Source organism: Uliginosibacterium silvisoli (assembly GCF_036017035.1).
Taxonomy (GTDB): domain Bacteria; phylum Pseudomonadota; class Gammaproteobacteria; order Burkholderiales; family Rhodocyclaceae; genus Viridibacterium; species Viridibacterium silvisoli.
This window is the reverse complement of record NZ_JAYXHS010000001.1, coordinates 75540-131409: the sequence shown is the minus strand read 5'-3', so window position 1 is coordinate 131409 and position 55870 is coordinate 75540. Positions and strand designations below refer to the sequence as shown.

Below are 55870 nucleotides of genomic sequence, written 5' to 3'. Positions count from 1 at the left end.
ATGGGCATGAAGACCCATACCGGTATGACGCCCGACGTACTGGTCATCGGTGGCGGTCCTGCTGGCTCGACCGTGGCGGCCTTGCTGGCAGACAAAGGCCATGACGTGGTCTTGCTCGAGAAAGCGCATCACCCGCGTTTCCACATCGGCGAGTCGCTGTTGCCATTGAACATGCCGCTGTTTGACCGGCTGGGCGTGCGCAAGGACGTGGAACGGATCGGCATCACCAAGTACGGTGCTGAATTCATATCCCCCTGGCATGACCATACCAGCGACTTCTTCTTCGCCGAAGCGATGGACAAGAGCTTCCCGTATGCCGTGCATGTGCGCCGCTCCGAGTTCGATGAGTTGCTGTTCCGGCATGCCGCCCGACGGGGCGCGCGCACCTTCGAGGGCGCCCGTGCGCACTTCGTTGATCTGGATGCGGGCAAGGGCGGCGATGGTCGCGCCCTCGTGAAAGTGAAGAGCGACGATGGCAGCGAGACCGAATGGCGCCCCCGCTTCGTCATCGATGCCAGCGGGCGCGACACATTGCTGTCCAACCAGTTCGGGATCAAGAAGCGCAATCCGGAACACAGCAGCGCAGCCCTGTTTGGTCACTTCACGGGCGCCATGCGTGGCGAGGGGCGTCGCGAGGGCAATATCTCCCTGTTCTGGTTCGATCACGGCTGGTTCTGGTTCATCCCGCTGCTGGACGGCACGGTCAGCGTGGGCGCCGTGGCTTCGCCGGCCTATTTCAAGACCCGCAAGAGCGACCCTTCCACCTTCCTCATGGAAACCGTGGCGTTGGCGCCCAAGCTGGCCGAGCGGCTGAAGGATGCGACCATGGTCGAGCCGGCGACGGCGACCGGTAATTTCTCGTACAGCTCGTCGTACTGTCGCGGCCAGAATTTCGCCATGATCGGCGACGCCTATGCGTTCGTCGACCCGATGTTCTCGTCCGGCGTGTTCCTGGCCATGCACAGCGCCTTCGAAAGCGCTGCCGCCGTGGATCACTGGCTGAGGGGTGAGGTGAGGATGGCCGAGAAGGCCTTCCGTCGCTTTGAAAAGACCATGGTGCACGGGCCGAAGATGTTCTCGTGGTTCATCTATCGCATCACCTCGCCGGCGATCCGCAAGATCTTCATGCAGCCGCGCAATGTCTGGCGCATGCAGGAGGCGTTGCTGTCCATTCTCGCCGGCGACATCTTCCGCAATACGCCGGTCGGGCCGCGCCTCTTGGGCTTCAAGGTCATCTACTACTGCTCCTGCCTCTCGATCTGGCCGCAGGCCTTCAAGACCTGGCTCTGGCGCCGCAGCAACCACAAGAAATCGTTGGCAGCCGGTACTGATGTCTGAGCCAGCGCGGGCGCCGCTCGCCCGCTGCAGCTGCCCGGAACACCGAATCGGATAAAATCACAACCACCTACTTCGCGAGGCTTTGCCATGGATACGCTGGAACAAGTCAGGGAATACATTTCGAAGAAAGTAGGCACGCCCGCTGAGAACATCACGCCGGAAGCGACGCTGGAATCCATTGGCGTCGATTCGCTGATGCTTCTGGACCTGATGTTCGATTTTGAAGATCAACTCAAGATCAAATTGCCCAATGATTTGCCACGCCCCGAAACCGTGGCCCAATTGATTGAAGTTTTTGACTCCTACCTCCAGCCCAAAGCAGATGCATGATGCAGCACCCCGGGGCGCGTCCCTGAGCGCTTCGCAGCCTGGCGTTTTTCGCGTGGCGGTCACCGGCCTTGGCGTGACGGCTCCTGCGACCGCCGATGCGCATGACTTCTTCAACAGATTGCTGGGCGGCGAGTCCTTCATCCGTCTGTTCCGTCACCCGCAAGCGGTTGACGCATTGCAGATCCCTGCGATCCATTGCGCTGATTTCGATTCGCTCGCGGCCGTCGGGCGCGTGCAGACCGCCACCATGGACCGCTACAGTCAGCTCGGCGCTGCGGCTGCTTATCGTGCCTGGGCTGATGCCGGCCTCGATGCCGAAGGCATGAAGGGCGATGTGCGCTGCGGGGTCTCGTGGGGCACCGGTGTCGGTGGCACGATGACCTTCGAGCAGGGCTATCGCGACATCATGATCAACGGCCGTGACCGCGTGCCGCCGCTGTCCGTGGTGCTGGCGATGAACAATGCCTGTGCCTCGCAGATCGCCATCCGTCTCGGCCTGGGTAGTGCGTGCACGACATATTCCGTGGCTTGCGCCTCGTCTGCTGTGGCGGTCGGTGATGCCTTCGAGCGCATTCGTCAGGGGCGCGACAAGATTGTCGTGGCAGGTGGTTCGGAAGCCCCTCTGTCAGAAGCGGTGATTCGCGCCTGGGATGCCATGCGCGTGTTGGCGCCCGGCGATGAAGAAACGGCGCCTGCCGCCTGCCGCCCCTTCCACCCGAAGCGCGCAGGTCTGGTGCTGGGCGAGGGCGGTGCCGCACTGATCCTTGAAGAGTGGTCGCATGCCCTCGAGCGTGGTGCGAAGATCTACGCCGAAGTCGTGGGCTACGGCAGCAGTTGCGACAACACCCACCTCGTCAAGCCGGATGCGCAAGGGCAGATCCGCGCAATCGACGCGGCGATGCGTCAGGGCGGACTGTCGGCCGCCGATGTGGGTTACGTGAACGCGCACGGCACGGCCACGCGCGAAGGTGACCCCGCTGAAATCGCTGCGCTGCGCGAGGTCTTTGGCGCACATGCTGCGCAGTTGCCTGTGAGTGCGACCAAGGCTGCGCATGGCCATCTGCTTGGCGCTACGGGAGCGATTGAAGCGTTGATCACCGTGCTGGCGTTGCATCGGCAGAGCATTCCCCATACGCAGCAACTCGAAACGCCCGCAGACGATTGTCTCGGCGTACGTCACGTCATGGGCGAGGCGCTGCGCACGACCAGCCTGCGCGCAGCCCTGTCCAATTCCTTCGCGTTTGGCGGCAGCAACGCGGTGCTGGCTTTCCGGCAGGCCGAGTGATGGGAGCAATGTCCGACTCTCAGCCTCGTTCTCAGCCCCGCTCGCAACCTCACGGCGGCTCGACGGGCGTGTTGTCGCTGGAAGTCGCCTGCGCTGCCGCGCCGGATGCCGGCGATGCAAGGCTGCTTGGCGCGGTGTGGCATAGCGATGTCGTGCTCGCTGGTGGCGCAAGCGCAGGCGTCGACATCCAGATCGCCATGTCGCCTTTGCCTGCCGAAGCCGCTACTGGCGATCAGGCGGGGGGCGTCATGGAACAGTGGCGTGTCAGCGGTGCCGTGCGAGAAGGCGTGCGCGGCCCCGCCCGATATCGTTGCACGGATGATTTGCTGTTCGTGGCCATCACGCTGGCCGAGCAGAGTGGCGAGCGCCCTCGTGAGGTAGCGCGTGATATCGCCGCTGCCGCGCAGCAGGCTTATACGACCCTGTTTGATGTGATGGCAGCGGAAGGTTTCGGGCATCTTGTGCGGTGCTGGAATTACTTTGCCGACATCAATCGCCACCAGGCCAATCAGCTCGGCACGCTGGAGCGCTACCGCTTGTTCAACATCGGGCGCCAGGCGGCCTTCGAGGCTTCCGAGCATTCGGCCGACGTAGGCGCTCCGGCTGCCTGCGCATTGGGCACGCAGGGCGGGCCGTTGACGGTGTATGCGCTGGCAGCGCGCCAGGCACCACGTTGTGTCGAAAATCCGCGCCAGGTCAGCGCTTACCGCTACCCGGAACGCTATGGGCCGAAGAGCCCGAGTTTCTCGCGCGGCAGCGTATTGAGTGACGCGAAGGGTGGTCAGGTGCTCTTCGTCTCCGGCACGGCGAGTATCGTTGGCCACGAAAGCGTGCATCTCGGCGACGTCGTGGCGCAGACCGAAGAATCATTGCGCAATATCGTGACGGTTGTAGCAGAAGCCAATCGAGGATTGGGCCGTGACGCATTTTCGTCACACAAGCTGTGCTACAAGGTGTTTGTGCGTCGACCGGAAGACGCACTCATGGTGGCCGACACAGTCCATCGCGTGCTGGGTAGCGAGGGGGAGACGATCAATATGGTCGTTTTGCGCGCTGATGTGTGTCGTGCTGAATTGCTGGTTGAGATCGAAGCGGTCGGTTTTGCCTGAGCCTGCACTGACAGGTTGGCATTGGAGTATTGATGGACCGATTGGCAACGCTGCTGCGCCATGCGCGCGAGCACGTACTTCTGTGGCTGGGCCTGGGTTCTCTGGCGCTCGGCTGTATCGTATGGACCGTCATCGCCATTCCGGCGGAGCTGCTACTGCCGAAGGCCGTGGCACGCCGCTTCGGCCGTCAGGGCGTGATGCGTGGCTTCCGCCTGTACCTGTGGTGGCTGGAGCTGATCGGCGTGGCGCGTTTCGATCTGAGCGCGCTGGACGCACTGCGCGATGCGCCGCCGATGATCATTGCACCCAATCACCCGACACGTATCGATGCGCCGATGGTGCTGTCGCGCCTGTCGGGCATCGTCTGTGTCACCAAGGCCAGCCTGCTCGACAGCTTCCTCATGGGCGTGGGCGCGCGTCTCGCAGGCTACATTCGTAACGACTGGTTTCTGGGGACCACGGCACTCTCGATCGAAGCTCTGGCCGAGGGCCAGCATGTGCTGATGTTTCCCGAGGGTACGCGTACCGAGCGGGGGCCGATCAATCCCCTGCGCGGTAGCGTCGGCGTGGTTGCGGCGCGTGCCGGCGTGCCGGTGCAGACCCTGATCATCGAGACCGACTCGGCGTTTCTCGGCAAGGGCTGGGCTTGGTTGCGGCGCCCGGACATGCCGGTACATTTCTCCTTCCGTCTCGGCGAGCGCCTCGAAGCGCCGCATGATTCACGTCAGCTGCCGGTATTGCTCGAAGCCTCGTTCAGGCGCCAGCTGGCCGGCGTGCATTTCCCCAGCGCGTGCGAATTGCCCGCGGCAACGGAGCAACCCTGCAGTCAGGCCGTGGGTTCATGAACGCTCTGTCCTCTGCCGCGACGCAGGCCTCGCAAACGCATCTGGTCCTGATCCCGAGCTACAACCCGGGCGAGAGCGTGTTCGGCACCGTCAGTGCTGCGCGCGCGCAGTGGTCGCCGGTGTGGGTCGTTGTCGATGGCAGTACTGATGGCACGGCCGAGCGCCTGCAGGCGCTGGCGCGCGACGATGCCGGTTTGCGTGTGATCGTATTGCCCGAGAATCAGGGCAAGGGCGCCGCCGTCCTGCATGGCCTGGAGCTGGCCGCCGCCGCGGGCTTCACCCACGCCTTGACGATGGATTCGGATGGCCAGCATCCGGCCGAACTGATTCCGGCCTTCATGGCGAAGTCACAGGCTGCGCCCGCGGCCATGGTGCTGGGTCGCCCGGTTTTTGACGATAGTGCGCCGGCTGTGCGGGTCAGGGGGCGCAAGATTTCCAACGCCCTCGTCAATCTGCTCACGTTGTGGGCCGGTGTCGGCGATGCGCTCTATGGCTTTCGCGTCTATCCCGTTGCGCAACTTGCAGATGTCATGCACGGCAAGCGCTGGATGCGGCGCTTCGATTTCGATCCGGAAGCTGCTGTACGCCTGTGCTGGCGCGGCGTGAAGCCGTTCAATATTGCTGCGCCGGTGAAGTACCTGCGGGCCGATGAGGGCGGCGTCTCGCACTTCAATTACCTGCGTGACAATGTCTTGCTGACCTGGATGTACAGTCGCCTGGCTGTGGGAGCAATCCTGCGTTTGCCGCTCTTGTTTTGGCGCAGGGTCGCTACCTGAGGCTTGTCAGGCTCAGGCCATGCCGCCGTTGATCGAGATGGTCTGCCCTGTGATGTAGGCCGATGCATCCGAGGCGAGGAAGGCAACCAGCGCGGCCACTTCGTCGGCGGTGCCCGCGCGTTTCACGGGCACCATGCGATCGATCGTCTCCTTGTCGAAAACGCCTTCCGTCATCTCCGAGGCGATGATGCCTGGCGCCACTGCGTTCACCGTAACGCCGCGGCTAGCCACTTCGAGGGACAGCGCACGCGTCGCCGATTGCAGCGCGCCCTTGGCGGCTGAGTAGTTCACCTGACCGCGATTGCCGGTAATCGCAGCGACCGATGACATATTCACGATGCGTCCCCAACGCGTGCGGATCATCGGCAGCATCAGTGGCTGCGTGACATTGAAAAAGCCGTTCAGCGAGACGTCGACGACGCGTGACCACTGTGCGTGATTCATGCCGGCGAAAACGCCATCGTCATGTATGCCGGCGTTATTGACGAGGATCTGGATCGGCCCGACCTCGACGAGTGCGGCCAGCGCACTTTCGCATGCCGCCGTATCCGTCACGTCGAAGCTCACGGCCTCGGCGGAATGGCCTTGCGCCCGCAATTCTGCGGCGAGGGTTTCGGCGCGTGCTGCATTGCTGTTGGCGTGCACGATGACGTGGTGGCCTTGTACGGCCAATGCACGACACACGGCGCTGCCAATGGCGCCACTGCCGCCGGTCACGAGAGCGCGTTTCATTTCTGTTCCATTGCTTGTTGAGCCTGCTTTGCTTCGATCTTGCTCGCATCGAGCACGACGGCGGCGCGGCCCGTTACCAGCGCTGTGTCGCCGGCACTGACCTTGAAGCTGTAGAGAATGCTCTGGCCGTCACCGGTCAGGCGGCTTGCTTCGACGCGCAGTGTGCCGACGATGTCGTCCAGTGTCATGACATGCAACTGTACGTCGCGCATGCTGGCGAGGAAGCCGGCGCGCGGCCGCGTGTCATCAGACAAGCCTGCGAGCAGGGCGCCATGGATGGCCATGGCCTGCGCCGCGTATTCGACGCCGCAGGCAGCACCGAGCTGCCCGGCTTCGCGCAGCGGGTTATCGCTGTTGCTATGGCTCTGACTGTGGCAGCGGATGCCGTCGGCATCCCAGTGCTCGACGCTGTCGAGCAGGCACATGTCTGCCGTGTGAGGAATGCGCGCCGCGATCTGCTGGCGATCGAGCATGGTCGACGCGCTCAACGACATGGCGTGATGCTGACGCTCAGGCCGAGTGGCGCGAGGTACTCGAGAGTCACGCGGGTTTCCTGCTTGCGTGCCACGGCGCTCAGCAAGGGCAGGGCGCGGCCGCTTGGCGTGCCGGTCTGCAGCGCGGCCAGTTCCGGCGGTACTGCGGACAGTGTTGCGTCAGCGCTGAGGCTGAGGTCAAGCCTGGCGAGTGACCGGTTGCCCGCCTGTGCGGACAGGACGAGTCCGATCGCCATATTGTCGAGCAGTGGGCGTGCCGTACCGAGCGGATGCGGGTAGACGCTGTCGTGCACGACCAGCAGGCAGTCATCGCCCGTGCTGGCAACCTGTGTGGCCGCTTCGAGCAGTCCGGCTGCGAAGCTAGCATCGTAGGCGCACAGGCTGGTGGACTGCGCCATGCAACCGGTGGCGATGCTCCAGTAACCGGAGGACGCGTTATGCACGGAGTTGTGGAAGCGCGTGGGCGAGATGAAGCGATCGCTGCCGGCAAGCGCCTCGCACAGCGCATGGCAGTTCTCACCTTCGGCATTCGATGCGGAAAAGACGGAGGCCAGTTTCGCCGGATCGCGCTCTGCGTGCTGTGCAGCTTCGAGACCTGTGGCCAATGCCAGCTTGATGACGACGCCGATGCGGCGGCGCTCGGCCGGCGGCAATACCTGCAGGGCCGGTATCTGGGTTGGGGTGTGCGACCAGGTCTGTTCATCGCGCAGCAAGGCGGCGAGCGTCGGCCAGTCAGCGAAGCCGGGGCCGATGGCACCGAGGCCGAGAAGGTGGACGGTGGTGTGGGCAGTTGTCATGTCAGCGTGCTCCCCGTTGTCCGAGCAACAAGCTGCAGTTGGTGCCGCCAAAACCGAAGGAATTGCTGAGCACGCGCCGGATGGGCTGGTCGCGATTGGCGAGCTGATAGTTCACCTGTAAGGCTGGATCGAGTTGCGTGATGTTCAGCCCGCCGGGAATCAGGCCATGCTTGATGCATAGCGCGGAGATGATAGCCTCGGTGCCACCAGCGGCGCCCAGGGTGTGGCCGGTTGCCCCCTTGGTCGAGCTGCAGGGCGTGACCATGCCGAACTCGGCTGCGATGGCTTGCGCTTCGGCTGCATCGTTGCTGGGGGTGGCCGTGCCGTGGAGGTTGATGTAATCGATGTCGCTGGCCTGCAAGCCAGCCTGCTGCATGGCTGCGCGCATGGCAATGCGTGCGCCGAGGCCTTCCGGATGCGGCGCCGACATATGGTGCGCATCGGCCGACTCACCCACGCCCAGCAGCAGCACGTCGTTATCGCGCGCAGCATGCACGTCGGCGCGCTCAAGCAGGATGAAGGCGGCGGCTTCGCCGATGGACAGGCCGTTGCGCGTGGCGTCGTAGGGTTTGCACGGGTCGGCAGACAGCAGTTGCAGGGAATGGAAGCCGTGCAGGGTCGTCAGGCATAGCGAGTCGACGCCGCCCACTACGGCTGCATCGATGAAGCCCGCAGCAATCATGCGCTGGGCATTGCCGAAAACCTTGGCGCTGGACGAGCAGGCCGTGGATACGACAACCGCCGGGCCTTCGAGCTGCAACGCATGGCGCACGAAGTCGGCGATCGAGTAGGTGTTGTGAGTCTCGCGATAGTGGAAGTCGGCGGGTAGCTTGCCTGCATCGTCGCGTCGCCGGAAGGCTTGCTCGGTTTCCAGAATGCCCGAGGTGCTGGTGCCGAGGAACACGCCGATGCGGCTGGCGCCGTGGCGCGCGCGCGCGGCAGCGAGAGCTTCGAGAATGCCGTCTTGCTGCAGTGCCAACCAGGCCAGACGGTTGTTGCGACATTCGAAAGCGCGCAGCGACTCCGGCAGCACGACCTCGTCGACACCTGCCGCATGGCCGATCCACGTCGCCAGCTCCACGGTTTCGAAGCGTTGATCAGACAGGCCGCTGCGTGATGCGCGCAACGCTGCGAGTGTGGCCTGCAGACCATGGCCGAGACTGGAGCTCAGGCTCATGGCGGACAGGTGCAGGGGTGCAGAAAGAGAGTTTCGGTTCGACGCCATCGGACAGAAATGAATGAGGCAGGGAGCGGTGCGCTTCAGGCGCAGGACAACATACGGTGTTACAGGCGGATTCTATCAAGATGTGCCCGTTTGGCAGCCTCCAGGGCCCACGGGCCTTCGTCGAGAAATTCTTGCCATAGGTGACGCCATGTTTGCCAGTCATGCCCACCTTCTACGAGTTGCACATGCGCTGGTGGCAGTGCTTCGCTGAGCAGGCGCTGGCCTTCGAACAGACGGTCTGCCTTGCCTGTAGCCAGAAAGATGCCCGGCACGCTGGCGGGCTTCTGTTGTTGCAGCGACGCTGCTGAAGCAAACCAGCGCAGGGCGGGGCGCTCATCGCCCATCTGCGCCTGTGGTGTCGCTGACCAGCTCCGCAGGCCGCCTGCTTGGCGGATCTCGCCGAGCACCTTGTCGGTTCCGGGGAAGGGCGCAATCAGGAGGATGCCGGTAATGGATTCTGCATGCTGCGAGGAATACAGCAGTGCGCCCAGACCGCCGAGGGATACGCCGACGATCCAGATCTCGCGATAGCCCTGTGCGCGGGCTGGCGCGAAGATGTCCTGCTCCAGGCGCAGGTCGACGTCGCGGGCCTCGTAGTAGCCGAAGTGTGCCTCAGGCATCAGCACGTCGGCGTCGATGCCGCGCGAGCGCAGATCCTTGACGAAGCCTTCGCTGACGAAATCAGCGGCTTTGTCGTAGATGCCTGGCAGCATGACGACGAGACGTTTGGCCGGTGCTGCGGGCGACAGCCTGTCGTGCAGCGCGGGCAGGGGGACCGTATGTGGCTGCGGCAAGAAACCGCAGGCCGACAGCAGCGTGCCTGCCGCTGCGAAGCACAGGTAAAGCAGGCGCTTGCCGCCGCGAGCATGGCGGCCACCAAGGCGTTGCCGGGCGAGCTTCAACCAGAGTGCGCTGCGCCGGGAAAATTGCTGGGGCATGTTGCGGTTCTCCCTTTCCCGGGCGCTGTCTCTATCGTGCGACAGGCGCGCTAGGCGCTGGTTCGTTTGGCCGGTACCAGCACGGCGGCCAGTAGCAGGGACAGCAGCGCGCCGGGCCCGACCGTAGCGCCCAGCGCACTGAGTACGGATACCGATGAGGTCGCCAGCAAACCGAAGCCGACGACGGTTGCGAGGTTGGCCAGCACCAGTGACACGATGGTGCGATGCTGCTGCGCCGGCGTAGTGTCCTCATCGCCTTGATCGAAGAACAGCGCGTAGTTCGAGCCCACGGCAACGGTCAGCAACAGGCCGATCAGGTGCAGGATGCTGAGCATGGTGCCGCTCAACACGAGGCCTGCCATCACCAGCGCCACGCTGCCGGCCAGTGGCAGCAAGACACGCACGATGCGTCTGGCATCGCGCAGGGCCAGCGCGATGACGCCGATCACCGCGGCCAGCCCCCAGGCGGAGAGGCGGATGGCTTCGTCGAGATAGCCGGCATAGAGTGACTCGGCCTGGTCGCGCAGGTCGATGACGTGCAGATTCTCATTGCCGCCCTCGAGCTGGCTGCTGGCGAGGGCAGTGCGCAGCTGCTGCAGATCGAGCCCCTTCTCGTTGCTTGCAGGGGCATTGAGCGGGATCAGCAGCGTGTAGCCCTCAGACTTGCGCGCCAGCATGGCATCGAGCCCCAATGCGCTGGCCGTGCCATCCAGATCGGCACGTGTCAGTGGTTTGCGTGTTCTGGCGGCTTGCACATCGTCGACGAAGCCTTCCAGCTTGTCGGCGCGCAATGGCATGTCGACCAATGCAGTTTGCAGATTGCTGCGCAGTGTCGCCGCATCGGGCATGGCACTCTGGCGCGCCTGTTGCGTGGCAAGGCTAGGCAGCATGCGGGCTGGTGAGTTGAAACCTGCCAGCACGCCGTCGTCGACCAGTTTGCGCAGTGGCGCGTCGAGCTTCTCGGCCGCTCGCAACGCAGCCTGTTCGTCTGCGGCATTGAAAGCCAGCAGGTAGCGTGAATCCGGCGCACCGAGCTCACCACGCAACTGGGCGTCGAGCTCCTGGTCTGCACGCGGCACCGGATTCAATGCCGAAATGTCGTGGTTCCAGATGTGTGCATGCTGCACGCACAGGAAGACGGTGGCAGCAGCGATCAGGCCCAGGGCAATGACGCGGCCGCGCGCCAGCCAGTGCGCCGCACTTGTGAGGCGCGCCCCGATAGGCTCGATGTCGCGCATGTTGACCGACTTCGGCATCAGCGAGGGCAGCACGTAGCGCGTCACCAGCACGGCCGCCAGCAGGCCGCTCATCGAGTACAGGCCGAGTTGGGCGAGGCCCGGAAAGCCGGACACCAGCATGGCACCGAAACCGCAGACCGAGGTGGCGACGCCGATCAGCACGGTACGCCAGAACTTGCCTTCCCAGCTGCGCGGCGCGGCGCCCTGCGAATTCTGGCCGGACTGCACGAACAGGTAGATCGAGTAATCGACCGCCTCACCGATCAGCGTGGCGCCAAAACCCAGCGTGAGGCCATGCACCTGGCCGAAGCCGAGGCTTACCGCAGCGATGCCGGCGAGCGCTCCGCTGAGTACCGGCATCAAGCCGAGGATCAGCAAGCGCGTCGATCGGTACACCGCCAGCAGCAGGATCACGACGAACACCGTCGACAAGCCCGCGAGCAGGCGTGCATCGAACTTGATGGCGTCGCGCGAATGCACGGAGAACACGCCAGCGCCGGTCAGCACCACGCGCATCGCATTGGCCTGATCGCCGCTTTGACCGCGTACCGCTTCAAAGCTGCTGCGCACTTCTGCGATGGTGGCCGCTTGTGCATCCGTGTCGGACCCTGCGGCACTGGTCTGCAACAACAGCAGGGCGCGGGAATCATCACGCGATACCCATACGTCATCAGCGACGCGCGGGCCGCCGCCCTGTTGCAGATTGTCGATGAGCTCAAGCGTCTCGCCCGTCGGGTCCTTGGCGAGCAGGCTCTTGAGCATCATGCCGGCACTGCCGGACAGACTGTCGAGCGAATTGCCGATGGCTTCACGCAAGCCGTCCGCCGTGAAGTGCTCGGTGGTGACGGCAGGGCTCAGCAGGTAGCGATTGTTGAAGTAGAAGGAGCGGTCACGCGCCAGCGTGGCGCTCTCGCCGTTCTGTACGCCGATGAAGCGTGGCGACTGGCGCAGCTTTGCCGCCAGTTCGCGCGAGGCACGATGTCGCGAAGCTGCGTCGCCGCCTTCGATGCCGACGATCATCAAGCGTGCAATGGTGCCGTCGCGCAATTGCTCGACGAGCACACGCTGTTGCGCATCCGGATTGCTCGGCAGGAAGGCCGACATGTCGGCAACGAAATGCGTGCGCAGGATCACGCCGACGCAGAGCACCAGCGCGACCAGCCAGATCAATAGCGGCAGTTTGCCTGCCAGCGTGCGACGCACTGCGCTCATGGCGTGAGGACTTTCGAGATAGTCATGATGGAGCGGTCGCCATCGCTCTGTTCGATGTCGATCTGGCGCACCTCGCCGCGTACGCCGTCGATGCGTATCTGCGCCACAAAGCCTGGTGAGAGGGGGGTAAGCACCAATGCCCAGCGATTCGGTGCGCCGTCCAGGGCAACTTTCCAGACGCGCTCCAGGGCTCGCTGATCACCCGCGAGGGTGGCGCGGATGCTTTCGACAAAAGCCGACACCTCCGGGTGCTCCTGCAGGGACATCTTCATCGAGCGTTTGCCACGCTCCAGCGTCAGCTCGTCCCCCTTGAGAATCAGCGCTTCGGGGCGCGGCTTGAGCGTGCGCTTCTCGAGCTGGTCGGGTGCGGTGAAGCTCAGCTCGCCGGATGAGACGACGGGCTTGTCGAGCATGCCGATGAATTTCTGCTCGACGAAGGTGGCGCGACCCGCAGGTGTCTCGGCCAGCAGCTTCATCAGATCGGGGAGTTGCCAGGAGGCCGCGGATACGGACTGCAGTGGCAAGAGACCGAGGGTGCACAAGAGTGCAAGGACAAGCCTGAGCTGGCGCAGCGTATTTTTCATGATGGCTGTTCGGAAGTCTGACGGGACCTGGTCCGCGTGGTGGTGGCTTCACCGGCATTCCAGAACTCGAAGAAGTTGAACCAGTTGTAAGGCGCTTCGCGGCAGAAGCGCGTCAGGAGATCCGCGTAATGATGACGTGCCGTCTCCATGAGCGCCTCCTTCTCCGCGTGGGAGTAGTCCGTGAAATTGGCCAATGGTTCGAAATGCACGTCGTAGCGGTTGCCTCCGCGATACAGGCTGACCATGAAGAATACCGGCACGCGCAATAGCGCTGCCATGCGGAACGCACCTGTCGGTAGCGGCGCGTCGGCACCGAGTACCTCTGTCGGGCGCATTTCACTCTTGCCGAAACTGCGGTCGGCGAGAATGCCGACGATCTGCCCGGCGGCGAGCCGCTCCTGTACCTGCAGCATGGAGTCGAGGCGGCCCAGCGGCAGGATCTCGTTCGCTGCGTCGGGATCGACGCTGGCCAGCATCTGCGAAATGTGGCGCGCATTCTCTTCGTACATGGCCATGGTGATGCGCCGCCCGGAAAGATTGCGTGCAGCAGCGCGCAACGCATCGAAGCTGCCCATGTGCGCGCCGAACAACAGCAGGCCACCGTGCTCGTCGTTCATGCGATGCATCGTCTCTTCGCCAAACAGGCGGATGTCGAACAGGTCGCCCTTGTCGTTGAGAATGAAGACGCGGTCATGCACCGTGGTCGAGAAACACAGGAAGTGGCGGAAAACATGCCACAGGCTTGCCCTGTGGCCGAGGACGCGGCTCAGGTAGTCACGCGAGGCGTGCCGGGCCTGGCGCGCGGCGCAAACGAAATAGGCGGCGATCAGCCACAGGATGGGGCGGGTAGGCCAGCGCCCCAGCGCCAGTGACAGTCGCAGCATCAGGCGCATGGCCCAGGGAGAGCCACGTTCGTTGCGAGCCGCCCAGTGTGCCGGAGGCTGCTCGCCCGGCTGTGCGCTGACAGGGGGCGGGGAGGCGAGGGGTTTGCCGGGCGCGCTCATGGCGACTATTCAGCGTGCAGGTTGAAACGGCCAGAGACCAGCTTGCGTACGCCACCTTCGTGGGCCGTTTCGATATCGAAGCGGACGCTGTCCGCGCCGGCATCGAAGCTCAGGCTCAAGGGTTCTCCCGGCAGTGCCGGGCTGAGAAACTTGGCCTGTGCAACGCTGCTGATCCGACGCCCCGTGGCTTGCGCGACGGCACGGATGGCGAGGTCGATGAGCAAGGCGCCGGGCACGATGGGGCGCCCCGGGAAGTGTCCCGCAAAAGCCGGGTGGTCCTCGGCGATGAACAGCTCGAGCCGCTCGCTCATGCATGCTTTCCGGTCAGGTCTTTCGACAAGGACTGCATCGCGGCATGCGTCAGCTTGCCGGTGTTGTTGCGCGGCAATTCGGTGACGAAGACCAGCGGGCGGGGCATGAACACGGGGTCGATGCGCTGGCGCAAGGCATCGAGGATATCGGCTGGCTTGAGCGAGGGGGCAACGACGAAGGCGCCGAGCCGCGCGACGATGCCGGGAGTCTCATCCGTCGGCTGATGGAAGACGCCGTCGACGACACCTTCGATGCTGTTGAGCACGGTGTTGAGATAGGCCAGCGAGGTGCGCTTGCCGGCGATGTTGATCATGTCGCTCAGACGCCCCTGCAGGACGAAGCGTGAGCAGCCACTGTCGGCCGGTGGGCGATGCTCGATCAAGTCTCCCAGGGCCACCGCCTGCTCGATATGCCCGCCCTGCGCCCAGGTGCGCCCATCGTCATCGTGCAGCGTGATGCCCTTGAAGCCTTGCCACTCGTTCGTCATGACCGTGCGGCGTGTGGCGATCTGGCCGGTTTCCGTCGAACCGTAGATTTCACAGAGGACCGCATCCATCGCCTTCTCGGCCTGGGCAGCGAGCTCTTGCGACAGCGGGGCCGTGGCGCAGATGATGAGGTCGACCTGCGGCACGGCGACGCCGGCTTCCAGCAGGGTGCGCAGGTGGAAGGGGGTCGTGACGAGGCAGCGCGGGCGTGGCATGGCAGCCAGGGCCGCAGCCACGTCGGCAGGGAAGAACGGGCGTTCCGGTTGCAGCACGCCCCCGGCGAGCAGCGGCAGCAACAGGCTGGATTCGAATCCGAACATATGCTGGGCGGGTACGGTGCCAAGCACGCTGCAAGGGCCCGGCGTCCACGCCCACTGCGCTTCGGCGGCGGCCAGGATGTTTGCGACCAGCTTGCCCCAGGTCTTGTCGTGCGGTTGCGGTACGCCGGTCGAGCCTGAGGTGTACAGCCGCGCCACGACACGGTCGACGGGAATCTGGGGCATGTCCTGAAGCAGCGGTGCGTCGTCAGGCGTGCGGCCGACGCGCAACTCCGGCAGGCCGCCTGCATCGCAAGCGATCTCGGTGAGCGCTTGCAACTGCGGGAATTCGCTGTGCAGCCTTGCGTACATCTCGGCGGAGACGGCGTTCGGCAACAGGGTGATCGTGCCGCGCAAGGTGGCGGCAAAAAAACCGAGCGCGAACAGGTAGCGATCACTGCACAGATTGATGACCTGGCCCTGCTCCGGTAGCTGTGCCGCGAGTGCGCGGATGTCGCGCACGAAGGCTGCCAGCGACACCGCTTGACCTGCGTGCCAGGCCACGGTGGCGTTCCAGTCGGAGCGCGGCAACAGAGCAAGCGAAGTCATGGGGCAGGTCAACTCGGATGGCAGGTGGGTGAGAGGGGCAAGGTGTGCAGTTGCGAAAAGGGCGCCGCCGCGTTCATGTGCTGCGATCGCCATAGGCTGCAACCGAGCGGATCGTCTCGGAGATGCCCGAGCGTTCGGCCTTGGGGATCACCAGCATGCGCGTGAAGAATTCGACCACGAACATGGCGCCGATCAGCGGAAGATTGAGCACGTTGGCAAACCACGACCAGGCTTCGATGTGGCCACTGAGAAACAGCGCAGCGCTGAGCACGACGCAAAAACCGAAGAAGATCGTCCACGCCCAGGTGATCTGGCGTGTGTAGCGCTCGACGCGCGGCGTCATGAAGCTGCGCGCCATGCGCGCGAGGCGGGTGCACAAGGCTTCCTTGCCCGGCAACAGGGTGGAGCCGAAGATGCACGCCGCAAACAGGTTGCAGGAGAGGTCCTGCAGGAAATACACCCACACGATCTTGTGGATCAGTTGCGGCGTGAAGACGTAGAGCAGCGCAAAGACGCTGGCCAGGGCCAGCAGGACGAGCCAGCGCGCGCGCGTTTGCCAGCCCCAGACCGCGAGCATCATCGACAGTGGCAGGAAACCGGTGATGACGACCAGCGAGGTGGGCTGGGCTGCCGTGGCGGCTTCATGCGCCATCCACAGATAGACGATGCCGAACGCGCCGAAGAGCGCGATGCGCAATGCCGTGCGCGCCATGATGCCGTGGCTTACTTGCTGCGGTGCTGGGCGATGTGCGCCGCCAGCGTACGCAGGGAGGTGAAGATGTGCGTGTTGTCCTGATTGTCGGCCCGTAGTTGCACACCGTACTTCTTGGATACGACCAGCGAGATTTCGAGCACATCGATCGAGTCCAGCCCGAGGCCGTCGCCGAACAAAGGGGCCTCTGGTTCGACGCTCTCGGCAGCGATCTCGAGATTGAGGGCTTCGACGATGAGTTGCGCGACTTCGCGCTCGAATGCGATGGAGTCTTGGGTTGTGGACATGTCTTTAATGGGCCTGTCGTGGCAGTGCTGGAAGTTCAAGTCCATTCCAGCCGGGGCTTGCATGGACCACATCACTTGCAGTGGCGCAAATGGTGACGAAGGTGAAAATAGCGCGGCGAATTATATATCAGACCCGCTATCAGGCCCGGGCACGCGCTGGGGCCGCCCGAGGTGACGTTTCAAGGGGAATGCGGCAGCCGTCACGAGCAAGGCAAGGACAATGCCGCCCAGGGCATCGAGCGCGACATGCTGCTTGGTGGCCAGCGTCGAATAGATGATGCCCAGGCACCACAATGCACTCGCCACGCGCAGGCCCATGCCGGTGCGCATGACGCGTAGCTGACGATCCAGCCAGATGGCGGAAAACAGTGCCGAGGCCACGTGCATCGACGGGCAGGCATTGCCTGCTGCGTCTATGTTCTGCAGGAAGGTAAAGCCGGGGTAGCGGCTCCAGTCGATGTCCGGCCGTGCAATGGCGGTGGGCCAGAGGTAGAAACAGCCAAGCCCGATCAGACACAGCGCGCAGGCCGCAAAGCCATAGCCGATGAGGCCCTTGCGCGAGCCGAAGAACGCTGCCGGAAAGCCGATATAGACCCACAGCGAGACGTACAGCAGCAGGGATTCGGGTTGGAACGGGATGGCCCGGTCGAGTGCGGTGACCGGCATGACCGTGACTGCGAAGGCGGGGTTCTTCAGCAGCCACAGGTAGATGATGAAGAAGATCGTCAGGAACGCAGTGAGCCCCAGTCCCTTGAGCAGGGGAGCGACTTTCATGCGCGGCCACAGCTCCCTGTGCCAGAGGCTGTCGGACTGGCCGAGACTTGTGGGGTGTGTGAGCGCGTCTTCGGGGGGCACGGGGCTTGGGAGCTTGAGGGTTGATTCGCAGCCGGGGTGGCAGGTGAGCTGCGATTATGCCTTGCCGGGCAATTTCTTTGCGAAGACTCAAGCGCCGAATGCGCCGGTGGACGAGGCCTTGGATAGAATTCGCCTGATTCACCCACACGTAGCAGACAGGACGATATGCCCGAAAACAAACAAGCCTTGCTGGCAGAAGTGAAGCAGGTGCGTGCCGAGGCAGATTGCCTGGCCGACGAAGCGCGCATCGAACAGGCGCTGGACGACATGGCTGCGGCCATTACGGCGCGACTCGGCGACGCAGACCCCTTGGTCTACACCATCATGAACGGCGGTCTGGTACTGGCCGGCAAGATCCTGCCGAGGCTCAACTTCCCACTGGAAGTCGCCTACCTGCATGCCACGCGTTATGGCCATGCCCTGAACGGCACCATGCTCGACTGGCGCGTGCGCCCGACGCAGGATCTGCGCGGCCGCAGCGTGCTGGTGCTCGATGACATCCTCGATGAGGGCTATACCTTGCTGGCCGTCATGGAGCACCTGCGCAACGAAGGCGCGAGCGAAGTGTTGTCCGCTGTGTTGATCGACAAGCAGCACGACCGCAAGGCCCGGCCCGGCATGCGCCCGGATTTCTGCGGGCTGGATCTGCCGGATCGTTTCCTGTTCGGCTGTGGCATGGACTACAAGGGCTACTGGCGCAATACGCCAGCGATCTACGCGCTCAAGGGCAGCTGAGGGGCCGCTGGGCCGGCTTCACAGAGCCTCATTCGGCGAGCAGTTGCGCGATCTGCCAGGCCTCGAGGTCAGCCTCGTATTGTTTCTTGAGCCGGTAGTAGATCGTCCACACACAGGCCTCACCGCATTCGTTGTTGCAGCAGTCGAACACATCGGGTTCGCGCGGCGGAACAGGCGGGTTGGGCGTAGCAGTAGGGGCTACGGGAACTGGAGTGGGGAGTGGCGTGGGGCTGGGGTCTGACATGAAAGCATTCTACAAGCAGTGCCCTGCACTGCATCCAGGTGAAAAAGCATGCTGAAAATCGTGAAGCTGGCATTCGTCGCAGTACTGACTGTCATGGCGGCAGGCAATCCCTCCGTGGCGGCCAAACAGGACCCGCTCCTGCCCTTGCTGTCGACCGACATTCCTGCTGTATGTGGTTGCAGTTTCGTGCGCTACAAGAGCAAGGGTGAGATGCCGCTGATGCACTGGGCGAGCGATGGCAAGCAGCAGGCCGTGGTGCGCACCGAGGGCCAGCGCCACGTGCTGGAACTGCGCCAGCAGAAACGCATGCCCGAGCGCAGCGGGCGTCCGCAACCGAATGACCGGCTGGTGCTGTTCGTGGCCAATGGCGACTGGCAGATCCAGATGCTGGGCATGGCGGTATCCGGCTGTCCGGCAAAGACGCAGTGCACGGCGAGCTACCAGGGCAAGCTGCTGGTGCAGCAGAACGGTGGTGCGCGGACCGAGATCCCGGTTGAAGGCAGTTGCGCCTGCCCGAAGTAATGAGCGAGTAGCGTTGGGCCGGCAAGCTGCGGGCACAGCGCGTGCTGCGCTGCGCGTTGAGAGCGGGCTGCGTCGAGGTAGAATCCCGCGGCGCCGTGCTGGCGCGACGGCGTATTCAACTCTCAACTGATTCAAGGGCTTCTCAAGTGCAAATCGTTTGTCTCGACATGGAAGGCGTTCTCGTTCCGGAAATCTGGATCGAGTTTGCGCAGCGTACCGGTATTCCTGAGTTGCGCCGTACGACGCGCGACGAGCCGAACTACGACACCTTGATGAAGTACCGGCTGGACATCCTGAAGCAGCACAAGCTCGGCTTGCCGGATATCCAGGCCGTCATTGCACAGATGGGGCCGATGGAAGGCTGCAAGGACTTCCTCGACAGCCTGCGCGAGACCTATCAGGTCGTGATCCTGTCCGACACCTTTTACGAGTTCGCCAAGCCGCTGATGGTGCAGATGGGGCAGCCGACGCTGTTCTGTCACCGTCTCGAGGCAGATGCGGATGGCATGCTGGTGAATTACCACCTGCGCATGCCGGACCAGAAGCGCGCCGCCGTGAAGGCGTTCAAGGAACTCAACTTCAAGGTCATCGCCGCCGGCGATTCCTACAACGACACCAGCATGCTGGGCGAGGCCCATGCCGGCATCCTGATGCACCCGCCTGAAAACGTCGTGCGCGAGTTCCCGCAGTATCCGGTGACGCGCTCCTACACCGAGTTGCGCGCCGAGATCGACAAGGCAGCGGCGCGGATCTGAATATCTCCCGCGCATCGCGGGGTCACCGGAGAAGCGCCATGCCGCACATCAATATCGAGTACACCGCCAATCTCACCGAAGCCTTCGACGCGACGGCGGCGCTGCGGGCCGCCAATGCAGCCATCGTCGGCAGTGGTCTGTTCGACGAGGAGCTGAGCGTCAAGAGCCGCGCCATCCTGCTGCAGGACTTCCGTGTCGGCAATTTCGAAGACGGTGAGGCCTTCGTGCATGCGCGTATCCACTTGATGGCAGGTCGCAGCATCGAACAACGCAAGCAACTCGGCGCGGCCGTCGTCGCAGCAATCGGAGAGGCGGTCAAGCCGACCGCGGGCTTGCGCGTGCAGATCACTGCCGAGCTCAATGAAATGCTGGCCGAGACCTATCAGAAGCTCGTCATCGGCTGAGTGCGTCGGAATCCAACCAGAACAAGAAAGCACCTCAATGCACAACCAGCGCTTCTACACCCTGACCATTTCCTGCCCGGACCGCGTGGGCATCGTCGCGCGCGTGTCGACCTTCCTTGCCGAGCATGGCGGCTGGATTCTCGAGACCAATCTGCATGCCGATCGCGATGCCGATCGCTACTTCATGCGCATGGAGATCAAGGCCGATTCGCTGCCGTTCCACCTCGCCGAATTCCGCGAGCGCTTTGCTCCCCTGGGTCGTGAGCTGCAGATGGACTGGAAGATTTCCGACAGCGCCATCAAGAAGCGCGTGGTGCTGCTGGTCAGCAAGCAGGAGCACTGCCTCTACGACCTCCTGTCGCGTTGGCAGAGCAAGGAGCTTGATGTCGAGATTCCCTGCGTCATTTCCAATCATGAAACCCTGCGTGGCTTCGTCGAATGGCATGGCATCCCGTTCCATTACGTGCCGGTGACGCCTGACAACAAACTGCAGGCCTACGCCGAGATCGGCCGCATCTATGATGAGGTGCGCGGCGACTGCATGGTGCTGGCGCGCTACATGCAGATCCTGTCGCCAGAACTGTGTGCGAAGTACCCCGGCCGCATCCTCAATATCCACCACAGTTTCCTGCCCAGCTTCGTCGGCGCCAAGCCTTACCACCAGGCCTACGAGCGCGGGGTGAAGCTTATCGGCGCGACCTGCCACTACGTGACGGCCGATCTGGATCAGGGCCCCATCATCGATCAGGACGTGATCCGCGTGGATCACTCCGACTCGGTCGACGACATGGTCCGCTATGGGCGTGATATCGAGAAGGCGGTGCTGGCGCGTGGCTTGCGCTATCACCTGGAAGATCGCGTGTTGCTCAATGGCAACCGGACCGTTGTGTTCCGCTAGGGCCTGCAATTGCTGGACATGAAAAAGGCGCCCTCGGGCGCCTTTTTCATGTGGTTGTGACGCGCTTACTTTTTCGGCGCTGCCAGGCGCATGCCGATCAGCACGACGATGAACGTCACCACGTAGAACAGCATGTGCATGCCGGTCGGTTGCGGGTCGTAGCCGGCGAGGGCGTGCAGCACGGTGCCGAGTGCCGAGTCGCCAGGCAGGATGCCCGAGACGTCCCACAGTGGATCCGCCAGCGAGGGCAGCTTGTCTGCCTGGATCAGCAAGCGCGCAGCCTGACCGGCCATGCCTGCAGCCAGCAGCAGGATCAGCAGGCTGGTGGCCTGGAAGAACCAGCGCAGCGGGATGCGCAGCAGGCCGAAGTACAGCGCGGTGCCGACGGCGACGCCCGCCAGCATGCCCAGCACGCCGCCCAGGACCATCGAACCCACGGTTGTGCCGCCTTGGGCGATCAGGCCGTAGAGGAATAGCACGACTTCGGAGCCTTCCCGCAGGACGGCCAGGCCGATCACGGTCAGCAATACGGTCACCGACTCAGCGCCCGAGCCGACGGATTTGCCGACGGCGCTGGCTTGCGCCGCCAGCTCCTTGCCGTGACGTGCCATCCAGATGTTGTGCCAGCTGAGCATGACAACGGCAATGCCGAGGATGCCTGCATTGAACAACTCCTGGCCAACGCCTTCGGCCAGATTCGAAATGCTGCCGGCAAAGGCTGCGACGAAACACGAACCGGCGATGCCGAGCGTGACGCCACCGGCGATCCACAAGCCGCGATTGCGCACGCCACGTGTGGCGGCGGCGATGATGCCGATGATGAGCGCGGCCTCAAGGACTTCGCGAAAAAGAATGATGGCAGTGCCGAGCATGAGTGACTTTCTGTTGTGCCTGTAAGAGGAGGGTGTGCTTGCTTACTCGGCGATCAGCACGCCCTGCGCGGTGGCTTCGTTGAACTCACCGAAGAAGGGGTATTTGCCCGGCTTGAGCGGACCGACGATGACCATGCCCTTGCTCTTGCCCGGAATGATCTTTTCGGCACGCAGCGTGGCGCTTTCGAATTCTTCAGGCGTCGCGTCGCGGTTGTCGATGACGATGCGGATCTTCTGGCCGGCGGGAACGCGGATTTCTGCTGGCGTGAATTTGTGGTTTTCGATGACCAGCTTGATGTCGGCATCGGCCAGCGCTTGCGTTGCAGTCAGGCCGGTGACGAGTGCGCTGAGGGCAATCGCGGTTGCAGACAGGGCGTTACGAAGACGGAAAGTGCGCATGGTGAAGGTCCTTTGAAAAGTGCAGGCATAATAATGCGAATAGTTCTCATTGGCAAATTTGGGAAATTCGCCGTGTCTGGTCGTGCAAGGGGCCTGGTGGAGAGGGGCGGCATGTGCATGCCGGCAGCATCGCGAACGCAGAGCGTCCGGCGAAGACCACGAGGCGGGGGAGTGTTGTGTCAGCGACCCGCTGAGGGATCGCTAGCGTCGCCTGAGGTGAGGCTCAGATGCGGATCAGGTCCGGGCGGTCGGTGATGAAGGTGTCGACGCCCCAGCTGCGCAGCAGACGGGCGTGCTGGGGATCGTTCTCGGTGTAGACCACCAGGCGTATGCCGCTGCTCTTGATCGCATCGGCCTGGGCTTCGGTCAGGTGAGCGCAATTGGTGTGGATCGAGACGACATCCAGCGCATGGCAATGCGTTTTCCAGTCTTCCGGGAGCGTATCCACCAGCCAGCCGCGCGGCAGTTGTGGTGCTGCTTGCGCGGCAGCCAGCAAAGCCGTGGAGGAAAAGGAAGACAGCAATGGGGGCACTGCGCCCGGGTCGCGGCCCTGCATCGCCAGTTGCGCCACGGCCGTACCGGTTGCCCGTTCGTAACCGGCGGCCGGCTTGATCTCAACATTGGTGGCCAGGTCGAGCGCGCGGCAGCGTTCGAGGGCTTGCGCGAAACGCGGGATCGGCTCGCCCTCGAAAGATGCGTGGTGATGACTGCCGGCATCCAGCGTCCACAGCGAGGTGTCGCTGAAATTCATCAGCTCACCGCTGCCGTTGGTGGTGCGGTCCAGCGTTTCGTCATGGATCAGGATGGCTGTGCCGTCTCGTGTCAGCATCACGTCAAACTCGACGCCGAGACAGCCGACGGCCTTGCACACACGCAGTCCTGCGAGGGTATTTTCCGGCGCCAGAGCGCCGCCACAGCGATGTGCCATGACGGTGGGCCATGGCCACTCCGGCAAGGCCCGCATTACATGCGTCCGCTACGGATGCGCATGACGGCGTCGTCCATGGCTTGCTTCGGCGGCTTGCGGTCGGCCCAGATATTCTCCATCTCTTCGCCCAGCACGCGACGCACGCCCGGTGCATGAGCGAGAGGGCTGGCCGCCGAAGCGTCCGTGGTCGGTTTGTTGGTCAGCTCCGCAATGGCAAGCCGGTTCGCTTGCAACTCGTCCTGAAGCAATTTCGAACTGGTGGCAATCAACAGGCCCGAAGGGTTGAGTGGCAGATAGCCGGCATTCACCTGCCATTCGACCTGGCTTTCCGGCGTCAGCCAGAAGCTCACAAAACGGGCGACAGCCTTGTATTCGGCGGGCGTGCGGCCTGCCGCTACCCACATCGAGGGGCCGTCGGCCAGCGTATTCTGAGGCGCGCCGTAAGCCCCGTCGTGGTACGGGAAGGGGGCGACGACGACGTCAAACTTCGCCTGGCGGCGCAGGGTCGGGAAAGCCGACGAGGGTGCCGTCAGCGTCACGCAATTGCCCTGTGCAAAGACGTTTTCGGCATTGTTGCCCTGGCCAAAGAAGTGCAGGTACTGGGCGCGCACCCAGCTGTTCATGAAGGCCAGGTGCTTGACCTGCATGAGGCCATTCACCGCAATTTCCGGCTTCTTGCCGACTGCGTAGGGCTGGTTGTGCCAGGCGCTGACGTTCTCGATAAATGTCGAGACGGGCTCCGACGTGGTGTATGGGCAGTTGTAACCAAAACCGCGGATCTTGCCCAGCGCCTCCTGCCAGCCCAGCCAGGTCTTGGGCAGGTTATCGGGATCGATGCCGGCATTGATCAGTTGCTGCTTGTTGGCGTACATCACTGGCGTGCCGAGGCCGATCGGCAGGGCCTGGGCGCGACCCTTCGCGTCAAGCGATGCGGGGCTCATCATGCGCGGCACCGCGAGGGTAGGCACCCGTACATTGGCCGCTGCGAGGATCTCCGAAAGGGGTTTGATGCTGCCGCGGCGGGACAACAGTTGCGCTTCGGATTCGCTGTCGAGAATCATCAGGTCGGGCTTGCCCTCGGTCCAGGGCGTGCTGCTGACCTTGATGTGAATGCCTTTGACCGTGGTGTTGAAGCGCTCGACCAGCTTGCTCAGCTGCTCGCCCTTGTCTGGGCCCAGTTCGTGCACCAATTCAAGTTCGACGACCTGTTCAGCCGCCTGGGCGGGGATCGCCAGCGCCAGCAAGGTGCCGCCAAAGAGCGGCAGCGAGCAGGTTCGTGTGAGCTGGAGCAGACATGACGTGAGCTTCGAAAGGATGGGCATGGAGGGCCTCGTGGCAGTAGTGGTGGTGAAATTATAGGTGTCTGGCTCGAGTCGGTCGTGTTGTCGAGCGACGGGCGGAAAGCGCGGCCCGCGGGGAGTGCCGTGGGCGCAGCCGGACGGCATTCTCAAGTTGGCGCAGGCAGGTGACGTAATACTGTCAGGTCGTTCATCCCCTGAGTCACGCCCCAGAGGCAAGGCTATTCCTTATATGCGCGCATTGTTGTTACTTGTTTTCCTGCTTACGCCACTGGCGGGTTGTGACCGTCTCGGCATTCCAGATCCAGCCAAGGACGCCGCTGCGCGTGATGAAGAAGGCAAGGCCATTGGCGGCGCATGTCGCCAGTCCGGCCGTGCGCTCGAAGACTGCTTCACCCTCAATCCAGGGGCCAACAAGGCGGCTGTCTTCAATGGCTGGAAAGACATGAACGACTACATGACGCAGAACAAGATCGAGACCGTGAAGCCGGAGCTCACGCCCACCCTGCTGAATGCCAAGCATGCCGAAGCTACGCCAGCCGCCGGCTCCGAGCCCAAGGCGGAGGACGAGCAATCCGGCGCCGAGGACGATGCGACAGACAAACGTGCCGCCGCCAGGGCTGCTGCGCGCAAGCGTCGGCAAGAGGCACGGCAGCAGTCCGAGCCGCATTAGCCGGTAGCGCGTGCCGTATCGCCCGGCACGGTGTGGACGGGTGTGCGGCTATACTTCGCCCCTCCCGCAAGTCCGAGCTTCATCCCATGAGTCTTTTGGCCACCGGCCTCGTCATGCATTGCCGTGCCGGCTTCGAAAGCGAAGTCGCGGCCGAAGTCATTGCCCTGTGCGGGCGCCACGGCATCAGCGGCGTCGTGCGCACCAAGCCGGATACCGCACTGGTGCGTTTCACGCTCGATCAACCGCACGACTGGCAGGCCCTGCTGGCGGCGCTGCCATTCAGCGAATGGATCTTCGCGCGCGAGCGCTTTGCGTGGCTGGGCAGCATCAAGGATCTGCCCGAGCAGGATCGCGCTGGTTTCATCACGCAACATCTGGTCGCCCTCTACGCGAAGACACCGCTGCGCTTCGGCCGTGTGAGCTGCGAGTTCGCCGATACGAACGAGGCCAAGGAGGTGTCGGGCTTCGTGCGCAAATTTGCGCCGCATCTCGAGAAGGCTTTGGGGAAGAAGGGCATGCTGGCCATGAAGGCCGACGCGCCGACCCTGCACCTGTTCTTCGAAACCTCGGGTGCCTGCGACTTCGGCGTGTCGATGCCGGAGGATGCTTCACCCTGGCCGATGGGCATTGCCCACCTGCGCATGCCGATCGGCGCGCCGAGCCGCTCCACACTGAAGATGGCCGAGGCCTTCTTTGCGCTGATGAGCGAGAAGGAGCGCGCCTCGACGCTGCGTGCCGGCCTCAAGGCGGTCGATCTGGGGGCTGCTCCGGGCGGCTGGACTCTGCAGTTCGCCCAGCGCGGCGTGAAGGTCAGTGCCATCGACAATGGGCCTATCGCCGAGAGCGTGCTGGCGACCGGCCTGGTCGAGCATATCCGCGCCGATGGCTTCGTCTGGCGGCCGAAGCAGCGCGTGGACTGGATGGTCTGCGACATGGTCGAGCAGCCGGCGCGCGTCGCCGAACTGATCGCCGACTGGTTCGTGACCGGGCGTTGCCGGCGCAGCATCTTCAATCTCAAGCTGCCCATGAAGAAGCGCTACGTTGAAGTCGAGAAGTGTCGTGCGCTGATCTCCGCGCGCCTTGATGACGAGGGGCTCAGCCACGTCATGCGCGCCCGTCACCTCTATCACGATCGTGAAGAGATCACCGCCTATCTGGCGCTGATCTAGCCGCCGTCGGCGCCCTAAAACCCCCGTTACCGCAAAGCATGGCTATTGCCCGGCCGGTGCAGCGGTTATACTCGCGCGTTGTTTTAACGAGATTTGCCGGATTGAAACCGGATTGCCGATGAGCTTTGCTGAACTTGGATTGATTCCCGAACTGCTGCGCGCCGTTGATGAGGCAGGCTATACCGAACCCACGCCTATCCAGCGCAACGCCATTCCCGTGGTACTCGCGGGCGGGGACGTCATGGGGGGCGCGCAGACCGGCACCGGCAAGACCGCCAGCTTCACGCTGCCCTTGCTGCACCGCCTGTCACGCCACGCCAGCACCAGCACCTCGCCGGCGCGCCACCCGGTACGTGCCCTGATCCTGACGCCGACACGCGAGCTGGCCATGCAGGTCTTCGAGTCGGTGCGCACCTACAGCAAATACGTTCCGCTGAAGAGCATCTGCATCTACGGCGGCGTCGACATGAAGGCACAGATCGCCGAACTGCGTAGCGGTATCGAGATCGTCGTGGCCACGCCGGGTCGCCTGCTCGATCACGTCGAACAACGCACCATCCAGCTGGGGCAGGTGGAATTCCTCGTCCTCGACGAAGCGGACCGCATGCTGGACATGGGCTTCATTCCGGACATCCGCCGCATCATCGGCCTGTTGCCACAACAACGTCAGAGCCTGCTGTTCTCGGCGACCTTCTCCGAAGAAATCAAGAAGCTTGCCGACAGCATGCTGCGCAATCCGCAGCTGATCGAAGTCGCGCGTCGCAACATGGTCAGCGAGACAATCAGCCACATCGTGCATCCCGTCTCCACCAGCGTGAAGCGCGAATTGCTGGCGAAGATTCTCGACGATGGCACCAGCGATCAGATGATCGTTTTCGTCAGCACCAAGTTCGGCTGCAGCCGCCTCGCACGCCACCTCGAGAAGGAAGGCATCTCGGTCGATGCCATTCATGGCGACAAGGGGCAGCAGCAGCGCACGGAAGCACTCGAGAAGTTCAAGGCCGGCCAGACCCGTGTGCTGGTGGCGACCGATGTCGCTGCGCGCGGGCTGGACGTCGATGATTTGCCCTGCGTGGTGAACTTCGAGCTGCCGCCGAATCCGGAAGACTACATCCACCGTATTGGCCGTACCGGTCGCGCCGGAAAGTCGGGGCGCGCAATTTCGTTGGTTGCGCCGGAAGAACAGCCGCGCCTGAACGCCATCGAGAAGATGATCAAGATCAAGGTGACGCAGGAGCTGGTGCCGGGCTTCGGGCCGGATACCAAGCCAGAAGAGCTGCTGCGTCCGCGTCGTCCGCGTCAGGAAGAACGTCGCCCGCGCGGCGATGCAGAATCCGGTTCGTCCGAGCGCAGCCAGGGGCGTCCGCCGCGTGCGCGCAGCAATGCCAACAACATGATCGCGCCGGATGGTTTTGACTTTTCGCGCCCGTATGCCGCAACAGATGCTGCCGCGGCGCCCGCAGCCGCGCCCAAGAGTCCCGCTCTCGAGGGCAGCAGCCCCCCGGCGCGGGGCAAGACCCGCTCGGTGGCGTTTCTGCTGGGCGGATCTGGCAAGCAGTAAGCAACCCAAACAAACGCCGTCGGATGACGGCGTTTTGCTATCCGCCCCTGGGCGACCCACAGGGGTGGTGGCGAGCCTGCGGGGCGCATGCGTCGGGCAAGCATGGAAACCAAACCAAACCAGATCAGGGGAGATCATGGAATTCGAAGAAGAGTTCAAGGGGGTTTCGTCACGCATCCTGCGCCGGGCATTTTTCAGTGCCATGCGGGATGGCATCCGCGTGTTGTGGCCCATTTTCTCCGGCCTGCTGATTTTCATCGCGGGGTTGGGCGTGCTGATCGGGCGGCTAGAGGGCTGGTCCATACTCGACTCGCTTTACTTTGCTTTCGTGACCGGCCTGACGATTGGCTATGGAGACTTCTCTCCGCACTTTGCATCGACCAGGCTGCTTGCCGTGCTCATAGGCCTGCTGGGTGTGTTGCTGACCGGCCTGGTCGCGGCACTGGGTGTCAGCTCCCTCAATTTCGTGCGTGATTCGCTGGCTTCACGAGCCAAGCGTTAATCATCGGTTTCACGGTTCGGCCAGCGCCTTGCTGGCCATGCCCCAAACAAAAAACCGCGCCTGAGCGCGGTTTTTTGTTTTCCTGCGTGACCAACCCGGAGGCTGGCTACGCGGGTGAGCTTATCAGTTCTGGAAAGAGCACTTGTTCGGGTTGCCTGCAGGATCGCTGCCGAAGGCTGCCACGGTACAAGCGATGCTGCCGCCCACCGTAACCTTCTTGGTGACCCAGCTACCCTTGCGGCCGAATGCGACCCAGCCCGTGCCCTTGGTGACTGCGCAGGTTTCGCCCAGTGCTGCGCACTTGGTGAAGCCGTCTGGATAGTCACCCGTGCCGGTCAGGACTGGCGCGGAAGCGGCGCTGCTCGAAGAAGAGCTCGATGCCACGCTGCTCGACGAAGAAGACTTGCTCGATGAGCTGCTGGAAGCAACGCTGCTCGAAGAGGAGGACTTGCTTGAAGAGCTGCTCGAGGCGGCCGCACTGGACGAGCTGCTGGACGCGACGCTGGACGAAGAGCTGGAAGCTGCCGTGCTGGAGGAGCTGGACGAAGTGCTCGTGCCGCAAGCTGCTGCGGTCAGTTGCGCGCCGTTTTTGCCCACACCGGCGTACTGCGCCAGCTTGTCCTTCACGCACTGTGCCGACACGGCTTCATACGTGTAGGTCAGGGTCTTCGGGAACACGGCCGTGGTGGTCCATGCGTCGGCATTGGCGCCGCCTTCCGAGTCCGTCCAGGTGATGCCGTAGGTGGCGTTGCTGGCTGCGCTGGTGGTGTTGTTGTTACGCAGATCCCACTTGCCGCAGTTGGTCACGTCGTAACGGCAGGTGACCGGGTTGTAGGCGTTCTGGAACCAGTTCTTCTCGATCAGCGAGTAGCCGCCGGTACGCACGTTGATACCCGACTCGGTGACCTTGTCGTAGGTGTTGTTGTAGATGTGCGTCCAGCCACCACGTTGCAGCGGCAGGCGGCCATTCACGTTGTAGTACACGTTGTGGTGGTAGGTGATCTCGCGGCCACCGTCGATGTCGCTGGCGGAGGAGCCATCCAGGCCAACCTTCTTGCTGTCGTGGATGTAGTTGTACGACACGGTGATGTTGTGCGAAGCCTTCTTGATGTCGATGGCCGACTCGAAGGTCAGGTCGCCGTCAGGCGAGCCATTGCACTCGTTGTTCACCGCGAACATTTCGTTGTGATCGATCCACACGTTGGATGCGCTGTCGATGCGGAACATGTCTGCATCGTTGCTGGCGCCGCCGAGTGCACCGATCTTCATGTTCTTGACGACGACGTTGCTCGAACCGCCGTTGATCACGATACCGAAGTTGGCCGAGGAGCCGTTTGCGCCCTGGATGGTGATACCGGCCGTGTAGTTCTTCACTTCAACGTAGCGATACGCGTCGCTCCAGTGCGGCGAAGGGCAATTGCCCGAAGCGTCCTTGGTGGAACCCTTGACGACGTTGGCGATCAGCGCGTCTTCGTTACCGGTGTAGGTAATGATCAGCGGGTAGGCGCCGGTGGATACCTTGCTGCCAGCGTCGTTGTAACGCGCGTTGGCGATGATGGTGTTGATTTCCGTGTAGGTGGCGGCGGTGAAGGAGCGGGCGCCTGTGACGTTACCGCCGTCTGCTGTTGCGAAACCGCCGGTGTTGGCTGCGAATGCGCAGCCGCTAGCCATGGCAACCGCGAGGGCGGCCGCCTTCAGTTTGAAAGTCATGCTGTCTCCTGAATATCTCTTAACTACGTCACGTTGCCCGATTCGAAGCCGGTCAACACTCGCCGTCTATTTCGTACGGCAGGACGATTAATGCATGAAAGAGATCTGGAGATCAATGTGCAAAGCACAAAATCGACACAAAACGTTAAATCTGACCGTTTGTCGGCTGCTATGGCTGGAATTTATTGATTTTTGCTAGCGCGTTGCGCCGAAGCGTTCGAGACCGCCCACCTTCGTCCCTGCCTTGAAGTGCTTGTCCTTGAACCAGCCTTTGTTCATTTCGAGCGCAAAACGTGCAGGTTTTTCGGCGCAATGCGAGTTCTCGGTCTGCGGCTTCATATCCTCGATGTTGATGATTTTTCCGGTTTCATCAATGAAAGCGACGGACAGGGGGAGCAGCGTGTTTTTCATCCACATGCAGTACTGCTGCGAGGTCTCAAAGACGAAAACCATGCCGGCATTGCTGGGCATCTCTTTGCGGAACATCAGGCCGTACATGCGCAGGTCTTCGCTGGCTGCTACTTCGGCATTGACGCGGAACATGCCAATGGAAAGCTCGGTGCGCGGAAAGCTTGGCGCCGGTGCTTGTGCCGATGCTGGCAGCGCCTGCGAGAAGAACGTGGCCAGCAGGAAAGCTTTCAATGCGGTGCGGAACATGCGGGGTTTCTCCATTACAGGAAACGATCAAGGATGCGACGGCTGGTGCGGTCGAGACTGTATTGATCGCGGATCAGGAACTGCACGCCATGGCTGTCAGCGATCAGCAAGGTGCCGCCGGCGACGCGGCGGATGTCTTCCTCACCCTTGAGGATGAAGCTGAAATCGCCGCGATCGGTCTCCACGCTCCAGTTGCTCGGCGTGGCATAGGTCGAGACTTTGCGGATGCTGCGGATCTCCGGCATGAATTCGCGGGCACCGAGCTCTTCTTCGATGAGCGCACGTGACGCAGCCGACAGCGCATCGAGGCGTTCGATCCAGGCCAGTTCGCGGCCCTCCGGGCTGACCAGGGAAATACCTTCACCCGGATTGGAAATCGGGAATGCGCGCACCGGCACGACTTCGTCATGCGCCGTGCCGTCGTCGGTCACGAGGCGGAGGCGGCCGAAGGCATTGCGCGACAGGTTCAGATTCTGATTATTCATGGCTGCCTTCCGCTTCTGCATTGGCCTCATTCCTGGCTTGCGCCTGATACAGGCGGTAGTAAGCGCCTTCTGCGGCCATCAATTCCGTGTGGTTGCCGATCTCGACGATCTGGCCGCGATCCATCACTACCAGTCGGTCGGCCTTGCGCAAGGTCGACAGGCGGTGGGCGATGGCGATGGTGGTGCGGCCCTGCACCAGGTTGTCGAGCGCGCGCTGGATTTCCTTCTCGGTCTCGGTGTCGACTGACGAAGTCGCCTCGTCGAGAATCAGCAAGCGCGGGTTGATCAGCAGGGCGCGCGCAATCGAGATGCGCTGACGTTCGCCGCCCGACAGGCCCTGGCCGCGCTCGCCGACCAGCGAGTCGTAACCTTGCGGCAATCTCAATATGAATTCGTGAGCATGCGCTGCGCGTGCCGCGGCGACGATCTCGTCGCGTGTCGCCTCAGGTTTGCCGTAGGCGATGTTCTCGGCAATCGTGCCGAAGAACAGGAAGGGTTCCTGTAGCACCAGGCCGATATGCCGACGGTATTCGGCGACGGGGAGCGAGCGGATGTCGACGCCGTCGATGCGGATCGAGCCTTCGGTGACGTCATAGAAGCGGCAGATGAGGTTGACCATCGTGCTCTTGCCCGAGCCGCTGTGGCCGACCAGCCCGATCATTTCGCCCGGCTTGATGTCGAGACTGACGTTGCGCAATACCGAGCGATTGCCGTAGCGGAAACCGATATTGCTGATCGTGATCTGGCCCGTAACGGTCTCCAGATACACGGGGTTCGTCGGCTCCGGCACGCTCGAAACATGGTCGAGAATGTCGAAGATGCGCTTGGCACCTGCTGCTGCTTTCTGTGTCACCGAGACGATGCGGCTCATCGAGTCGAGGCGCCCGTAGAAGCGGCCGATGTAGGCGAGGAAAGCTGTCAGCGTACCCACCGTGATGTCGTGCTTCGACACCTGCCAGATGCCGAAAGCCCAGACGACGAGCAAGCCGATTTCCGTCAGCAGCGACACGGTGGGGCTGAACAGGGACCAGGTCTTGTTGAGGCGGTCGTTGATCTGCAGGTTATGTCGGTTGGCATCGCGGAAGCGTTTCGTCTCGCGTGCTTCCTGGGCGAAAGCCTTGACCACGCGAATGCCGGGAATGGTGTCGGCCAGCACGTTGGTGACTTCGCCCCACACGCGGTCGATCTTCTCGAAGCCGGTGCGCAGGCGGTCGCGCACGATGTGGATCATCCAGGCGATGAAGGGCAGGGGCAGCAAGGTGACCAGCGCCAGCCATGGGTTGATGCTGAACAGGATCACCGAGGTCATCACGATCATCAGCACGTCGGTGATGAAGTCGAGTGCGTGCAGCGACAGAAAGACGCTGATGCGGTCTGACTCCGAGCCGATGCGCGAGATAAGGTCGCCCGTGCGTTTGCCCCCGAAATACTCGAGCGACAGGTCGAGCAGATGTTCATAGGTGGTGGTGCGCAGGTCCGCGCTGATGCGTTCCGACACCAGCGCCAGGATGTAGGTGCGTGCCCAGCCCAGCGACCAGGCCAGCAAGGCGGAGCCGAGCAGGCCGCCGAGGCACAGCAGTACCAGCGTGGTGTCGATCTGCTGACCGTTCTGGAACGGGATCAGCACCTTGTCCATCAGCGGCATGGTGAGGTACGGCGGCACCAGCGTGGCGGCAGTGCCGGCCAGCATCAGCACGAAACCCAGCAGCAACTGACCGTTGTAGGGCTTGGCAAAGCGCCACAGGCGGAACAATGTCCAGGTCGACGGTGGGGTGTGGATTTCCTTGGCGCACACCGGGCACTCGTCATCGTCCGGTGCCAGCGGCGCGCGGCAGTGGGGGCAATGCTCGACCGTGTCGGCGCCCTCGGCGGCATCCGCAGACTTGCCCTTCAGGCGATCGATCTGCTTGGCGAACTCGCTGATAAGGCGCAGCGCTGCAAGGTTCTGTGCCAGCGTGTAACGCCAATGGGCGAGGCGGCGCGTGCCATCGAAGAGCTCCAGCGTACCGACGCCGGCATGGTCAGAATGCTGCAGCGACAGTTCGGCGGTGAGATCCCAGTGCTGCCAGTCGTCGGCGCTCTTTTCGTTGGCGGGCGCACGTGCCAGCAGCTGACGACCGGTCAGGATCACGACGCCATGGACGAAGTGCAGACGCGCATCGAGATCGGTTTCGAGCGTGGCCAGAATGCTGTCGTCGCTATGGCTCAGGCGCGCCGCAAGCGAGCTGCGCCAGGTGTGCGGCAGGCGGTTATCGGTGGAGAGATCCAGCAGGGTGTCGCGCTTCATCGGGGCCTGTGTCTTCAATACTTCTTGTTGGTAGGGTGGCGTGGGGCCATGGCCATGGCTATCAACGCGCGGCCCGTCTCAAAGTTGTCCGTGCTGTCGGGCGTTCAAGCGAACGACGCCTCGCGGAATTTTTTGCAAACCCCGCCTGTCTACAATAAGCCATTGAAAGAATGATGTTTATTGAGATTTTGGCGATTTCGCCAAGGGCGGCAGGGCCCATAGTGTGCCATCCCGTCCACCGCAAGGCGACCGCTGGGACGATAATCCCGGCTTTGGTAAACCACTGGCCCGTGAGCCGCGTTAAACCCTGCAGCGATGCGTTGCCGCTCCAGGCTGCGTCCGCCCTTCTGCGGCACAGCGCGAATGGCGGGCAGTACGCGACGCCTACCCGAACCCGCGATAGATGAACAAAAAAGACATTCAGATACTCGATGTACGTCCGCTGCGCGGCCCCAACATCTGGACTTACCGCCCGGCGCTCGAAGCGCTCATCGACATTGGCGAACTGGAAGACTTCCCTTCGAACACCTTGCCAGGCTTCTACGAACGCCTGTCGGCCTGGCTGCCGGGTCTAGTCGAACACCGCTGCAGCTATGGCGAACCTGGTGGCTTCCTGCGCCGTGTGCAGGAGGGGACCTGGCCCGGCCACATCCTCGAGCACGTGACGCTGGAGCTGCAGAACATGGCGGGCCAGCGCACGGGCTTCGGCAAGGCACGCAGCACCTCCAAGCGCGGCGTTTATAAAGTGGTCGTGCGTTCGCGTCAGGAAGAAGTGACGCGCGCCTGTCTGCTGGCTGCGCGCGATCTCGTCATGGCTGCCATCAATGACACACCGTTCGATGTGCCGGCAACGACTGCGCGTCTGGTCGACATCGCCGATTCGCTGTGCCTCGGGCCCAGCACGGGCTGCATCGTCGACGCGGCTACGGAGCGTCGCATTCCCTCCATCCGCCTTACCGCAGGCAACCTTGTGCAGCTGGGCTACGGCGCACGCCAGCGCCGCGTGTGGACAGCCGAGACGGACCGCACCAGCGCGATTGCCGAGAGCATTGCCAGCGACAAGGACCTTACCAAGAATTTGCTGGCGGCCTGTGGCGTGCCGGTGCCGGAAGGCAGCGTTGTCGAAAGCGCCGAGGCGGCCTGGGAGGCTGCTGAGGACATCGGCGTGCCGGTCGTCGTCAAACCTTCGGATGCCAATCACGGCCGTGGCGTTTCGCTCAACCTCACCAAGCGTGAAGAGATCGAAGCAGCGTTCCACATTGCAGACAAGGAAGGCAGCGAGGTCATCGTCGAGCGCTTCGTGCCGGGCGACGAACATCGCCTGCTGGTGGTCGGCAAGCGCGTCGTGGCAGCGGCTCGGGGCGAGGCAGCCTGGGTGACGGGCGATGGCCAGCACAACGTGGTCGAGCTCATCAACCTGCAGATCAATACCGACCCGCGCCGTGGTGAGACCGAAGACTTTCCGCTCAATCTCATCATTATTGAGCGTGACCCTTCCATCCTGCTCGAGCTGCAGCGCCAGGGCCTGACCGAAGCCTCGGTACCGCCTGCGGGGCAGCGCGTGCTCGTGCAGCGAAATGGCAACGTCGCCATCGATGTGACCGACAAGGTGCACCCCGAGGTGGCCGCTGCTGTGTCGCTCGCGGCGCGCATCGTCGGGCTCGACATCGCGGGCGTCGACCTCGTTGCGGAAGACATCTCGAAGCCGCTCGAAGCGCAGCGTGGCGCCATCGTCGAAGTGAATGCCGGTCCAGGCCTGCTCATGCACCTGCACCCAGCGGAGGGCTCGCCGCGCGCGGTGGGCCAACCCATCGTCGACCATCTGTTTCCCGAAGATAACAACGGCCGTATTCCCATCGTCGGCGTCACGGGGAGCGATGACACGACACGTGTGGCGCGCATCATCGCCTGGCTGCTGCACATCGACGGTCGCCATGCAGGCGTCGCTTGCCGCGACGGCCTGTTTTTCGATCAACGCCAGGTCGAGCGCAGTGATTGCGCCAACTGGCATGCCGGTCAGCGCCTGCTGATCAATCGCACCGTGCAGGCTGCCGTTTTCGAAACGCCGGCCGCGGCGATCCTGCATGAAGGCCTGCCGTACGACAGGTGCAATGTCGGCGTGGTGACTTCACTGCGTCACACCGAAGATGTCGAGCGCTATGACATCCGCGACGATGAACAGATGGCAGGCGTGCTGCGCACACAGGTCGACGTCGTGCTCGATGAAGGCGCGGCCGTGCTGAATGCCGACGATGCCGGCGTTGCCGCCATGGCGGAGCACAGCGATGGCGAAGTGATTTTCTACAGTGCCGACGACAAGCCTGATGTGATTGCCGCGCATCTGGCGAGCGATGGTCGGGCCGTCGTGTTGCGCGAAGGCGCCATCGTGCTGCTCAAGGGGCAGACGGCGCATCGTCTCGCTGCGAAGCCGATGACGCCTGCCAGTGCCACGCTCGCCGCAGTGGCCGCGGCCTGGGCGCTGGGCCTGGCGCCGGACCTGATCAACACCGGTATCGACAGTTTCGAAACCGGTTTCGGCATTGGCACTGAAGCCGCTGCGCGCAAGCGCGCACGCCGCTGAACGATCGTTTCGTGGCAAGAAAATACAACAGCATTACGACAGGAAAAGTTTGATGGAAGTCTCTCGAATTCGCGCCTTGCGTGGCCCCAATCTGTGGAGCCGTCACCTCTCTATCGAGAGTGTCGTGGTGTGCACGGAAGAAGAAACGTCTCTGGCGCGTTTGCCGGGGTTCGACGTGCGTTTGCGCGCGCTGTTCCCGCAGATCGGTGCGATTCGTCCGACCAAGCACGATGACGAGCCCTCGATGGCGCATGTACTGGAATACGCTGCGCTGGGTCTGCAGGCGCAGGCGGGTTGCCCGGTGACTTTCAGTCGTACCAATTCGACGGATGAGACGGGCGTCTATCAGGTCGTCGTCGAATACAGTGAGGAAGCCGTCGGCCGACTGGCCATGGATCTCGCGCAGGAGTTGATTCGTGCCGCAGCGGATGGCAGCAGCTTCGATCTCGATGCAGCCCTGAAGTCCTTGCGCGAACTCGACGAAGATGTCCGTCTCGGGCCATCGACGGGCGCCATCGTGCAGGCCGCCGTGTCGCGTGGCATCCCGTTCCGCCGTCTGACCTCGGGCAGCATGGTGCAGTTCGGCTGGGGCAGCAAACAGCGCCGCATCCAGGCTGCCGAGATCGACCGCACCAGTGCAATCTCGGAAACCATTGCGCAGGACAAAGAGCTCACCAAGAAATTGCTCGAAGCCGCTGGTGTGCCGGTGCCCAAGGGGCGTCCGGTCAGCGACGAGGCAGATGCCTGGAAGGCCGCCGAGGAAATCGGTTTGCCCGTGGTCGTCAAACCGCAGGACGGTAATCAGGGCAAGGGCGTGACGGTCAACATCGTCAGTCGCGAGCATATGGCTATCGCATACAAGGCGGCGGCCGAGATCAGCGATGAAGTCCTCGTCGAACGTTTCCTGCCGGGCGCCGATTTCCGCATGTTGGTCGTGGGTAGTCGCCTGATTGCGGCTGCGCGCCGCGAGCCGCCCTTGGTGGTCGGCGACGGCGTACACACCGTGCGCGAACTCGTCGATGCGGTGAATCGCGACCCGCGTCGTGGAGATGGTCACGCCACTTCGCTGACGAAAATCCGTTTTGACGATATCGCGGTGGCGCGCCTGGAGATACAGGATCTCAAGCCGGATTCCGTGCCGCCCAAGGGCATGCGCGTGATCCTGCGTAACAACGCCAATCTGTCGACAGGTGGGACTGCCACCGACGTGACCGACGACGTGCACCCGGATCTCGCCGCGCGTGCCGTGGCAGCTGCGCATATGGTCGGGCTGGATGTATGTGGTGTGGACGTGGTGTGTGAATCAGTGCTGCGCCCGCTCGAAGAGCAGTCTGGTGGCATCGTCGAAGTGAATGCTGCGCCAGGTTTGCGCATGCACCTCTCGCCGTCCTTCGGCAAAGGCCGCGATGTGGGTTCGGCCATCATCAGCGAGGTCTATGCAGCCGGTGATGACGGCCGCATCCCGGTGATTGCCGTGACTGGCACCAATGGCAAGACGACGACCGTGCGCCTTGCGGCGCACATCCTCGGCAAGAGCGGCTTGCGTGTCGGCATGACCAATACCGATGGCGTCTACATCCAGGGCAAGCGCGTTGATACGGGCGATTGCAGCGGCCCGCGCAGCGCGCGCAATGTGCTGATGCACCCCGATGTCGATGCAGCCGTGTTCGAAACAGCACGTGGCGGCATGCTGCGCGAGGGCCTCGCTTTCGATCGCTGCAAGGTGGCGGTGGTGACCAATGTCGGCCTCGGCGATCACCTGGGCCTCAACTACATCACCACGGTTGAAGATCTGGCCGTGCTCAAGCGCGTCATCGTGAACAACGTATCGACCGACGGCTACGCCGTGCTCAACGCCGCCGACCCCATCGTCGCCGGCATGGCTGCCAGTTGTCCCGGCCAGGTCATCTATTTCGCCGCCGATCACCATCACCCGATCATCGTCACGCATCGTGCACAGGGCAAGCGCGTGGTCTTCGTCGAGAACGGGCATGTGGTCGCTGCGGAAGGTCATTTCAATGTGCGCATTCCGCTCGCGCAGGTGCCGCTCACGCGCAATGGCACGATCGGCTTCCAGGTCGAGAACGTGATGGCATCCGTGGCCGCAGCGTGGGGCGCTGGCATCGACTGGAACGCAATTGCCGAGGGGCTGGCAACCTTCGTCAGCGACAGCGACAACGCACCGGGCCGCTTCAACGTCTTCGACTATCGTGGCGCGACCGTCATCGCCGACTATGGCCACAATCCGGACGCGATTGCGGCCCTCGTCAAGGCCGTCGAAGCGATGCCGGCCAAGCGCCGCTCGGTCGTCATCAGCGGTGCAGGCGACCGCCGTGACGAAGACATCCGCCAGCAGACCGAAATTCTCGGCGATGCCTTCGATGACGTGATCCTCTATCAGGACGCCTGCCAGCGCGGCCGTGCCGATGGCGAAGTCGTCGCGCTGCTGCGCCAGGGCCTCGAAGGCGCGACCAGAACCAGCCAGGTGAAAGAGATCCAGGGCGAGTTCGTGGCGATCGATACCGCTCTCGAACTGCTCAAAGAAGGCGATCTGAGCCTGATCCTGATCGACCAGATCGACGAAGCCTTGGCGCACATTGCCAAGCGTGTGGCTGAGGCTGGTTGAGCGCTCCGCACATCGACGGACCGGCGGCGGATAGCGCAGTTGCCTATGAGGCAATCCTGCGCAGTCTGCCTCGCTGGTTCGGTGTGGAATCTGCCCTGCAAGGCTACGTGTGCGATACCGCACATTTGCCGACGTTCAACCTCAGGCACGACGCAAAGCTGATCGGTTTCGTTTCCATGCGTCAGCATTTCCCGCGGTCTTGGGAGATTCACTGCGTCGCAATACATGGCGATCATCGCAGCAAGGGCTACGGAGCTGCCTTGCTTCGACACGCAGAGGCATGGGCGGTGAAGCAGGGCGCCCGACTGCTCCAGGTCAAGACGCTTGCTCCCTCGCATCCCTCTGTCGAGTACCAGCAAACGCGCAGCTTCTACGAGCGGATGGGCTTCGTGCCTCTCGAGGTGTTTCCGGAGCTATGGGCGCCCGAACATCCGTGCTTGCAGATGATCAAGGTCCTGGGGGACACAAGCGACTTGCCTCAATTGTCCGGATCTTCTCTGTAGCGCCAGCTGCGCTTGACCTCGGGTGGAGGTAGGCCATCGCGCCATTCCCCCGGCGCGATGTCACCGAGCTGCCATGATCCGATTGCAACGCGAATCAGCCGCAAGGTGGGCAGGCCGACGGCCGCCGTCATGCGCCGTACCTGCCGGTTGCGCCCTTCGGTAATCACGATCTCCAGCCATGCTGTCGGCACGCTCTTGCGGAAGCGTACCGGCGGCGTGCGCTCCCAAAGCCACGCGGGCTCGTCGATGAGTCTTGCCTGGCACGGGCGGGTGGCGCCGTCCTTGAGCGTCACGCCACCGCGTAGCTGCGCCAGAGCGTCTTCTGCGGGCTCTCCTTCGACCTGCACGATGTAGGTCTTCGGCTGCTTGTGGCGTGGATCGGCGAGCTCGTTCTGCATGCGCCCATCGTCGGTCAACAGCAGAAGGCCCTCGCTATCCGCATCAAGGCGCCCGGCGGCATACACATGCGGCACTTTGACGAGGTCTGCGAGCGTGCGTTGCCCTTCTTCGCCAGTGAACTGGCTCAGCACGCCGAAGGGTTTGTTCAACAGGATCACGCGTGTTGCCATCTCTACCGTTTGTCCTGCATCAAGAATCCGGCGTCGCGCTCTTGAAGCTGCGCAGACTGCCCGTATCTGTGAATTGTTGCTTCGCTACTGTCGAAATCGCGCAGCGTAGCCAGAATGAAAAAGGCCCGCACTAGGCGGGCCTTACAGTGTGCCACCGACAGCTCGCGCTGTCGCCGGCCAGACTTACGAGGCGCGCTGGATGTTCGAAGCCTGTTTGCCCTTGGGGCCCTGCAGTACATCGAAAGAGACTTTTTCGCCCTCTTTCAGTGACTTGAAGCCATTCATTGTTATGGCGGAGAAGTGTGCGAACAAATCCTCACTGCCATCGTCCGGCGTAATAAAGCCAAAGCCTTTTGCGTCGTTAAACCACTTAACTGTTCCGATTGCCATCTTGTCTTCCTCTGACTCTTCTTGATGTCCTGGTTACAAACTGGGCGTCCTGTAAAAGCGCCTCTTGGGAAATCCTGGCTGACTACACCAGTGCGCCCCAATTGCGTGCCTCAAGGCCGCCGTTCGGGCACAGCGCGCTTTTACGCCATGCACAGGATGCCGTCAAGAGTCGGGAATTTTCCGCAAATGGCGCGTCGCACAAGGAATTATTAAATTTGAAATTGGTCTGATACCCAGTCGGCACATGAGTTGCTAGTTTGCTCTTGTGAGGTGCGTGGCGGGCCTTGTAGCTGCTGGTTTTTGAGCATGCTGATGCACTTCGGCGTTGCTTTTGCGGCGATGAGCGGAGCGTTGTGCACCGCAAGCCAAGTGAGCGTAGGATTTTTTTCGTTGGGCGTGTGCACAACTAGGCGTGCACATGGGACGCGACAGGAATTGAATGGGTTTTTGGCCGGGAAACTTGGCCTTGAAGTCTGGTTCGAAGCGATTAGAATGGGTCGCATGCCAACTCGCAAGCAATCGAATTCGATACTGGAAGCGGAACGCACGAAATTGCAACCGCCCCGTCTTTTCAAGGTGATGTTGTTGAACGACGACTTCACGCCGATGGATTTTGTGGTCACTGTTTTACAGCGTTTTTTCGCGATGGACCGGGAGCAGGCAACACGCGTCATGCTCGACGTGCATCGCAACGGACAAGGCGTTTGTGGCGTGTTTCCACGTGATGTAGCAGCAACGAAGGTTGAGCAGGTCAGCAGTTTTGCAAGGCAGCATCAACATCCTTTGGCCTGTGTGATGGAGGAAGATTAAATGATTGCGCAAGAGCTGGAAGTCAGTCTCCACATGGCCTTTGTCGAAGCACGGCAGAAGCGGCACGAGTTCATTACGGTCGAACACCTGCTGCTGGCTTTGCTCGACAATCCTTCCGCAGCCGAAGTGCTGCGTGCATGCGCGGTCAACATCGACGAGCTGCGCCGCGAGCTCAACAATTTCATTACTGAACACACGCCGACCGTTTCCGGTTCGGACGAAATCGACACGCAACCGACGCTGGGTTTCCAGCGCGTCATCCAGCGCGCGATTCTCCACGTGCAATCTTCCGGCAAGAAGGAAGTGACCGGCGCCAACGTGCTCGTCGCGATCTTCGGCGAGAAAGACTCGCACGCCGTCTATTTCTTGCAGCGCCAGGGCGTTACACGACTCGACGTCGTGAACTTCATTTCGCATGGCATCGCCAAGGCACCAACGCAAAGCCATCCTTCCCAAACACCGGGCAAGTCCGGTGAAGAGCCGGGCGAGGGCAGTGAAGGCGAAGCCGCTGGCGCAGGCGGCGCGCTCGAGAGCTACACGCAGAATCTCAACCAGCAAGCTCTGGTCGGCAAGATCGATCCTTTGATCGGTCGCGACAAGGAGCTGGAGCGCGTCATCCAGACCTTGTGCCGTCGTCGCAAGAACAATCCGCTGCTCGTCGGCGAAGCCGGCGTGGGCAAGACGGCGATTGCCGAAGGCCTTGCACGCCGCATTATCGAAGGCCGCGTGCCGGAAGTGCTCGAGAACGCACAGGTCTATTCTCTTGACATGGGCGCGCTGCTGGCCGGCACGAAATATCGTGGCGACTTCGAGCAACGCCTGAAAGCAGTGCTCAAGCAACTCGTTGAGAACCAGAACGCGATTCTGTTCATCGATGAAATCCACACTCTGATTGGTGCGGGTGCAGCTTCGGGCGGCACGCTCGACGCAAGCAATCTGCTCAAGCCAGCACTGTCCTCTGGCCAGCTGAAATGCATCGGCGCAACGACCTACAACGAGTACCGCTCGATCTTCGAAAAGGACCATGCGCTGTCACGCCGCTTCCAGAAGGTGGAAGTGAACGAGCCGACCGTGCCTGAGACTATCGAAATCCTGAAGGGTCTCAAGTCGCGCTTCGAAGAGCATCACGGCATCAAGTATTCGACGGCTGCAATCACCAGTGCGGCCGAGCTGTCAGCGCGCTTCATCAATGATCGTCATCTGCCGGACAAGGCCATCGACGTGATCGACGAAGCCGGTGCTGCACAACGCATCTTGCCGAAGTCGCGTCAGAAGAAGACCATCGGCAAGAACGAGATCGAGGACATCGTAGCCAAGATCGCGCGCATCCCACCGCGCTCGGTTTCCAACGATGACCGCACCGCGTTGGCAACGTTGGATCGCGATCTGAAGAACATGGTCTTCGGCCAGGATCCGGCTATCGACGCGCTCGCCAAGGCGATCAAGATGTCGCGCTCGGGTCTGGGCAATCCGCTCAAGCCGATCGGCGCCTTCCTGTTCAGCGGCCCGACCGGTGTCGGCAAAACTGAAGTCGCGCGTCAGCTGGCTTATACGCTGGGTATCGAGCTCGTCCGTTTCGACATGTCCGAATACATGGAGCGTCATGCGGTCAGCCGTCTGATCGGCGCGCCGCCGGGCTACGTCGGTTTCGACCAAGGTGGTCTGCTGACCGAGGCGGTCAACAAGAAGCCGCATTGCGTGCTGCTGCTCGACGAAATCGAGAAAGCGCATCCGGACATCTACAACATCCTGTTGCAGGTGATGGATCACGGCAAGCTGACGGACAACAATGGTCGTCAGGCTGATTTCCGCAACGTCATCATCATCATGACGACGAATGCGGGTCAGGAAGCGCTGCAGAAATCGACCATGGGCTTTACGTCGAACAAGGCGCTGGGCGACGAGATGGCCGAGATCAAGCGTTTGTTCACGCCGGAGTTCCGCAATCGTCTGGATGCGACGATCTCCTTCCGCGCACTGGATCGCGAAATCATCATGCGGGTGGTCGACAAGTTCCTGCTGCAACTGGAAGCACAGTTGCAGGAGAAGAAGGTCGAAGCCACCTTCACCGATGGTCTGCGCGCCTGGTTGTGCGAGAAGGGCTTCGATCCGCTCATGGGAGCGCGTCCGATGGCGCGTCTCATCCAGGACACCATTCGCTCTGCACTGGCGGACGAGCTCTTGTTCGGACGTCTGGCAAGCGGCGGGCGAGTCACGATCGATGTGGACGAGGCAGGCAAGGTCGGGCTGCACTTCGACGAACTGGAAGAGGCACACGCCTGATTGCTGCAGTTTCAGCGCATCAGTTTTTGATAGAGATGGCCCGGGGAACCGGGCCAATTTTTTTACCTGATGAAAACCCTATATTGCTGCGCCGCGATCGAAAAACGTCTAAAAGGAATTTCAGAGGCCGTTTTTTGATTTCACAATATAAAAATACGTTTGCAAGTTATTGTTATTTATTGATAAAAAAATTATCCGTCTCGCGCTTGCAAAAATGCTGCTACGCAATAGCGTGCCTATACTGGTTTGTCGGTTTTCTGTCTTGCGAATCCGCACGTGGGAGACCGATGTTGATCTGACATAGACCAGGAGACGTAACCATGAGCAGCACGCAGCAAGCACTGATGTTGAAGAAGGAGTGGTCCGAGAATCCGCGTTGGAAAGGTATCAAGCGTGGTTATAGCGCCGAGGAAGTGGTGCGACTACGCGGTTCCCTGCAGGTTGAGCACACGCTCGCCAGACGCGGCGCCGAAAAGCTGTGGCAACAGCTGAACGAGGAATCTTTCGTGAACGCCCTTGGAGCTTTGACCGGCAACCAGGCCATGCAGCAGGTCAAGGCGGGACTCAAGGCGATTTACCTGTCTGGATGGCAGGTAGCGGGCGATGCCAACATCGCCGGCGAGATGTATCCCGACCAGTCTCTTTATCCTGTCAATTCAGTGCCTGCCGTGGTGCGGCGAATCAACAACACCTTTACGCGCGCAGACCAGATCCAGTGGTCGGAAGGCAAGGGCGCGAACGATGCCGACTTCGTCGATTACTTTGCCCCCATCGTCGCTGATGCCGAGGCGGGCTTCGGCGGTGTGCTGAATGCCTTCGAGCTCATGAAGGCGATGATCGACGCGGGTGCGGCCGGCGTGCATTTCGAGGATCAGCTCGCGTCGGTCAAGAAGTGCGGCCACATGGGCGGCAAGGTGCTGGTGCCGACGCGCGAAGCCGTCGCCAAACTTGTTGCTGCACGTCTTGCCGCTGACGTCATGGGCGTGCCTACGTTGGTGGTGGCGCGTACCGACGCAGACGCGGCCGATCTGGTGACCTCCGACGTGGACGAGAACGACAAGCCCTTCTGTACGGGTGAGCGCACGATGGAGGGTTTCTACCGCACGAAGTCAGGCTTGCAACAGGCGATCTCGCGTGGCCTGGCTTACGCACCCTGGGCGGATATGGTGTGGTGCGAAACCGGCAAGCCGGATCTCGCGTATGCGAAGGCGTTCGCTGAAGCCGTCCATCGCGAATTTCCCGGCAAGCTATTGGCATATAACTGCTCGCCGTCGTTCAACTGGAAGAAGAACCTCGACGATGCAACGATCGCGAAGTTCCAGCATGAGCTCGGTGCAATGGGCTACAAGTTCCAGTTCATCACGCTGGCCGGTTTCCACAGCCTCAACTACAGCATGTTCAATCTGGCCTATGGCTACGCTCGCCAGAACATGACGGCTTTCGTCGAGCTGCAGCAGGCCGAGTTCGCCGCGGCAGATCGCGGCTTTACGGCGGTGAAGCATCAGCGCGAGGTGGGTACTGGGTACTTCGATGCGATCACGCAAGTGATAGAGGGCGGGCAGTCTTCCACCACTGCTTTGCACGGCTCGACCGAGAACGAGCAGTTCTTCGATGCACCTGCCAAAGCCGCCTGATCGGTAAGTCGCTATCAGATGAGTGGGAGCGCACAAAAAAAGCCGGATGCAAGCATCCGGCTTTTTTGTGTCCGCCAGGCCAGTGATCAGAATGGCAATTCAATGCCCGGCCAGGCGGCGCCGATCGTGCGGCGGAAGTCCGCCTGGATGCGTTCAAGCGCCGCAGCGTTGTCGGCCTCGAAGCGCAGCACGACGACAGGGGTCGTATTCGACGAGCGGGCGAGGCCAAAGCCATCGGCATACTCGATGCGCAAACCGTCGATGGTGATGCGTTCGACTTCGCCGTCGAACTTTGCCGCCTTGAGCTTTTCGACGAGTTGCACGGGCTCACCTTCGTTCATCTTGATGTTCAGCTCGGGCGTGCTGACAGCATCCGGCAACGCCTTGAGAATGGCATTCGCATCGGGACTGCGCGACAGGATTTCGAGCAAACGAACACCCGTGTAAAGGCCATCATCGAAGCCGTACCAGCGCTCCTTGAAGAACATGTGGCCGCTCATTTCGCCAGCCAGCGGGGCGCCGGTTTCCTTGAGCTTGGCTTTCACGAGTGCATGACCGGTGTTCCACATGACAGGCACGCCACCGTGCTTGCGAATCCATGGCGCAAGGTTACGCGTGCATTTGACGTCGTAAATAATCTGGCCGCCGGGTACGCGCGACAGCACGTCAGCCGCGAAGAGCATGATCTGACGGTCGGGGTAGATGATCTCGCCGTCCTTGGTGACAACGCCGAGGCGGTCACCGTCGCCGTCGAAGGCGAGACCCAGTTCGGCATCACCGTTCTTCAGGGCGTGGATGACGTCTTCGAGGTTCTCCGGTTTGGACGGATCAGGATGGTGGTTGGGGAAGTTGCCGTCGACTTCGCTGAACAGTTCGCTGAGCTCGCAGCCGAGTTTGCGGAACAGCTCGGGGGCGGTATTGCCGGCGACGCCGTTGCCGCTGTCCAGCACGATCTTCATGGGGCGGGCGAGTTTGACGTCGCTGAGGATGCGCTCGATGTAGGCGGGGCGCACGTCGATCTTCGAAACACTCCCGCTGCCGCTTGCGAAGTCGTTCTCGATGATGCGGCGGCGCAGGTCCTGGATCATGGCGCCGTAGAGCGTCTGCCCGCCGAGCACCATCTTCATGCCGTTGTAGTCGGGCGGGTTGTGGCTGCCGGTGATGGACACGCAACTGTTGGCGCCGAGGTGGTAGGCGGCGAAGTAGGTGATAGGCGTAGCGACGCAGCCGATGTCGATGACGTCGATACCCGTCGAGGTGATGCCGGCGGCGAGCGCTTCGGCAAAGCGCGGGCCGGACAGGCGACCGTCGTAGCCGACGACGATGGTCTTCTGGCCGCGCTTGAGGGCTTCGGTGCCAAGGGCCTGGCCGATGCCACGCACGGTTTCGGTGGTGAGGCTCTTGTCGACGATGCCGCGGATGTCGTAGGCCTTGAAGATTTCTGCCGCGGGCGATGCTGTCTGGCTCATAAGTACTGGCTCGTGAAAGTGTCGTAAGAAAACGGGTTAGAAGAAAAGTGTGAGCGTGCCGGTAAAACCGTAAAGCCGATCACCGGCGATCTCTCCGGAAGAGAAGAAACCCGCCAGAGGCAAGTTGTCAAAGACCTCGGCAATCATGGCGACCTCGCTGTCGTCGCTGTCGAACAGCGCGCCGCCGCGACCGCTCCCGCTGACGTAAATGCCACAGACAGGGGGTTCGGGGCAGGCTTGCTGCAGGCGCTGCAGCATCTGGCGGAAATCCTCCGAGGCGCTGTCCGCGTCCTGTCGTACGAAGACTACGTGCTGGCCCTCGCTGACGTTGTCGTTGATGGTGAGATGGCCGCGGCGCAAATCTACGCCGACGATATTGCGGACGGTGAACATGCGCCTGTCCTGTTCGGCATCGGTGAGACCGACGCGCAGATTGCGTGTGGCGCGGCGCAGGTCGGCACCCAGTGCGGGTCCGGCCGCTTCGCGAAACACCTGCAGCGCCGGGCGGCCATCGAGTTCCGTGATGCTGTGTTCGTCGGCGTCTGTGACCCGCCAGCCACCGGGCAGGGGCAAGCAACCCTGGCTGACGCCGGTGACAAGGCGAATGCGTTCGTCGAAGGCCACGCCGGACATGCCGCCGCTAAGGGCGGTATCGGCAATCTGGACGGGATGCTGGCGTGCGCTTGCCAGCCCGCCACTGATGCTGCCTGCACGTACCTTGCTGGCCATGTCCTGTACCAGCTCGCTCATGTCCGGCGTCGCGGGATCGCCATGCACAATCGCGCCGTACGCAGCAAAGTCGCGTGGCAGTGGCGTGCGCCCTGAGAACACCCGGAAGCTGTCCTTGGGCAGGCGGCACAACATCAACGAAATGCCGGGCGCATCCAGTTCGGCTTGCTCCGAGCCGAGTACGCCGACGCCGCTGGCGCCAACCCAGTGGCGCACGGGGGTTGCTGTGCGCAGGCGCTCGAGAATTGCATCGCAATTGGCTGTGAAGCGGTCAGAGATGTACACGAAGCCCAGATTGGCACCATCAATGCGCTGCAGGCGATGGATGGCATGCTCCAGCGCCAGATGCCAGTCGTTTGACTGGGCGTAGGCGCTGCTGGCAACGACATTGCTCATGCCGGCTCCGCGGTGGTCGCCCTGCGAGCGATTTCAGGTGAGATCCTCTGCATCATTTCTTGGTGTTTCTGCGCGGAGCAGGACGCGCACCCGTATCGGGAGGCGGTTCGTCTGCAGGGGACGTGTCCGTTGCGGCGGAGGCCGCTTGTGCGAAAGGCCAGGTCCACAGCGCAGGATTGGCGAAAGGATTGGCTGGCAACTCGCCGTTCTCGCCGGGCTGGCTCATTGCTCTGACGGCGGACAATGCTGCGCCTTGGACCTCCAGGCCCTGGATGGTCATCTGCAGCATCGACAGATTCATCTTTAGCCAGCCTTCAACGGCCCGCAGATCGGTAATGCGCTTGCTGATCTCGTCCACGTCCAGCGTGGGCGTGACCATGCCAGGCAAGCCAAATCCCAGGTTGCTCCACATTTGCCGTACGAAGTCCGTATTGTTGTCTTGGGGGGTGGTCATTGCTTCTTCTCCTGCGATCCGGCGGTGAGGCGGATGCGCGAATGCGTTTGCACACCTGCATGCTGCACGTGCGAAATGCAATAGTACCGCTTAGTCATGCTGCGATTGCGTACAGGCGCGAACGAAGCAAGCGTGAACCTGATTGATCGGAGATCAGGCTGTGGCGCTGTCGCCGGTGTGGGCATCACTATTGGCGCGCACATCTGCCAGATGCGACACGGCAAGGTGTGAAATGGCGGCGCGCAGTTTGGCCGGGCGCACCGGCTTGTGCAGCAATGGAATGCCCAGATCGGTGGCTTGGCGCAGCACTTCCGGTCCGGTATCGCCCGACAGCAACAGGCCCGGCAGGCCGGGGCCGAATTGTTGGCGCAAGGCGGCAATCACTTCCAGCCCGTTATGCGGGCCCGGGAGGCGGAAGTCGCTGATCAGGACTTGCGGCGCGACGTCATTGTCAGCCAGCGCATGCTGCAGAGCGTGGAGGCTTTCTCCTGAGACGACATAGCAGCCCCAGGCGCGCAGCAAACCGGCCAGGCTCTCCATTGCCAAGGCGTCGTCATCGACGATGGCGACGATAAGTCCGACCAGATCCACGCCCGCTCTCTCGTCCTTGGCCTTGTTTTCGATCGGACGCGCAGCGCGCACTTCAACGCTGAAGATCGAACCGCGGTCCGGCAGCGAGGTGAGCGTGATGTGATGGCCCAGCAGCTCCGCAAGGCGGCGCACGATGGCGAGACCCAGTCCGAGCCCTTTGCTGCGGTCGCGTGCCGCATTGTCGAGTTGCACGAATTCCTGGAACACACTGTCTTGCGCTTCCTGCGGAATACCGATGCCACTGTCACGCACTTCGATGTGGATGCGTGTGCCGCGTTTGCGGGCTGTCACCATCACGGCGCCACGAGGCGTGTAACGCAGGGCGTTGGTAACGAGATTGAGCAGGATGCGCTCAAACAGCAGCGGATCGCTGTCAATCCAGTACGCACTTGGCCTGACCCGCAGAATCAATCCCTTGTCCTGAGCGGCATGCTGATATTCGCTGGCGATGCGCTCGAACAGCGGACCCAACGCAAATGGTCGCGGATTGGCTGTGACCACGCCCGCGTCCAGTTTCGAAATGTCGAGCAGGCTGTCGAGCAGATTCTCCATGGCTTCCGCAGAAGCCGAGATGCGCTCGATGAGCATGCGCGTGTCGTCGTTGTGCGGCTTGTCTGCCAGTTCGGCGATGAACAGACCGAGCGCGTGCATGGGTTGGCGCAAGTCGTGACTGGCCGCAGCGAGAAAGCGGGACTTGGCGAGATTGGCTCGCTCGGCTTCCTCCTTGCGCTCGCGCAGTTCCGAGGTGGCTCCCGAAACCTGCTGTTCCAGCCCCTCGCGCGACAGCTTGAGGCGCTGAGCCATGTCGTTCAGGCCCTCTGCAAGCTGTCGTAAAGAGCCGCCGCCGATGACGGGTACGCTGACGTCGAGTCGGCCGCGACCGATGTCTGTCACGGCGCGCGCAATATGGCGGATCGGCTGACTGACCGATCGGCTCATGAGGGCCGCCAATGCAGCCGTGGCGGCCAGCACGATCAGCAAGGTGCCGATTGCGGCGAGCATCTGTGAGCGCTTGCGGCTTTGCAGGGGCTCCAGCGATAGCAGCACGACGATCTCGCCGAGCGAGGAAGGTGGGGCCGCACGCTGGTCATCCGACGTCAGCGTGTAGAGGTCTTCGTCGGTCGTGGGCGTGTAGCGCACGGGCTCGGCGATGCGCAGCATATTGCTGCCGACCTGCTCGATGCGCGATACGCTGTCAACAACCCCTGCCGCATGGGTTTGCAGACCCGCGACGGCCACCAGCTTGTGGTCACGATCAAAAATCGAGACGCCCTGAAGGTCTGAGTTGGTAAGGGCCGAGCTCGCCAGCTGTGCCAACGCATCGGTATTGCCTGAAAACAGGCCGAACTCGGATGCCGAAGCCAACTGCCGCGCGAGCGCCTGGCCGCGCTGGACCAGCGCATCTTCCACGTCGTGGAGGCGCGAGAACGTGAGCAGGATGGTCAGCAGAATGCCGAGTACCGCTGTTGGTACAAGAGCGACCAGCAAGACGCGGGTACGGATATCCCAGTTGAGCCAGATCATGGGCGATCCGTTCGCTCCATCCGCTCGAGGCGATCGCGAATGACGGTCTCGCTCTCCAGTTCAATGCCGAGCGAGCGTGCGACAACCGCATTGATGCCGACGGAAAATAGTCGTGGGAATTGCGGCGCGGGCAAGGGCGCCCCCCCGAGCAGCTTGCTGGCAATTTCTCCGGACTGGGTGCCGAGGTGCACCGGGGTCGAGAACAGTGCAATCAGCGCGCCGGATTTCACGGAGCCTTGTGAGAACCCCACTACCGGGACGCGGAAGCGGTAGGCGCTGAGGATGATGTTGGGAATTGTCTGCGTATTGAAGATCGAGGTGTCCGGCGTAGCCAGCAGGACGCCACCATCCGGGAAGAGGCGCTGGATTGCGGGATAGATCTCGCCCTCCGTACTGACGTACTCGACGCCGGGGCGTAGCTTGCGGTCCCGCGAAATCTGCGCAAGGCGCGCAACATTGTCGCGGCTATCGCGTCCGGCCAGCATGCCGATACGTTCGGTATCGGGCAGGGCGGCGCGCACCAGATCGATATAGCGCGCGGGTGGCTGGTCAATGAACAGTCCGGTGGTCTTGTGGTCTTCACGGCGCGCGGCTGGCAGCTTTTCGTAGCTACTGCGCGGAATCAGGGTCAGGAGCAGAGGTGCCTTGAAATCCTTGCTGGCGAGTACCTCCATGGCCTTGCCGCCAACACCGACTACGAGCTGGGCGTCGCCGAGGTTGCGGGTGGAGGCCTGATCACTATCCATGACGATGAGCTCGTGCCCGGCCGGGTCGCGCCGCAATTCGGCACGCATGGCTTCGGCGAACTCCTGGTAGGCGCCACGTGCCTCGCTAAGCACGACCGCAATGCTGGCCGCCCAAGCGCCTTCGCCGCCAATCAAGGCAGCAATCAACACCAGGGGCGTAAGCAGGATGCGGAACGAGGCGCGCGGGGCGAGGCTGGGCATGGACTCGTTAGTATTCCCAGCGGAAACCGCCAAAGATGCGGCGATCAGTCTCGTAGCGGTTCTTGAACTCGTTGTTGACCTGCCCAAGGTTCTGGGCGTTCACGAACAACTCCGCCTTGCCCCCCATTGCCCGGAATTCATAACCCAGGCGCAGGTCGGTGCGATGGTAGGGGGGCAGGTTTTCCTGCTCGGTCTGCTGCCAGTTCATGCGACCGTAGCGGTAGTGCGCGCCGCTGACGTTGAAGCCGTAGCCCAGTTCATAGGCGCCGGAAATGACGGTTGCAAGATGCGGGGCTGAGCGTTGGTTGCGGACTTCGAACTGCGTACCGACTTCGGTGCTGCGGATATTCATCAATGTCTGCGCGAGGCTTAGCCAGCTGCGGCGCGAGGGGCGCCACATCAACTGGTATTCGATGCCGTCGACGCGCGCAGAATCGCCGTTCACCGAGGTGCGTGCCTCTGGGCGAATCGGTGATAACTGATCGGTCGGTACGCTTAGCGGGACTTTTCGATCCTGGATCATGTCCTCGATTTTTTCATCAAATATGCGCACGTCGAGCGTTGTCGCGAGCGAGTGCAACTCTGCGAGGTAGCCCAGCTCCCAGGCCGTCAGTCGCTCCGGGCGCAGACTCCCCGCAGGCTGGTCGGTCCAGCGCAGCACTTTCCCGTCATAAATGTACTTGGTATTCGAATAGACCTCATATGGCGTAGGCGTACGGTAAGCTCGACTCCATGCCATGCGGAGGGTCTGCTGGTCAGTCGCATGGTAATTGAGCGCCAGGCGTGGAGCGGTGTTTGTGCCTGAAAGGGAAGTTTTTTCCACCATCGCTCCGCCGTTGATCAGCCAGCTCGACGCGGGGCGCCATTCGAGGTTGCCGAAGATGCGAGAGTCCTGCGTGGTGACGGTGTCGATACCGTAGAAATGCTGCGGCGAATAGACGCTGTCATTGCGCCATCCTAGTCCCCACACGGCGCGCGCCGTGGAGGAAAGCGTCTCAAAGCGCTGGAACTCGATGTCATCACGATTGGTCTGGTAGCCCGAGTCGCTGGTCACGTTGAGCGAGGCCGGCAAGCCGAACGCCCGCATGAGAGCGGAAGGGATTGGCACTGTTTGTGTAAAGGAGTCTTTTCCGAACTCGTGCTGATGGTAGTAGGACAGGGTCCAGTCATCGCCGTCCGCCTCGCTCTTGCGCAGGCGGGCGAGCGCATACGATTGTTGAACGGTCGTCCAGCGCGGCGGGTCGCCATCGTCGCCATAGTTGCCGCGGGCGAGCCCTGCCTTGTTGGCGCCCGCATGCATCTCCAGTGCGAGCTGATTGTCGATCTGGTAGTCGCCGCGTAAATCGAGCAACTGCAGATTGCGGCCATCGTAAAAGCCCGCAAATCCGTTGTCGCGTTGTTGCTGCGCACGAATGCGCAGGCCAAGGGAGCCTGTCTTGATCGTCGCTGCAACCGAGGCGTCGTCGATCCCGCCTTCACCCTGTTGCACGCTCACGGAGGCGCGCTCCGAGTCCATTGATTTGCGCGTGGTGATGTTCACCACGCCAAGAAAGGCATTGGAGCCATAAGTGGCTGAGTTGGAGCCGCGCGTGACTTCGATGCGGTCAATGTCGTCGATGTTGACGCCAAGATTGTTCCATTCGATCCCGCCCAGAAAATACGGCGAGTAGGCTGATCGGCCATCGATCAACACCAGCATGCGGTTGGAGCGGTCCCGTGCTAGCCCGTGGTAACCGGCGACCGGATAGCTGCCATAGGCCATCGTGGCGATGAAGCCGGGTACCAGGCGCAGGACTTCCGTGATGTCGCGTGCGCCCGAGGCGCGAATCTGCTCGCGGTCCAGCACCGTCACGGACGCGGGGGCATCGCGCAGCGGCTGTGACAGTCTCGATGCTGACAGTACAACCGGAGATTCATCCAGGTAGGGCGACTCATCGTCTGCTAGCGCGCCGAAGCATACGCCGGACATGCACAGTGCGCTCGCCAGGCGAGTGAGCTGTGATTGTTTCGAGGGCCATGAGCGAGGTGTGCTCATCCGGCTTTTCGGGGTGGATGAATTGGGCGGAGGTTCATGGCTCTGGAAAACAAATCCACGCATTCGTGCAATAAGTCGCTTTCAACGTTCAAGCGCACGGCTTTGCCGGACGATAGCAATAATGTGGATTATCGGTAAGCGTCTCGTTGAACGGGCATGCAGAAGTATCTTTTGCCTGATGGCGGAAACACGGACTGATGCTTTTGTATGCCAATGTACTTATATGATCTGTTTGGCATTTTCAGAGGTGTTATGTTTGTCAGAACGAATATGCTAATCGTAGTAACGGCGCGGATTCCCGGCTTGTTGACTTGCTGTTGTGCTATCCTTACGGCCTTGTCATGTCACTGCGATGGGCCCTGCACAGCATGAAAGAGTGTCGCATTCTTGTCATCGAGGATCACGCGTTGGTGCGAGAGGCGATGGTGCGTGCTCTGGATCGATTGGGCATGCAATGCAGCTTTGCGCAGGCGTCTTGCGGTCAGGAGGCGCTGGCAATTGTTGAGGCGCAAAAAGACTTCGATCTGGTGCTCGTCGATCTGATGCTGCCTGATATGAGCGGCTTTTCTCTCCTGTCTGTTCTCGCGCACCGCTTTCCAGCCATTCCCGTTATCGTCGTCTCTGCCTTGGCTGACGAGGCTTCGGTCAAGCGTGCGCTCAAGGCGGGCGCCTCCGGTTTTCTTCCCAAGACCCTCTCTACCGAGCAGCTTGTTGGTGCGGTGCAGACCGTCCTCAATGGTGGCGTGGTGACGCCCGAGCTGTCGGAGATGAGTCCGCAGCGTTTGCCGCGCAAGCGCAGTGTTGAATCAATATCCGAGCAATTCGGGCTGACTGCTGCCCAGACGCGCGTCATGGAGCTGATGGTCGAGGGGCGCACCAACCGTGAGATCGCCGAGCTTCTGGGGCTTGCCGAGGGTACCGTCAAGGTGCACTGCTCGGCGATTCTGCGCGCCCTTGGCGTGGCTAACCGTGCGCAAGCACTTGTGGTGCTGGCGCGGCAGGGCTTGCGAGGTTAGCGGATGCTTGCGTGGCCTTCAGTGCCGCATGGTTGATTGATACGGCCCCGGCGGTGTCGCTGCGCTCGGGTTTGCGGCAGCCGATGCAGCAGGTGTCGCCGGCATGCTCGGCGCGACGGGCTTGTACGCAAAACTTTCCTTATGTTCCGTCATGTCCAGAATCATCCGGGCGAGTGCGCGCGTCGCGTTGTTAACGGCTGTCGGGAGTTGCTCCGGTACGGTTGCTTGCAGTAGCAGCTTTGAGGATGAGACGGCCATTACCGGGGGGAGGACGCGTGAGCGCAGGTGGGCTGGCATTGTTGCGACAAGGCGATCCGCAGCCTCAAGTTGCCAGCGATTATGCGGCCATTGCGAGGGCAGGGCGTGGGCTCGCGGGAAGCGCTCCAGATCCTGGATTACCGTGCGCAAGTCTTCTGCAGAGTCGCGGAACGGCAATAAGACCAGGTTCGATAGCTCATAGAGTGCAATGTCCGTGTCGGTGCGATTGGCTCCGCCATCCAGCACGCCGATCCAGCCTGGGAGATTGCGCAGTTTGTCCATCATTTGCTCGCGCGCCTTGGCGGAGCGGGCGTCGGCGACAACGTAGCGCCGCCCTTCGGCGCGAAGTGGTTCGCGTAGCTCATCGGTCATGACGCATGCGGCGCGTCGTTCGAGGAGCGCCAGTCCATGGCAGAGCATGTGGGATAGAGTGGTCTTGCCTGTGCCGCCCTTGTTGCCGATTACGCAAATGATTTCAGCCATGGTTCTGAATTGCCCTGAGTGTCGCAAGGAGTTGTTTTGCGCTGCCGTATTGTCAGCGCTCTCATCATGCTGCCCTCTGGGGCTTCGGAGTGGCGAAAGAAGGCGGACGAAATCGGGTCTATTGCCGTGACTTGGGGGTGGTCGCGTGTCCGGGAATGCGATAGCAGAAGAGATGGGTGTTGCGCTTGTCTCTGACGCTGATCACGTGCTCGGGCGTGGCTCGCGAGATCTCGAATGAATTGCTGATTAGCCAGCTGCCTGGGCGCATTTCGCGGACGGCCTTGGCCCACAGTGCGGGCATCGGTACCGGGGACAGGAACGCGTACACAACGTCAAAACCTTGCAGCGAGCCCTGCCAGAAATCGCCTCGGCTCAGATGGGTGTTGGGAATGTCCCGGCACAGGCGGCGAGACAGCCAGTAAGGTGCTGGCGCTGTCTCGATGCCGTGAACCTGCCAGTCCGGCCGTAATTGCGCGAGGCGCAGTACTAGTGAGCCGGTGCCGCTGCCGATGTCGAGTGCTGTCAGTGGCTGGTTGTCGGGCAGCCAGGCTGCAAGTCTGTGTACGGTCTGTTTGTTGGACAAAAACAACGGCACCTGAGTGCGAAAGCTCGACCAATACACCAGCGCCAAAAACACAAATCCGCCGAGATATGCCCATGGCGGCAGACCGCTGCCCGCAGCCAGGACCACGCAGGGCATGAAAAGCATGTGGATGGGAATCCACCAGCGTGCCGAGCGCAATCCTGCAGAAAAGAAAGCCGCCATTAGTCCTTGCGACACCGCTAGCGCCAAGGGGGTGGAAAATGGCAGGTTGCCGCTCTGGCCGATCATGAAAAGCAGGGCGAGGCTACCCAGTTGGGCGATCAGAGCCTTCAGTGCGGGCATGGCTGGCGTCGGTATGGAAAGGTAAATATGTTAGCGCGCGATCTCGTTGTGTCACACGTCCATGAGGGGCGCTGTGCCTGCTGCGAGACAAATTCCTCGCATTTGTATTCAAAAAGACCTTGACTAGCGAAAGTTCGATCTCTATAGTTTCCGGTCTCGCGCT

Annotated in this window: 54 protein-coding genes (1 of these 54 running past the window's edge); 22 read left to right on the top strand and 32 right to left on the bottom strand. The window is 62.2% G+C overall.

Going from position 1 to position 55870, the window contains the following annotated elements; all coding sequences use genetic code 11:
• The 6 genes from VVD49_RS00620 to VVD49_RS00595 all read left to right on the top strand — a co-directional run.
• Nucleotides 1-1338, top strand: the 3' portion of a protein-coding gene (locus tag VVD49_RS00620) for an NAD(P)/FAD-dependent oxidoreductase (RefSeq protein ID WP_327597182.1). The gene continues 78 nt to the left of window position 1, outside the view; only the last 1338 of its 1416 coding nucleotides appear in the window; its start codon lies off the left edge, out of view; it ends in the stop codon at nucleotides 1336-1338.
• A gap of 87 nt (nucleotides 1339-1425) precedes the next feature.
• Nucleotides 1426-1668: an acyl carrier protein gene (locus VVD49_RS00615; protein WP_327597181.1), complete on the top strand. Its 243-nt coding sequence runs from the start codon at nucleotides 1426-1428 to the stop codon at nucleotides 1666-1668.
• 52 nt (nucleotides 1669-1720) lie between these two features.
• Nucleotides 1721-2953, top strand: coding sequence for a beta-ketoacyl-[acyl-carrier-protein] synthase family protein (locus tag VVD49_RS00610; protein WP_327597180.1), 1233 nt, complete (start codon nucleotides 1721-1723; stop codon nucleotides 2951-2953).
• A gap of 8 nt (nucleotides 2954-2961) precedes the next feature.
• Nucleotides 2962-4062: a chorismate transformation FkbO/Hyg5 family protein gene (locus tag VVD49_RS00605; RefSeq protein ID WP_327597179.1), complete on the top strand. Its 1101-nt coding sequence runs from the start codon at nucleotides 2962-2964 to the stop codon at nucleotides 4060-4062.
• Between the two features lie 32 nt (nucleotides 4063-4094).
• Nucleotides 4095-4907, top strand: a complete 813-nt coding sequence (locus VVD49_RS00600; RefSeq protein WP_327597178.1) for a lysophospholipid acyltransferase family protein — start codon at nucleotides 4095-4097, stop codon at nucleotides 4905-4907.
• Nucleotides 4904-5683: a glycosyltransferase family 2 protein gene (locus tag VVD49_RS00595; RefSeq protein WP_327597177.1), complete on the top strand. Its 780-nt coding sequence runs from the start codon at nucleotides 4904-4906 to the stop codon at nucleotides 5681-5683. The genes VVD49_RS00600 and VVD49_RS00595 overlap by 4 nt, the downstream gene beginning before the upstream one ends.
• Nucleotides 5684-5695: 12 nt before the next feature.
• Here the strand turns inward: VVD49_RS00595 and fabG are convergent, their stop codons facing one another.
• From fabG to VVD49_RS00530, 13 genes are all read right to left on the bottom strand, one after another.
• Nucleotides 5696-6415 (bottom strand): 3-oxoacyl-ACP reductase FabG, encoded by a 720-nt coding sequence (fabG, locus tag VVD49_RS00590; protein ID WP_327597176.1) that lies wholly within the window; start codon nucleotides 6413-6415, stop codon nucleotides 5696-5698.
• Nucleotides 6412-6909: a hotdog family protein gene (locus VVD49_RS00585; RefSeq protein WP_327597175.1), complete on the bottom strand. Its 498-nt coding sequence runs from the start codon at nucleotides 6907-6909 to the stop codon at nucleotides 6412-6414. The genes fabG and VVD49_RS00585 overlap by 4 nt, the downstream gene beginning before the upstream one ends.
• Complete coding sequence (locus tag VVD49_RS00580) at nucleotides 6900-7706, bottom strand: beta-ketoacyl synthase chain length factor (RefSeq protein ID WP_327597174.1); 807 nt, start codon at nucleotides 7704-7706, stop codon at nucleotides 6900-6902. The genes VVD49_RS00585 and VVD49_RS00580 overlap by 10 nt, the downstream gene beginning before the upstream one ends.
• 1 nt (nucleotide 7707) lies before the next feature.
• Nucleotides 7708-8931, bottom strand: coding sequence for a beta-ketoacyl-[acyl-carrier-protein] synthase family protein (locus VVD49_RS00575; RefSeq protein WP_327597173.1), 1224 nt, complete (start codon nucleotides 8929-8931; stop codon nucleotides 7708-7710).
• Nucleotides 8932-8990: 59 nt separating this feature from the next.
• Nucleotides 8991-9869: an alpha/beta hydrolase gene (locus VVD49_RS00570; protein ID WP_327597172.1), complete on the bottom strand. Its 879-nt coding sequence runs from the start codon at nucleotides 9867-9869 to the stop codon at nucleotides 8991-8993.
• Nucleotides 9870-9919: 50 nt separating this feature from the next.
• Nucleotides 9920-12319: an MMPL family transporter gene (locus VVD49_RS00565; protein ID WP_327597171.1), complete on the bottom strand. Its 2400-nt coding sequence runs from the start codon at nucleotides 12317-12319 to the stop codon at nucleotides 9920-9922.
• Entirely contained in the window at nucleotides 12316-12903 is a 588-nt protein-coding gene (locus VVD49_RS00560; RefSeq protein ID WP_327597170.1) for a LolA-related protein, read from the bottom strand. The genes VVD49_RS00565 and VVD49_RS00560 overlap by 4 nt, the downstream gene beginning before the upstream one ends.
• Nucleotides 12900-13907, bottom strand: a complete 1008-nt coding sequence (locus VVD49_RS00555) for an LpxL/LpxP family acyltransferase (RefSeq protein WP_327597169.1) — start codon at nucleotides 13905-13907, stop codon at nucleotides 12900-12902. The genes VVD49_RS00560 and VVD49_RS00555 overlap by 4 nt, the downstream gene beginning before the upstream one ends.
• Before the next feature lie 5 nt (nucleotides 13908-13912).
• Nucleotides 13913-14218 (bottom strand): ApeI family dehydratase, encoded by a 306-nt coding sequence (locus VVD49_RS00550; protein ID WP_327597168.1) that lies wholly within the window; start codon nucleotides 14216-14218, stop codon nucleotides 13913-13915.
• The gene (locus VVD49_RS00545) at nucleotides 14215-15570 is read right to left on the bottom strand and encodes an AMP-binding protein (RefSeq protein WP_327597167.1); all 1356 of its coding nucleotides are present in this window, start codon (nucleotides 15568-15570) and stop codon (nucleotides 14215-14217) included. The genes VVD49_RS00550 and VVD49_RS00545 overlap by 4 nt, the downstream gene beginning before the upstream one ends.
• 73 nt (nucleotides 15571-15643) lie before the next feature.
• A complete protein-coding gene (locus VVD49_RS00540; RefSeq protein WP_327597166.1) occupies nucleotides 15644-16282 on the bottom strand; it encodes a COG4648 family protein in 639 nt (212 codons plus the stop codon).
• Between the two features lie 11 nt (nucleotides 16283-16293).
• On the bottom strand, nucleotides 16294-16569 hold the full coding sequence (locus VVD49_RS00535; RefSeq protein ID WP_327597165.1) for a phosphopantetheine-binding protein: 276 nt from the start codon (nucleotides 16567-16569) through the stop codon (nucleotides 16294-16296).
• A 120-nt stretch (nucleotides 16570-16689) separates the two neighbouring features.
• Nucleotides 16690-17343, bottom strand: coding sequence for a phosphatase PAP2 family protein (locus VVD49_RS00530; protein WP_327597164.1), 654 nt, complete (start codon nucleotides 17341-17343; stop codon nucleotides 16690-16692).
• Nucleotides 17344-17589: 246 nt separating this feature from the next.
• Here VVD49_RS00530 and VVD49_RS00525 point away from each other — a divergent pair, with 246 nt between their 5' ends.
• Entirely contained in the window at nucleotides 17590-18159 is a 570-nt protein-coding gene (locus VVD49_RS00525; protein WP_327597163.1) for a hypoxanthine-guanine phosphoribosyltransferase, read from the top strand.
• Nucleotides 18160-18187: 28 nt separating this feature from the next.
• On the opposite strand, the gene VVD49_RS00520 is transcribed toward VVD49_RS00525, so the two are convergent.
• Nucleotides 18188-18403, bottom strand: a complete 216-nt coding sequence (locus VVD49_RS00520; protein ID WP_327597162.1) for a hypothetical protein — start codon at nucleotides 18401-18403, stop codon at nucleotides 18188-18190.
• A gap of 48 nt (nucleotides 18404-18451) precedes the next feature.
• On the opposite strand from VVD49_RS00520, the gene VVD49_RS00515 reads away from it, so the two are divergent.
• From VVD49_RS00515 to purU, 4 genes are all read left to right on the top strand, one after another.
• Nucleotides 18452-18925: a hypothetical protein gene (locus VVD49_RS00515; RefSeq protein ID WP_327597161.1), complete on the top strand. Its 474-nt coding sequence runs from the start codon at nucleotides 18452-18454 to the stop codon at nucleotides 18923-18925.
• 146 nt (nucleotides 18926-19071) lie between these two features.
• The gene (gene thrH / locus VVD49_RS00510) at nucleotides 19072-19680 is read left to right on the top strand and encodes a bifunctional phosphoserine phosphatase/homoserine phosphotransferase ThrH (protein ID WP_327597160.1); all 609 of its coding nucleotides are present in this window, start codon (nucleotides 19072-19074) and stop codon (nucleotides 19678-19680) included.
• A gap of 38 nt (nucleotides 19681-19718) precedes the next feature.
• A complete protein-coding gene (locus VVD49_RS00505; RefSeq protein ID WP_327597159.1) occupies nucleotides 19719-20084 on the top strand; it encodes a 5-carboxymethyl-2-hydroxymuconate Delta-isomerase in 366 nt (121 codons plus the stop codon).
• Nucleotides 20085-20121: 37 nt separating this feature from the next.
• Complete coding sequence (purU, locus tag VVD49_RS00500; RefSeq protein WP_327597158.1) at nucleotides 20122-20982, top strand: formyltetrahydrofolate deformylase; 861 nt, start codon at nucleotides 20122-20124, stop codon at nucleotides 20980-20982.
• A gap of 65 nt (nucleotides 20983-21047) precedes the next feature.
• On the opposite strand, the gene VVD49_RS00495 is transcribed toward purU, so the two are convergent.
• The 4 genes from VVD49_RS00495 to VVD49_RS00480 all read right to left on the bottom strand — a co-directional run bounded on the left by VVD49_RS00495 (nucleotide 21048) and on the right by VVD49_RS00480 (nucleotide 24503).
• On the bottom strand, nucleotides 21048-21854 hold the full coding sequence (locus tag VVD49_RS00495; RefSeq protein WP_327597157.1) for an FTR1 family iron permease: 807 nt from the start codon (nucleotides 21852-21854) through the stop codon (nucleotides 21048-21050).
• Between the two features lie 42 nt (nucleotides 21855-21896).
• Nucleotides 21897-22253 (bottom strand): cupredoxin domain-containing protein, encoded by a 357-nt coding sequence (locus VVD49_RS00490; protein WP_327597156.1) that lies wholly within the window; start codon nucleotides 22251-22253, stop codon nucleotides 21897-21899.
• 223 nt (nucleotides 22254-22476) lie between these two features.
• Nucleotides 22477-23217: a glycerophosphodiester phosphodiesterase gene (gene ugpQ / locus VVD49_RS00485; RefSeq protein ID WP_327597155.1), complete on the bottom strand. Its 741-nt coding sequence runs from the start codon at nucleotides 23215-23217 to the stop codon at nucleotides 22477-22479.
• Nucleotides 23217-24503, bottom strand: a complete 1287-nt coding sequence (locus VVD49_RS00480) for an extracellular solute-binding protein (RefSeq protein ID WP_327597154.1) — start codon at nucleotides 24501-24503, stop codon at nucleotides 23217-23219. The genes ugpQ and VVD49_RS00480 overlap by 1 nt, the downstream gene beginning before the upstream one ends.
• Nucleotides 24504-24711: 208 nt before the next feature.
• On the opposite strand from VVD49_RS00480, the gene VVD49_RS00475 reads away from it, so the two are divergent.
• The 4 genes from VVD49_RS00475 (at nucleotide 24712) to VVD49_RS00460 (ending at nucleotide 28384) form a co-directional block, all read left to right on the top strand.
• Nucleotides 24712-25152 carry a hypothetical protein gene (locus VVD49_RS00475; protein WP_327597153.1) on the top strand — a complete coding sequence of 147 codons (441 nt, stop codon included), beginning with the start codon at nucleotides 24712-24714 and terminating at the stop codon, nucleotides 25150-25152.
• An 86-nt stretch (nucleotides 25153-25238) separates the two neighbouring features.
• Nucleotides 25239-26321 carry a 23S rRNA (cytidine(2498)-2'-O)-methyltransferase RlmM gene (gene rlmM / locus VVD49_RS00470; protein ID WP_327597152.1) on the top strand — a complete coding sequence of 361 codons (1083 nt, stop codon included), beginning with the start codon at nucleotides 25239-25241 and terminating at the stop codon, nucleotides 26319-26321.
• Nucleotides 26322-26439: 118 nt separating this feature from the next.
• Nucleotides 26440-27882 (top strand): DEAD/DEAH box helicase, encoded by a 1443-nt coding sequence (locus VVD49_RS00465; RefSeq protein ID WP_327597151.1) that lies wholly within the window; start codon nucleotides 26440-26442, stop codon nucleotides 27880-27882.
• A 136-nt stretch (nucleotides 27883-28018) separates the two neighbouring features.
• On the top strand, nucleotides 28019-28384 hold the full coding sequence (locus VVD49_RS00460) for a potassium channel family protein (protein ID WP_327597150.1): 366 nt from the start codon (nucleotides 28019-28021) through the stop codon (nucleotides 28382-28384).
• 123 nt (nucleotides 28385-28507) lie between these two features.
• Here VVD49_RS00460 and VVD49_RS00455 read toward each other — a convergent pair whose 3' ends face one another.
• From VVD49_RS00455 to VVD49_RS00440, 4 genes are all read right to left on the bottom strand, one after another.
• On the bottom strand, nucleotides 28508-30094 hold the full coding sequence (locus VVD49_RS00455; RefSeq protein WP_327597149.1) for a pectate lyase family protein: 1587 nt from the start codon (nucleotides 30092-30094) through the stop codon (nucleotides 28508-28510).
• Nucleotides 30095-30289: 195 nt separating this feature from the next.
• Nucleotides 30290-30751, bottom strand: a complete 462-nt coding sequence (locus tag VVD49_RS00450; protein ID WP_327597148.1) for a DUF192 domain-containing protein — start codon at nucleotides 30749-30751, stop codon at nucleotides 30290-30292.
• Nucleotides 30752-30765: 14 nt separating this feature from the next.
• The gene (locus tag VVD49_RS00445; protein WP_327597147.1) at nucleotides 30766-31236 is read right to left on the bottom strand and encodes a cyanophycin metabolism-associated DUF1854 family protein; all 471 of its coding nucleotides are present in this window, start codon (nucleotides 31234-31236) and stop codon (nucleotides 30766-30768) included.
• On the bottom strand, nucleotides 31229-33541 hold the full coding sequence (locus tag VVD49_RS00440; RefSeq protein ID WP_327597146.1) for a cyanophycin metabolism-associated ABC transporter: 2313 nt from the start codon (nucleotides 33539-33541) through the stop codon (nucleotides 31229-31231). The genes VVD49_RS00445 and VVD49_RS00440 overlap by 8 nt, the downstream gene beginning before the upstream one ends.
• Before the next feature lie 385 nt (nucleotides 33542-33926).
• Here VVD49_RS00440 and VVD49_RS00435 point away from each other — a divergent pair, with 385 nt between their 5' ends.
• From VVD49_RS00435 to VVD49_RS00425, 3 genes are read left to right on the top strand one after another with little or no spacing between them, the layout of a single operon-like run.
• Complete coding sequence (locus VVD49_RS00435; RefSeq protein ID WP_327597145.1) at nucleotides 33927-36104, top strand: cyanophycin synthetase; 2178 nt, start codon at nucleotides 33927-33929, stop codon at nucleotides 36102-36104.
• A gap of 52 nt (nucleotides 36105-36156) precedes the next feature.
• Nucleotides 36157-38730 carry a cyanophycin synthetase gene (cphA, locus tag VVD49_RS00430; protein ID WP_327597144.1) on the top strand — a complete coding sequence of 858 codons (2574 nt, stop codon included), beginning with the start codon at nucleotides 36157-36159 and terminating at the stop codon, nucleotides 38728-38730.
• Nucleotides 38727-39233 (top strand): GNAT family N-acetyltransferase, encoded by a 507-nt coding sequence (locus VVD49_RS00425; RefSeq protein ID WP_327597143.1) that lies wholly within the window; start codon nucleotides 38727-38729, stop codon nucleotides 39231-39233. The genes cphA and VVD49_RS00425 overlap by 4 nt, the downstream gene beginning before the upstream one ends.
• On the opposite strand, the gene VVD49_RS00420 is transcribed toward VVD49_RS00425, so the two are convergent.
• Together VVD49_RS00420 and VVD49_RS00415 are read right to left on the bottom strand one after the other, a co-directional pair.
• Entirely contained in the window at nucleotides 39209-39802 is a 594-nt protein-coding gene (locus VVD49_RS00420) for a pseudouridine synthase (protein WP_327597142.1), read from the bottom strand. The two genes, VVD49_RS00425 and VVD49_RS00420, sit on opposite strands and share 25 nt — an antisense overlap.
• 183 nt (nucleotides 39803-39985) lie before the next feature.
• Nucleotides 39986-40192, bottom strand: a complete 207-nt coding sequence (locus VVD49_RS00415) for a cold-shock protein (RefSeq protein ID WP_327597141.1) — start codon at nucleotides 40190-40192, stop codon at nucleotides 39986-39988.
• Between the two features lie 501 nt (nucleotides 40193-40693).
• On the opposite strand from VVD49_RS00415, the gene clpS reads away from it, so the two are divergent.
• From clpS to aceA, 3 genes are all read left to right on the top strand, one after another.
• On the top strand, nucleotides 40694-41002 hold the full coding sequence (gene clpS / locus VVD49_RS00410; protein WP_327598924.1) for an ATP-dependent Clp protease adapter ClpS: 309 nt from the start codon (nucleotides 40694-40696) through the stop codon (nucleotides 41000-41002).
• Nucleotides 41003-43285, top strand: a complete 2283-nt coding sequence (clpA, locus tag VVD49_RS00405) for an ATP-dependent Clp protease ATP-binding subunit ClpA (RefSeq protein ID WP_327597140.1) — start codon at nucleotides 41003-41005, stop codon at nucleotides 43283-43285.
• Nucleotides 43286-43605: 320 nt separating this feature from the next.
• A complete protein-coding gene (aceA, locus tag VVD49_RS00400; protein WP_327597139.1) occupies nucleotides 43606-44919 on the top strand; it encodes an isocitrate lyase in 1314 nt (437 codons plus the stop codon).
• A gap of 86 nt (nucleotides 44920-45005) precedes the next feature.
• Here the strand turns inward: aceA and VVD49_RS00395 are convergent, their stop codons facing one another.
• From VVD49_RS00395 to VVD49_RS00370, 6 genes are all read right to left on the bottom strand, one after another.
• A complete protein-coding gene (locus VVD49_RS00395; RefSeq protein ID WP_327597138.1) occupies nucleotides 45006-46388 on the bottom strand; it encodes a phosphomannomutase/phosphoglucomutase in 1383 nt (460 codons plus the stop codon).
• Between the two features lie 36 nt (nucleotides 46389-46424).
• Nucleotides 46425-47513, bottom strand: a complete 1089-nt coding sequence (locus VVD49_RS00390; protein ID WP_327597137.1) for an FIST signal transduction protein — start codon at nucleotides 47511-47513, stop codon at nucleotides 46425-46427.
• 52 nt (nucleotides 47514-47565) lie between these two features.
• Nucleotides 47566-47967, bottom strand: coding sequence for a PhaM family polyhydroxyalkanoate granule multifunctional regulatory protein (locus VVD49_RS00385; protein WP_327597136.1), 402 nt, complete (start codon nucleotides 47965-47967; stop codon nucleotides 47566-47568).
• 153 nt (nucleotides 47968-48120) lie between these two features.
• Nucleotides 48121-50082 carry a hybrid sensor histidine kinase/response regulator gene (locus tag VVD49_RS00380; RefSeq protein ID WP_327597135.1) on the bottom strand — a complete coding sequence of 654 codons (1962 nt, stop codon included), beginning with the start codon at nucleotides 50080-50082 and terminating at the stop codon, nucleotides 48121-48123.
• Nucleotides 50079-51029 (bottom strand): ABC transporter substrate-binding protein, encoded by a 951-nt coding sequence (locus VVD49_RS00375; RefSeq protein ID WP_327597134.1) that lies wholly within the window; start codon nucleotides 51027-51029, stop codon nucleotides 50079-50081. The genes VVD49_RS00380 and VVD49_RS00375 overlap by 4 nt, the downstream gene beginning before the upstream one ends.
• Nucleotides 51030-51036: 7 nt before the next feature.
• Nucleotides 51037-52998 carry a TonB-dependent receptor plug domain-containing protein gene (locus VVD49_RS00370; protein ID WP_327597133.1) on the bottom strand — a complete coding sequence of 654 codons (1962 nt, stop codon included), beginning with the start codon at nucleotides 52996-52998 and terminating at the stop codon, nucleotides 51037-51039.
• Nucleotides 52999-53405: 407 nt separating this feature from the next.
• Here VVD49_RS00370 and VVD49_RS00365 point away from each other — a divergent pair, with 407 nt between their 5' ends.
• Nucleotides 53406-54080, top strand: coding sequence for a response regulator transcription factor (locus VVD49_RS00365; RefSeq protein WP_327597132.1), 675 nt, complete (start codon nucleotides 53406-53408; stop codon nucleotides 54078-54080).
• Between the two features lie 18 nt (nucleotides 54081-54098).
• Here the strand turns inward: VVD49_RS00365 and VVD49_RS00360 are convergent, their stop codons facing one another.
• Both VVD49_RS00360 and VVD49_RS00355 read right to left on the bottom strand, forming a co-directional pair.
• Nucleotides 54099-54821, bottom strand: coding sequence for a P-loop NTPase family protein (locus VVD49_RS00360; protein ID WP_327597131.1), 723 nt, complete (start codon nucleotides 54819-54821; stop codon nucleotides 54099-54101).
• Between the two features lie 118 nt (nucleotides 54822-54939).
• Nucleotides 54940-55653, bottom strand: a complete 714-nt coding sequence (locus VVD49_RS00355; protein ID WP_327597130.1) for a class I SAM-dependent methyltransferase — start codon at nucleotides 55651-55653, stop codon at nucleotides 54940-54942.
• Between the last annotated feature and the right edge of the window lie 217 nt (nucleotides 55654-55870).

Bases quoted from the DNA above. Each gene is read 5' to 3' on its own strand.
- VVD49_RS00395 (WP_327597138.1), bottom strand. From the start codon at position 46,388: ATGAGCCAGACAGCATCGCCCGCGGCAGAAATCTTCAAGGCCTACGAC.
- VVD49_RS00360 (WP_327597131.1), bottom strand. From the start codon at position 54,821: ATGGCTGAAATCATTTGCGTAATCGGCAACAAGGGCGGCACAGGCAAG.
- VVD49_RS00495 (WP_327597157.1), bottom strand. From the start codon at position 21,854: ATGCTCGGCACTGCCATCATTCTTTTTCGCGAAGTCCTTGAGGCCGCG.
- fabG (WP_327597176.1), bottom strand. From the start codon at position 6,415: ATGAAACGCGCTCTCGTGACCGGCGGCAGTGGCGCCATTGGCAGCGCC.
- VVD49_RS00530 (WP_327597164.1), bottom strand. From the start codon at position 17,343: ATGAAAGTCGCTCCCCTGCTCAAGGGACTGGGGCTCACTGCGTTCCTG.
- VVD49_RS00545 (WP_327597167.1), bottom strand. From the start codon at position 15,570: ATGACTTCGCTTGCTCTGTTGCCGCGCTCCGACTGGAACGCCACCGTG.
- ugpQ (WP_327597155.1), bottom strand. From the start codon at position 23,217: ATGCGGGCCTTGCCGGAGTGGCCATGGCCCACCGTCATGGCACATCGC.
- VVD49_RS00450 (WP_327597148.1), bottom strand. From the start codon at position 30,751: ATGTTCCGCACCGCATTGAAAGCTTTCCTGCTGGCCACGTTCTTCTCG.
- VVD49_RS00615 (WP_327597181.1), top strand. From the start codon at position 1,426: ATGGATACGCTGGAACAAGTCAGGGAATACATTTCGAAGAAAGTAGGC.
- clpA (WP_327597140.1), top strand. From the start codon at position 41,003: ATGATTGCGCAAGAGCTGGAAGTCAGTCTCCACATGGCCTTTGTCGAA.
- VVD49_RS00460 (WP_327597150.1), top strand. From the start codon at position 28,019: ATGGAATTCGAAGAAGAGTTCAAGGGGGTTTCGTCACGCATCCTGCGC.
- VVD49_RS00380 (WP_327597135.1), bottom strand. From the start codon at position 50,082: ATGATCTGGCTCAACTGGGATATCCGTACCCGCGTCTTGCTGGTCGCT.
- VVD49_RS00555 (WP_327597169.1), bottom strand. From the start codon at position 13,907: ATGAGCGCGCCCGGCAAACCCCTCGCCTCCCCGCCCCCTGTCAGCGCA.
- VVD49_RS00415 (WP_327597141.1), bottom strand. From the start codon at position 40,192: ATGGCAATCGGAACAGTTAAGTGGTTTAACGACGCAAAAGGCTTTGGC.
- cphA (WP_327597144.1), top strand. From the start codon at position 36,157: ATGGAAGTCTCTCGAATTCGCGCCTTGCGTGGCCCCAATCTGTGGAGC.
- VVD49_RS00465 (WP_327597151.1), top strand. From the start codon at position 26,440: ATGAGCTTTGCTGAACTTGGATTGATTCCCGAACTGCTGCGCGCCGTT.
- VVD49_RS00580 (WP_327597174.1), bottom strand. From the start codon at position 7,706: ATGACAACTGCCCACACCACCGTCCACCTTCTCGGCCTCGGTGCCATC.
- VVD49_RS00605 (WP_327597179.1), top strand. From the start codon at position 2,962: ATGTCCGACTCTCAGCCTCGTTCTCAGCCCCGCTCGCAACCTCACGGC.
- VVD49_RS00370 (WP_327597133.1), bottom strand. From the start codon at position 52,998: ATGTCCGGCGTATGCTTCGGCGCGCTAGCAGACGATGAGTCGCCCTAC.
- VVD49_RS00365 (WP_327597132.1), top strand. From the start codon at position 53,406: ATGTCACTGCGATGGGCCCTGCACAGCATGAAAGAGTGTCGCATTCTT.
- VVD49_RS00505 (WP_327597159.1), top strand. From the start codon at position 19,719: ATGCCGCACATCAATATCGAGTACACCGCCAATCTCACCGAAGCCTTC.
- VVD49_RS00490 (WP_327597156.1), bottom strand. From the start codon at position 22,253: ATGCGCACTTTCCGTCTTCGTAACGCCCTGTCTGCAACCGCGATTGCC.
- VVD49_RS00535 (WP_327597165.1), bottom strand. From the start codon at position 16,569: ATGTCCACAACCCAAGACTCCATCGCATTCGAGCGCGAAGTCGCGCAA.
- aceA (WP_327597139.1), top strand. From the start codon at position 43,606: ATGAGCAGCACGCAGCAAGCACTGATGTTGAAGAAGGAGTGGTCCGAG.
- VVD49_RS00385 (WP_327597136.1), bottom strand. From the start codon at position 47,967: ATGACCACCCCCCAAGACAACAATACGGACTTCGTACGGCAAATGTGG.
- rlmM (WP_327597152.1), top strand. From the start codon at position 25,239: ATGAGTCTTTTGGCCACCGGCCTCGTCATGCATTGCCGTGCCGGCTTC.
- VVD49_RS00585 (WP_327597175.1), bottom strand. From the start codon at position 6,909: ATGTCGTTGAGCGCGTCGACCATGCTCGATCGCCAGCAGATCGCGGCG.
- VVD49_RS00475 (WP_327597153.1), top strand. From the start codon at position 24,712: ATGCGCGCATTGTTGTTACTTGTTTTCCTGCTTACGCCACTGGCGGGT.
- VVD49_RS00595 (WP_327597177.1), top strand. From the start codon at position 4,904: ATGAACGCTCTGTCCTCTGCCGCGACGCAGGCCTCGCAAACGCATCTG.
- clpS (WP_327598924.1), top strand. From the start codon at position 40,694: ATGCCAACTCGCAAGCAATCGAATTCGATACTGGAAGCGGAACGCACG.
- VVD49_RS00600 (WP_327597178.1), top strand. From the start codon at position 4,095: ATGGACCGATTGGCAACGCTGCTGCGCCATGCGCGCGAGCACGTACTT.
- VVD49_RS00435 (WP_327597145.1), top strand. From the start codon at position 33,927: ATGAACAAAAAAGACATTCAGATACTCGATGTACGTCCGCTGCGCGGC.
- VVD49_RS00445 (WP_327597147.1), bottom strand. From the start codon at position 31,236: ATGAATAATCAGAATCTGAACCTGTCGCGCAATGCCTTCGGCCGCCTC.
- VVD49_RS00525 (WP_327597163.1), top strand. From the start codon at position 17,590: ATGCCCGAAAACAAACAAGCCTTGCTGGCAGAAGTGAAGCAGGTGCGT.
- VVD49_RS00355 (WP_327597130.1), bottom strand. From the start codon at position 55,653: ATGATCGGCCAGAGCGGCAACCTGCCATTTTCCACCCCCTTGGCGCTA.
- purU (WP_327597158.1), top strand. From the start codon at position 20,122: ATGCACAACCAGCGCTTCTACACCCTGACCATTTCCTGCCCGGACCGC.
- VVD49_RS00570 (WP_327597172.1), bottom strand. From the start codon at position 9,869: ATGCCCCAGCAATTTTCCCGGCGCAGCGCACTCTGGTTGAAGCTCGCC.
- VVD49_RS00455 (WP_327597149.1), bottom strand. From the start codon at position 30,094: ATGACTTTCAAACTGAAGGCGGCCGCCCTCGCGGTTGCCATGGCTAGC.
- VVD49_RS00560 (WP_327597170.1), bottom strand. From the start codon at position 12,903: ATGAAAAATACGCTGCGCCAGCTCAGGCTTGTCCTTGCACTCTTGTGC.
- VVD49_RS00515 (WP_327597161.1), top strand. From the start codon at position 18,452: ATGCTGAAAATCGTGAAGCTGGCATTCGTCGCAGTACTGACTGTCATG.
- VVD49_RS00565 (WP_327597171.1), bottom strand. From the start codon at position 12,319: ATGAGCGCAGTGCGTCGCACGCTGGCAGGCAAACTGCCGCTATTGATC.
- VVD49_RS00540 (WP_327597166.1), bottom strand. From the start codon at position 16,282: ATGGCGCGCACGGCATTGCGCATCGCGCTCTTCGGCGCGTTCGGCATC.
- VVD49_RS00520 (WP_327597162.1), bottom strand. From the start codon at position 18,403: ATGTCAGACCCCAGCCCCACGCCACTCCCCACTCCAGTTCCCGTAGCC.
- VVD49_RS00375 (WP_327597134.1), bottom strand. From the start codon at position 51,029: ATGCCCAGCCTCGCCCCGCGCGCCTCGTTCCGCATCCTGCTTACGCCC.
- VVD49_RS00420 (WP_327597142.1), bottom strand. From the start codon at position 39,802: ATGGCAACACGCGTGATCCTGTTGAACAAACCCTTCGGCGTGCTGAGC.
- VVD49_RS00480 (WP_327597154.1), bottom strand. From the start codon at position 24,503: ATGCCCATCCTTTCGAAGCTCACGTCATGTCTGCTCCAGCTCACACGA.
- VVD49_RS00390 (WP_327597137.1), bottom strand. From the start codon at position 47,513: ATGAGCAATGTCGTTGCCAGCAGCGCCTACGCCCAGTCAAACGACTGG.
- VVD49_RS00550 (WP_327597168.1), bottom strand. From the start codon at position 14,218: ATGAGCGAGCGGCTCGAGCTGTTCATCGCCGAGGACCACCCGGCTTTT.
- VVD49_RS00575 (WP_327597173.1), bottom strand. From the start codon at position 8,931: ATGGCGTCGAACCGAAACTCTCTTTCTGCACCCCTGCACCTGTCCGCC.